The sequence below is a fragment of the Streptomyces sp. NPDC002499 genome (genome assembly GCF_053595415.1).
On sequence record NZ_JBSFXO010000018.1, the window covers coordinates 111,319 to 168,989 of the forward strand.

The following is a 57,671-nucleotide window of genomic DNA, read 5'->3' on the forward strand; positions in this document are numbered from 1 at the left end:
CGCCCAGTCGCGGCTTTCGTCCGCCGACTCCTGGGTGACACGGGCGTCCAAGGAATCGGACAAGTACAAGGACGACCCCACCGGCAGCAAGTCCGATGCCGACAAGCCGGATGAAGCGAAGGTCCGGGCGGCCACCCGGGATGTGCAGAACGCCAAGTCGGCGCATACGAAGGCCCAGTCGGATGTTTCTGACGCGCAGGATGCGCTGGCTGCCGCGAAGAAGATGGCGGCAGACGCGCGTCAGATGCGGGATGAGGCTGCGGGGGACGCGAAGCGGAAGATCGATGAGGCGTCGGATGCGGGTATTCAGAACCGGTCGTGGTGGGAGGACGTGGGGGACTGGTTCGAGGACAACTGGGACACCATCGTCACGGTCTGCAAGGTGGTTGTGGCGGTGCTGGGCATCGTCGCGATGATCATCGGTGGGCCGATCCTGGGTGCGATCGTGCTCATCGCCGCGCTCGTGGTGCTTGCGGACACGCTCTACAAATACTCCAAGGGACAGGCGTCCCTATGGGATGTGGGTTTTGCCGCGCTGGACTGCATACCCGGTATGAAGGGCCTGACGACTCTGGGCGGCTTGGCCAAGGGCATGAAGGTCCTCGGCAAGGGCGGGCTCAAGGGTATGGCGCTCGGTGCCAAGGGTCTCGGCAGGCTCACCCGCTCACTCGGCCGCCCGATGAAGAAGCTCATCACCTGCGGTGACCCGATCGACATGGCCACGGGACAGATGGTCATGTCGGAGACCGACATCCTCTTGGAGGGCGTCCTTTCGCTGGAAATGGAGCGCCATCACCGCTCCGGTCTACGGTCCGGCCGGTGGTTCGGTCCCAGTTGGGCATCCACCTTGGACCAGCGACTCATCCTCGACCCGGACGGCGTCCGGTTCACCACGGCGGACGGGATGGTCCTCACCTATCCGGTGCCGGAACCGGACATCGCCGTGCTACCGGTCGAGGGTCCACGCTGGCCGTTGGAATGGGACGCGGCCGAGTCCGGCACCATGATCGTGCGGCAGCCGGAATCCGATCTGACTCTCCGTTTCCGGCCGTTGCCCGGCAGAACGCTCGCCGAACTGGCCCTGGCTACCGTCGCCGACCGCAACGGCAATGCGATCAACGTGTCCTACGGGGCGGACGGGACCCCGCAGGAGGTGGTACACACCGGCGGCTACCGCGTAGGGGTGACCGTCGACCAAGGACGCATCACAGCGTTCACCCTGCTCAGTGATCCCGAGCAGCCGGTCGTCGTGCGGTACGGATACGACGCCCACGGCAACCTGACGGAGATCTACAACTCCTCCGGGCTTCCGCTGAAGCTCTCCTACGACGAGCAGCGTCGCGTCACGGGGTGGGAGGACCGCAACCGGACGTGGTACCGCTACACGTACGACTCCGAAGGCCGCTGTCTCCGCACCGAGGGCACCGCCGGCATCCTCGACTACACCTACTCCTACGACCTGGAGAGCCACACTTCTGTGGCTACGAACTCCCTGGGACACAGGACCACTTACCACTTCAACGACGCCTACCAACTCGTAGCCGAGACAGATCCGCTCGGACACATCACGAGCCGAGCCTGGGACCGCTACGACAACCTCCTCTCGCTCACCGATCCGCTCGGCCGAACCACCGCCTATGAGTACGACGAGTCGGGCAACATGATCCGGGTCGTTCATCCGGACGCCGGCTCGGCCAGCTACGCGTACGACGCTCACGGCCAACTTATTTCTGCCACGGAAGAGGACGGCGCGTACTGGCGGTACGACCACGACGACCGCGGAAACGTCGTCGCGATCACGGATCCCGTCGGGGCCACCACCGTCTACACGTATGACGAGCGCGGTGCCGTCGCATCGGTCACCGACGGGCTCGGCCACGAGAGCCGAGTGCGGAGCAACGAAGCCGGTCTGCCCACCACCGTTGTCACTCCCGTCGGCGCTGTCACCCGGTTCGCCTACGACGCGTTCGGCCGTGTCCGCCAGGTCGTCGAGCCCGGCGGCGGAACGACGGTGGTCAGCTGGACGATCGAGGGGCGCCCCGCCCGCCGGAGCTATCCGGACGGCTTCCATGAGACCTGGACCCACGACGTGGAGGGCAACCTCCTCACCCACACCGACGTTCGTGGTCGCGTCACCCGATTCGAACCCGCCCCGTTCGACCGGACCGCTGCCAGGATCGACCCGGACGGTGCGCGCATCGAGTTCACCCACGACACGGAGTTGCGTCCCATACGCGTTCGCGACGCGCAGGGACACAACTGGACCTACGAGTACGACCCCTTGGGCAATGTCGTGCGCGAGAGGGACTTCAACGGCAGGACCGTCACCTATCGCTACGATGCCGCGAACCGGATCACGGAGCGGACCAATGGGGCCGGCCAGACGGTCCGTTACCACCACGACCTTCTTGACCGGGTCATCGAGCAGCGAGACTCGGAGGGCCGGGTCACGCAATTCGAGTACGCCCAAGGCGGCGGCCTCGTCCGCGCGGGCAACCAGGACGCCGAGTTGCTCTTCACGTACGACGCCCACGGCCGCGTCCTGACGGAAGCCTGCAACGGTCGGGTGTTGACCAACACGTACGACGTCCTTGGCCGCCGCGTGCGACGACGGACTCCTGGCGAGGTGGTCAGCGAGTGGCGATACGACGCGGCGCACCAACCGGTCGAACTACGCGGCTCCGGCAGGACCGTGGCGTTCGGGTACGACGTCGCCGGGCACGAGATCCTGCGCTCTCTTCCGTCGGGTGCATCGCTGAAGCAGGAGTGGAGCGCCGCCGGACATCGCCTGGTGTCCCAGACCGTACGCGCTCCCGAAACGGCGTTCGGCTCCCGTGGCCGGTCGTACTCCTACCGCTCGGACGGCCTCCCCAACTCTGTCGTGGACTCCGTCACGGGGCCGGCTGTGTACGAACTGGACGCGACCGGACGGGTCACGTCCGTCACCTCCGGCGACCGGCAGGAGAAGTACGCGTACGACACGGTAGGGAACCTCGTCCGTTCCGAGCTGTTGTCCGCGACCGAGGACCAGCCGAGCGGTGTCCAGGGGCGGATGTCGTACAGCGGGACGCTCGTGCAGACGGCAGGGCGGTCCAGGTACGAGCACGACGCCCAGGGCAGGGTGGTGCGTCACACGCGAGTCCTCCTGTCGGGCGGAGCGCGGACCTGGCAGTTCACATGGGACGCCGAGGACCGTCTGAGGAGCGTCACCACCCCGGATGGAAGTCGCTGGCGGTACCTCTACGATCCGTTGGGCAGGCGCATCGCCAAGGAGCTTCTCGCCGCGGATGACGAAACCGTGGTCGAACGTACCGATTTCGTCTGGGACGGCACTCGGCTGGCGGAGGAGAGCCGGTCGAGCACGATCGGGAGCGGCGAGACGAGTGTCACCACCTGGGACTGGGAGCCGGGCGGAGACCGTCCCCTGGTCCAGCGCACCGGTTCTGGAGGGAATCCCGATGACGAGGCGTGGGTCGACGCGCAGTTCTATGCCATCGTCACCGATCTCGTCGGCACCCCCACCGAACTCGTCGACGACTCGGGGGACACGGTCTGGCGGTCCCACCACACTCTCTGGGGGCTGCCGCTACGTACGCCGGTACAGGGCCTCGCGACCTGCCCGCTGCGTTTCCCAGGTCAGTACTTCGACGCGGAGACGGGGCTTCACTACAACCTCCACCGCTACTACGACCCTGGCACGGCCCGCTATCACAGCCCCGACCCGCTTGGTCTCGAACCCGCCCCGCACCACTACAACTACGTGGTCAACCCTCTCGTCTGGCTTGACCCGCTTGGCCTCGCGCCCTCTTGCAAGGCCGTCATCCGGCACTACACGGACAAGACGGGATACAACAAAATCATGGGCAGTGGCGGTAAGGACGGCATCACCCTCAAGGTCCCCAGGAGCACAAAAGGCAAGAACGCGGCGGCGGTTTATGTCAGCCCCATGAGCCCCGCCGACGTAGCGAAGAAGCCTGGTGGGTTCAAGTCCTACCTCGGTCTCACGAAGGAGAAGAGCGAGTACATGATCGAGTTCGAGGTCGAGAAGAAGTTGTTCTCGGGACGTCTGAGGGGTGGTCGTGAACATATCTGGTTCTCCAACAGCGATGTGGCCATCCCGCGTGACGCGATCAGGTACCACGGCCCGACCTCGGGCTGGAAAGGCTGAGTTCCATGGAACTGACCGGACACTCGACCGACTACATCGTGGACGGGTCTTTCCCGCAGGCCATGAGCCGCTTCGTCCGGCGTGCGCAACAGCGTTGGCCCGGGCTCTTCGTGTACGGGGAGCCGGTTGCCCACGCGGCAGCGGCGGACTGGCAACTTCCCGAAGCGGACGCCGACGATTTCGCGAGCATCGTCACCTTCTCGTCGGGTTCGGAGATGGAGGACTTCTGGGAGGAGAACGGGTACGCACTCGATGCCTCGGGGCAGGGGCCGTATGCCCTCTTCTACCGGCCACATGTAGAGCCGTTGCGGGCCGCGAAGGTATCTGGAGTCGAGGTCGGCTCGCCAGGAGCGGCGGAAGCTGTGGAAGGAACAGCATTGCTGATGTCCGAGTACTACGCCGTCAGCCTCGTCACGCCGGCGGATCCTGCGGTCGACCGGTTCTCAAAGGCGGTCGTGGACGATTTCACCGAGTCGTTCCGAGAGTCTCCGGTCGCAGGTGAGTAGGAGGCGGTGAAGTGGTCGACGTAGGCGTGGAATTGGATCTGCTGTGCGGCCTTGACGAACTTACCGGTCCGGCCGTGGAGGCGGTTCTCGTCGGGTCGGGGTGGACGGGTGAGCGCAGGAATCCCGCGAAGGCGTGGGCCACGACCTGGAGTCGTGGTGACGCCACGGTGTGGATCCAGGGTGATGGGCCGTCCGTGCAGGTGGAGTTCACGGTGTGGTTCCGCGAGGTCGAGGACGAGTGGCCCGATCCGGACACGTACATCGACGGCCTTTACGACGCTGCTTCCGCCGAACTCCCGCGTGTTGTGTCCCAGTTGGAGTCCGGTGCTGTCGGAGGGCGGCTCGAGGCCGTCGGTGAGGAGGACCTCACCGACGGTGCGGACTTCGTCGACCACACCGCGTGGAGAATTTCGGGGAAGGTCGTCCTGGCCGGCGTCAAGCACGATGACACCGAGACGCCTGTACAACTCGTTGTGGTGCTGCGGGAATCCTCCCGTTGCGGAGTGAGCGGGCCGGTGAGTTCATGACCGCCGAATTCGTGATGCGTCTCGACGAGGGGATGCTCGCGTACTTCCGGGACACCGTGTAGTGGTTGTGTCGGAAACGGGGCTCGGGTACGACGTGTTCGCTCCGCTGTGGGCGATCCTGGAGTTGGGGGCGGTCAGGGACGCAGGGGTGCGGCCCCTGCGGGACGTCTCACTCACCGACTTCGTGGCGGGTCGCCGGGACAAGGTGGATCGACTTCTCCAACTGGTGCGCGACATCGGTGACTTCTCCGACGAGACCATGTCCATTTTCGAGAGGCAGGGCGGGTGGAACGACAACTGTGAGGTGACGGCCGAGTACTTGATGATGTATTCGGGCTGTATCGAGACCTATCCACCCGACACCGATGACCCCGTCGTCCGGCGCCGCATGCTGGACATGGGCAGCGACCTCCAGTCGGTCACCTTGCTGCACGCCCTGGTGGGCACCGCCGCCGTGAGAGGGCCCGGCCTGGCGACGGCACCGCGACTCATCGTCTCCGCCGTGCGGATGGCAGGGTCACTGGTGGGTGCCGATGGTGACCGAGTGGTGGCGGATGTCTTCCGCATGTGGCGCGTCGCATTCCTGCCGGACCTCTTGCGTCCTAATGCACCGACGCGGGCGGGTGCCAAGGAGAGTCTGCGGGATTACGCCCACGAGTTGGGGCGGCTGACTGAAGAACAGGGGTGAACGGGCGAGCCGATGACTCGTACGAGTGGTCTTCGCCGGCTCAGCGGTTGATCGACTGGATCTCCTGGACGTTCATGTCCTGGGTCGTGTCGAAGGTGCCGTCGGGGAGGTTGCCGCCGGTGCCGTCCGTTCCTTCCCAGGTGATCTGCCAGGTGATGCTGGCCTTGAGGTGGTACGGCGTGCCGTCCGTGGCATGGAGGTAAGTGATGCCGCACGGTGGGGTCTTGTCGGCGTCGCCCTTGACGTAGGGGGTGCCGATCGAGCCGTCGTCGTTGATCTTGCAGTCGCCTGAAGCGGGGGACGTCGTGGCGTCGTCCGTGCCGGGCTCCAGGTGGAGGGCGACGGGCTTGGCGGTCGTTTCCGCCCAGAGGTTCGTGCGGGGGAGTTCGGCGCGGACCTTGATCTCCTGGAACGTGCCCTTGTCCAGCCAGACCCAAGTGGGCAGGTTCACCGTGGACTTGGTGGCGGGCTTCAGTTCGATCTCGGTGCCGGGGACCTGGATCTGGTTGTAGGCGTAGTCCGCCAGCATCTTCGGCGTGGGAGCGTTCGGGACCTTCGGGATCTGGCCGGGGTCCTGCCAGAACATGATCTTGCCGCAGTCCCAGGAGTCGGGGTCCTCGACGTCGGGGGCGACGCTGCGCCAGAAGTAGCCGTCCTTGCCGATGTTGTAGTCCTTGTACCCCGGGGCGGTCGACCAGGTGTCGTCGAAGTTCTTCTCGGGCTTGCCGTCCTGGTAGTGGTCGGTCCACAGGCCCTTGCCGACCCACGTCTCGTGGATGCCGACGTCGCCCACTCCGTCCGACTCGTCCACGAACGCCTTCAGCTCCTCGCCGGTGAAGACGGGCTCGTACCAGCAGGCCGGAGGCTTCCAGTCGACGTCGACGGAGGAGAGCCGACCGCGCTTGCCGCCGGTGGGGCCGCTGACTTGGCGCACCTTGATGCGGGAGTAGGAGGCGGAGGCGTAGAGGTTCTTGCCATCTGCTCCACCGGAGGGGGCCGTGGGCGTGGTCGTCTTGCCCGGCTGGGTGTTGGCGTTCGCGACACCCCCGGCGCACAGCGCCAGGGCGACGGCGGCGACCGGAACCAGCAGGCGTGAGGGAGCCGACAACCTCATGCCTGGCACTCCTTCGCCTTGCCGGCCACCTCGATGACGGATGCCTTCCAGATCTTGGAGGAGCCGGTCGGCGGGAGCATCAGCACGCTGTACTTCAGGTAACTGTCCAGGTTCGCGTCCGTGTAGAGGACTTTCCCGGACTTGATCTCCTTGCTGTAGAACTTGGCCTGGTTCTCGCAGAAACGGACGAGGACCCGCTTGCCGTCGTTCAGCGTCTTGACGTCCTGGTCGTAGAACCTGTCGGTTCCGGTGGGGGTCCAGCCGCCCTTCACCCAGGCCTGGATCTGCTGCTTCGCGTACGTCGCGGCCTGACCGCCGGAGTAGTACTGGTACGCCGGGTCGTCCGGGTCCTGCTTGACGATGCCGTGGTTCAGCGCGCGCAGGTAGTTCTGGGCGTTGGTGAGCGCTGCCGCCTGCTTGACGTCGGACGGCTCGGTGAAGTCGAAGACCAGCTTCACATCCGACGGAACACGCACGTCGGGCGCGTTGCCGTCGGCTGCCGCCGACGCCGACGGGCTCGACGACCCCGTGTCCGCCCCCTTGATGTCCCCCGAAGACGAATCGTCACCCCCACCACACCCCGTGAGCAGAAAGCTCGCCGCGATGGTGAGTGCGGTGGCGGTCGTGGTCAGAGCGCGGCGGGCCACGTTTGATCTCCCCCGAGGTTGGCGTGTGTGCAACAGAGAACGAAGCTATCAGGGGCGGGTCAGGGGGCCTTGGGGCCGGTGGGGGGATTGTGTGGGGAACGTGGGGGGTGAGTCGGGCTTTTGGGGCGGGCGGTGCGGTATCGGGCGAGGGTGGGTCTCACCTCCGTATCAGACCTTCGACGATGCAAATAAGAGTCAATAGGATCTCTGTAGGCTCACTAGCCGTCCCGCTCCACCCTGCTTACCGCTCCACTCCGTTCCCCGCTCCACCCCACCCGACGCGCACCCGCTCGACCCACCCACTCGACACGACCCAGGACTCCCGCCATGCCGCGACGCCGCACCGCAAGCTCATCAAGCTCGACGGGCAACTCGACCGGCAACCCGTCGGCTCCCAGGAATCGGACGCCTCAGCCCGTCCGGATCCGGCGGCGTAGTTTCGGGGACTTCGTGAAGGCGTTCTTCGCGTTCGTGGCGCTGCTCGTGCTGGTCGTCGGGGTGCCGGGGGCGCTCGCGATGTTCGTGGGCTGGCCGTTGCCCAGCGGGGCGCCGAAGATGGCCTGGTTGCAGAGCGAGATCAGCGTCACCACCTTCCTCAACATCCTCACGGTGATCGTCTGGCTGGCCTGGGCGCAGTTCACCGCCTGTGTGCTGGTGGAAGTGAAGGCCGCGATGTCCGGCGTCGGCGTGCCGGGGCGGGTGCCCGGGTCCGGGCCCAGTCAATTGCTCGCCCGGCAGCTCGTCGCCGCGCTGCTGCTGGTCGGGGCCACCGCCGCCAGCCTCACCCCCGGGCTCTCGCAGCTCGGGCAGCACAGCATGGACGGGAACCAGAAGCCCACCGTCGCCGCCGCCCAGCAGACCCCGGGGCTCTTCGCGCAGCAGCAGGAACAGGCGGCCGGTACCGCCGCCGCGCTCGCCGAACAGGCCACCCACGCGGCCGCGCAGGCCGACGCCGGCGGCACGGTCAAGCAGGCCGACACGAAGTACTACCGGATCCAGCCGCCCGAGGGGCGCCACCACGACTCCCTCTGGGAGATCGCCCAGCGGCACCTCGGCGACGGCCGCCGGTACAAGGAGATCTACCAGCTCAACAAGGACCGCGTGCAGCCCGACGGGTCGAGGTTGTCCGAGGCCAGTCTCATCCGGCCCGGCTGGATCATGGAGATGCCCGGCGACGCCCACGGCGGCGAACTCGTCGAGATGCCCGACGCCAACGCGTCCGACGCGTCCAGTACGTCCAACGCCTCGGATCAGCTTCAGCAGCAGATCCACGACTACGCGAAGAGCGGCGACCAGGCCCAGAGCGGGGGGCAGCAGGCCCAGGGCGGGGGGCAGCAGGCCCAGGGCGGTGGCGAACACGGCACCGCCCACCTCACCCTCCCCGCGCAGCGACCCGCCGCCGACGCCGGACAGCAGCACGCCTCCGACCCCGCCTCCCACTCCGCCGGCAGTGATTCCTTCGGGCTCCCCGAGGCTCTCCTCGGCGCCCCCCTCCTCGCCGCCGGTCTCCTCCTCGCCCTCGGGCGACGGCGCCGGCAGGCCCTGTGGCAGTCGGCGTTCGGTGCCGTCGGCGGGCGGCGCGGGATGGAGCCGCCCACGCCCACGGGCGACGCCGCCGACGCGCAGGACGCCCTTCTCGTCGGCGCCGACCCCGAAGGCGTACGACTGCTCGACCGGTCGTTGCGTGGGTTGTCCGCGCAACTCGCCGCCGAGTCAAGGGCGTTGCCGACCGTGTACGCCGCCTGGCTGACCAACGGTGATCTGCATCTGCAACTCGCCCAGCCCGCCGGCAAGCCCCCGGCCCCCTGGCAGCTCGGGCAGGATCAGACCTTCTGGATGCTGTCGCGCACGGACGGCGAGCGGTACGAGGATGTCGACACCGCCGCTCCCTACCCCGGGCTCGTCAGCCTCGGCACGATGGACGACTCGCGGCTGCTGCTCAACTTGGAGTCCGTGCCCGGCATCGTCTCGCTGAGCGGGCGGGAGGCCGACCGGGCCGCCGTATTCGCCTCCGTGGCCGCCGAGTTGGCGACCAACGGGTGGTCGGACCGCATGACCATCACCCTCGTCGGCTTCGGCGAGGACCTCACCCCGCTCGCGCCCAACCGGCTGCGCCACCTCGACGGCATCGACGACCTGATCGAGACCATGGAGGCCGAGACCCGGCAGCGGCGCGGAGCCCTCGGCGCGGCGGGGCACCACTCCGTACTGACCGGCCGCACCGGGCCCGCCCAGCACACCCGTTGGGCCCCGCATCTCGTTCTCCTCGCCGCCACCCCGTCCGCCGAGGACGCCGTAAAGCTGGCCGAACTCGCTTCCGGAGCGGGCCACTTGGGCATCGGCTACCTCGTCGGCACCGAGACCGGCGAACTGCCCGGCGCCGCCTGGGAGATGGAGATCACCGGCGAGGGCAAGCTCCTCGCCCCCCTACTCGGGCTCGAACTCGACGCCCAGATGCTGCCGGCCGCCCAACAGCGCGCCGTCGTCGACCTGTTCGTCGAGGCCGACCCCGAGCGCGATCCCCAAGGGCCCACGACCACACCGCCGTTCCTCGTCGACATCAGCGAGCAGGGACGGCCCGCGGTGTACGCGCGGCTCGTCGGCCCGTACGAGATCATCGGCCTCGACACCCCGGACGGGGAGCGCAGCGCACTGCTGCACGAGGCGCTCGCGCTGCTGCTTCTGCACCGCGAGGGCGTCCACCCGCGCGTGCTGTCCTCCGCGTTGTGGCCGCGGGGCGTCACGGCGGACGTGCGGGACGCGCTCCTGGAGCGGCTGCGGGCCTGGCTCGGCGCTGACCCCGACGGCACCCCGCGGCTCAGCTCCGACTCCACCGGACGGCTCGTGCTCGCCAAGTCCGTCGTCTCCGACCTGGATGTGTTGCGCTCGCTCTACCACGAGGCGACGCAGGGCAAGGGTGTCGACAGTCGGGCCGTGCGCGGGCGTCTGCTCACGGACGCGCTGGTCCTCGTCCGCGGGCCGCTGCTCGCCGACCGGCCCGAGGGCCGCTACCGCTGGCTCACCCACGAGATCATCGACGCCCAACTCCCGCTGCTCGTCGCGGACATCGGCCTCGCCCTCTCCGCCTTCCACCTCGAGAAGAACCGCGCCGAGAAGGCCATCGAGGCCCTCAACGCGGCCCTCAACTCCGCCCCCGGCGACGAGCGCCTCTGGAACGAACTCCTCCGCGCCACCCACGCCACCGCAGACACCGCCCGCCTCCAGTCCGTCGCCGCCGACCTCGTCAACCGCAGCGGCGCCCGCGGCCTCCCGCCCCGCACCGAGGCCCTCCTCGACGAACTCCTGCCGACATGGCGCAACGGCGTCGCAGCGGTGGGTTGAGCAGCGCGGTGAGCGACGGAGTGAGCGACGCGGTGGCTACGGAGTGAGGGCGGGGTGACAGCGCAGTGAGTACGGGGGTGCTGATCGCCGTCGCCGCGCTCTGGGGCGCGGTGGCGGGAGCGTTGCTGCCGCGAGCCGCCTACCGTTTCTCCGCGCCGATGGGGGAGGCCTGGCGGGACACGTGCCCGCGCAGGCATGCGATCGGTGGGTGGCTCGGCGGGTGGATCGGGCCGGCGCGGTGCGGGGAGTGCGCTCCGACGGAGGCCCGCTACGGCTCCCGTACCCCCGTGACCGCCGCGTCCACCGCCCTCGTCTGCGCCGCCCTCGCCGCCGCCACCGGTACCCGGCCCGAACTCGGGGTGTGGCTGCTGCTCGCGCCGGTCGGGGTGCTGCTGACGCTCGTCGACTTCCGGGTGCAACGGCTGCCCGACCCGCTGACCCTGCCCCTCGCGGGCGTGGCGCTCGCGCTGCTGGGGGCCGTGGCCTTCGTACCGGAGCACGCGGGGGACTGGTCGACGGCGCTGTACGGCGCCCTCGCGCTCGGCGGCGGGTTCTTCCTGCTGTTCCTGATCAACCCCGGTGGCATGGGCTTCGGCGACGTGAAGCTGGCGCTCGGTCTTGGGGCGGTGCTCGGGTGGTACGGGTGGGCGACGGTGATGCTGGGCACGTTCGCCGCGTTCCTGTTCGGCGGGTTGTACGGCGGTGCGCTGGTCGTCGGGCGGCGGGCGGGGCGCAAGACGGCGATCGCGTTCGGGCCGTTCCTGATCGCGGGGGCGTTCGTGGGGCTGCTGATCGGGGCCTACGCCGCCTGACGTCGGGCTTGTCGGAGGGCTGGCGTACGCTGGCTTGGTCCGTCCACAACCCTTGACGAAAGGGACGCCCCGGTGACCGAGAAGGCCGACCTCGCATCTTTTGATGTCACAGCCGTGCTCGACCGTGCCGCCGCCGGTGGGCGGATCACCCCGGAAGAGGCCCTCGTCCTCTACCGCGACGCCCCGCTGCACGCGCTCGGCGCGGCCGCCGACGCCGTGCGCCGCCGTAGGTACGCGGGCACCGAGCACATCGCGACGTACATCATCGAGCGCAACATCAACTACACGAACGTGTGCGTCACGGCGTGCAAGTTCTGCGCCTTCTACGCCGCTCCCAAGGACACCGCCAAGGGCTGGACGCGGGACCTGGACGACATCCTGCGCCGGTGCGCGGAGACCGTCGAACTCGGCGGTACGCAGATCATGTTCCAGGGCGGCCACCACCCGGACTTCGGCGTCGAGTACTACGAGAAGCACTTCGCGGCGATCAAGGGCGCGTTCCCGCAGCTGGTCATCCACTCCCTCGGCGCGTCCGAGGTCGAGCACATGGCCCGGATCAGCGGGGTGTCGGTCGAGGAGGCCATCACCCGGATCCACGCGGCCGGTCTCGACTCCTTCGCGGGCGCCGGCGCCGAGCTGCTGCCCGCGCGCCCCCGCAAGGCGATCGCGCCCCTCAAGGAGTCCGGCGAGCGCTGGCTGGAGATCATGGAGACGGCGCACAACCTGGGCGTCGAGTCCACGTCGACCATGCTCATGGGCACCGGCGAGACCAACGCCGAGCGCATCGAGCACCTGCGGATGATCCGTGACGTACAGGACCGGACGGGCGGCTTCCGCGCCTTCATCCCGTACACCTACCAGCCCGAGAACAACCACCTGAAGGGCCGCACGCAGGCCACGCTCTTCGAGTACCTGCGCATGATCGCCATCGCGCGCCTCTTCATGGACAACATCGCCCACATCCAGGGCAGTTGGCTCACCACCGGCAAGGAGGTCGGCCAACTCTCCCTGCACTACGGCGCGGACGACCTCGGCTCGATCATGCTGGAGGAGAACGTCGTCTCCTCCGCCGGCGCCAAGCACCGCTCCAACCGCATGGAGATCATCGACCTGATCCGCAAGGCGGGCCGCGTGCCGGCCCAGCGGGCCACGACGTACGAGCACCTCGTCGTCCACGACGACCCGGCGAACGACCCCGTCGACGAGCGGGTCATGTCCCACATCTCCTCCACCGCGATCGCGGGCGGCACGGCCCACCCCGAGCTGAAGCTCCTCGCGTCCAACTGACGAACTGAAGCTCCTGTGCTGACGATTCACACGGCGGACGCGGGCGACGCGGTCGCGGTCGAGGGCGCCCGGATCGCGGGCGTGGGGAGTCTGGCGGAGGTCCAGGAGCGGTTCCCCGGCGCCCGGGTCCGGACGTGGCCGGGCACCCTGGGCCCGGCCCGCATCCACGAGGGGCCACTGCCGGAGGCCCCGAGCCCGAGGGAACGTATCCACGGGGTACTGAAGTTGGGGGCGACGGCGGTCTTGGAGCGGTACGTCGACTCACCTGAACTACGGGCGGCGGCGAAGAGGAACGACGTCCTGATCCTCGCTAGCCCCCACAGGGAAGCCATCGTTGCCCAGGGGCGAGCGGACTTGGCGGTCTTCGACGAGACCGGCGCATGCATCGCGACGGTATGCGCAGGCAGGCTGGTCCACAGACGCCGGTGACTGCAGCGCCCCGTCAGGGGCGCGGGGAACTGCGCGACCAGCTACATACAACCCGCACGCACCCACTCACCCCGCGAACGCTTCCCCAAACGCCCCCGCACTCTGATCAACCCCACTGCAATCGGTCGCCGCATCGTCAGACGCAGAGTCCCCGTCTTCACACTGCTGATCCCGAAACGTCGACCACATGGAAACCCACGCGATCTCCTTCTCCTCGGCGAACGCCCGAACATCCGCCGCGTCGGACAGAGTCAGCGTCTCCCCGTCCACGTCATTGACGCCGATCATCGAAGTGAGCGCCATCCCCCGCCACGCATCCGCGTCGGACAACCCGAACACCTTCTCCAACTGCGCATGCGCGGCCTTCGCCGAGGTCACCGCATAGTCGCCCATGTCCCCGTCGTACGACTCCCCGTAGTTCATGGTCATGAGATTCACCGAGGACACCTGAACGTCGTACTTGTTCGCCGACTCCAGCAGAGCGACCCCGTCGGAGTCGAGCCCCGACGGCATCACCGGCAAAGTGAACGTCACCTGGAGATCGCTCCGTTCCTTCTGAAGCAACGCGATCGCCTCGGACCGCAGAGCAACCCCGTCGGAGTCGGTCAACTCATCGCCCTCGATGTCGAAGTCGGCCTCGGAGGACCCGGCCGCGTCCAACGCCTTCCCATACGCGGCGGCCAGCGCAGCCGCGCTGTCGCAGGTGGACGCCAGTTCCTTCCCGGAAGCCCCACCGAAGGACACCCGAACACTGGCACCATCACTCTTCAGCTCAGAGATCCGAGACGTCACCGCCGAATCGCCGACGGCCTCCGTGCCGTTCCACTTGGGCGTGCACGTGCTGCCGGAGGCGATCACGAAGGCCAGGTTGTACGTCGTCGGGGAGCCGGCCGAGTCGTTGTCGGACGCCTCCGTCGCGCTGACGTAGGGGGCGTACGAGGTACTGGACGTCGCCTCCGCCTCCTGCGAGGCGCTCGCGCTGGGGGTCGTGCTCTGTTTCGGAGGATCCGACGCCGCGTCCGAGGTGTTGTCGGAACCGGCGGAGCACCCCGTCGTGGCCAGGGCAAACAGACATGTGACCCCGACCGCCGGCTTCAGGAAACCCCGCATTGAAGATGCACCCGCTCTCGTGATTTCTGTCTCACGCGTGAAACAAAGTCCCATTCAAATAGAGAACGTCTCACACGAGGCCGCTGTTCATGAAGACGGCCAACACACAGGAAACGCATGGGAGATGTGGTGCGAATCGTATCAACCGGGCGGAATAAATAGGGCATTGGGCTCCTACTCCCTCGTGTGTCACCGTGCAGGCGTTCATTGAATCTCATAGCCAAGCGACAGGTTAAGAGGTCTCTCATATGCGCCTCACAAGAAAACTGCCCCCGGACACATAAAGACTCTCTAATGTCCGGGGAATGCATTCCGAGCCTGCCATCGAAAACCGCGTGACCGCACGCGGTCGCCGCCGCAAACGCGGCAACGAGTCCGCCGAGGGACCCGTGTTCGTTGACAACTCCGGACGCCGCTCGAAGCTGCTGCGCCGGATCGGTCTCTTTGTCAGCGTCCTGTGTCTCGGGTACGCAGCCGTGCTCGTCCTGGCCTTCATGGGCATCGGCACGTCGATCAACCCGTCCTCGCTGCTGCCCTTCGGCAACGGCCAGGCGGGACCCGGGAACGGCAACGTCCCCGCCGGCTACCGCCAGCAGGGCGGCCTCGGCCACCAGGTGGGCGACCGTCCCAGCGGCCTCCCCTCCGCACCGCCCTCGGGCCTCCCCACCACGTCCCCCTCACCGTCCTCGTCCTCGTCCGCGTCCGCCGCCGCGAACGCCAACTGAGGGGAACGGCACACCCACATGTCCACGACGACGACGTCCTCACGCGGCCGTCGGCGTGCCCCCTCCCGCATCGAGCGGGCGGCGGGCAAGGCCGCGGCGCTGCAGAAACCGCGAGTCATCCTCGCCCTGCTGCTCCTTCTCGCGCTGACCTGCATCATGCTGCTCGACGGCTATCTGCGCGCCGAGGTCGGCGGCGACCAGCGGGTGCGCGACGGGGCCAGTTCCAGCAAGGTCCCCGACAAGGTCCTCAACGGCGGGCCGATCGTCAGGTTCCAGGGCGGTCAGGCCACGACGATCTCCGTACCGAAGAAGACGATCGCGCTCACCTTCGACGACGGCCCGAACCCCACGTACACGCCCCAGGTCCTCAAGATCCTGGAGGAGAACGACGTCCCGGCCACCTTCTTCGTGGTCGGCTCGATGGTCTCGCGCTATCCGAGCATCGTGAAGGACATGGTCCAGCAGGGCAACGAGGTGGGGATCCACACCTTCACCCACGTCGACCTGTCGTACCAGAGCGACTCCCGCATCAAGCGTGAGATGGAGCAGACCCAGCTCGCGCTGGCGGGCGCGGCCGGCATCACGACCACGCTCTTCCGCGCGCCGTACTCCTCGGAGACGGACGCCATCGACAACTACAGCTGGCCCGTCTACAAGAAGCTCGGCGCCGACGGATACATCAGCGTCTTCGTCGACACCGACAGCGACGACTGGAAGAAGCCGGGCGTCTCGAAGATCGTGGACTGGGCCACGCCCAAGGGCACGACGGGCGCGGCGGTCCTCATGCACGACGCGGGCGGTGATCGCGAGCAGACGGTCGAGGCGCTGCCGACGTACATCAAGAAGATGAAGGCGAAGGGCTACACCTTCACCACCATCAGCGGGGTCGTGGAGAAGGACAGCGCCAGCAACCGCCGGGCGGGGGCGACCGGTTCGGCGACGGCGACGGTTCCCGGTGCGAGCGGGCAGGCCGCGGGCGGGCCGAACGGCGCGGAGGGGAAAGCCGGTTCAGGCACCCAGGGCACGCAAGGCACCCAGGGGAACGGCAACGGAAATGCCGCCGCCCTGGCCCAGGCCCGCCTCCAGGCCGCCCACCGCACCGCCACCGGCGCAACCCTCTACGAGGGCAAGGCACTTGTGATGGCCGTCGCCGTCGCCGAGTGGACCGTACCCGCGCTCTCGGTCGGGCTGATCATCGTGGGCGTGGCCGTCATGGGCCGCTTCGGGATGATGCTGATCCTCGCCCGGCGGCACTACAGACAGCGCAACAAACGCCGGTTCAGCTGGGGGCCGACCGTCACCCGGCCGGTGAGCGTGATCGTCCCGGCGTACAACGAGAAGGAGTGCATCGCCAACACCCTCAAGTCGCTGGCGAAGAGCACCCATCCGATCGAGGTCATCGTGGTCGACGACGGCTCGACCGACAACACCTCCGAGATCGCCCGCGACGCGGCCAGGGAACTGGGCATGACCAACGTCCGGGTCATCCGCCAGGAGAACGCGGGCAAGCCGGCCGCTCTCAACAACGGTGTGCGCAGCGCCAGTTACGACATCGTCGTGATGATGGACGGCGACACCGTCTTCGAGCCGGAGGCCGTGCACCAGCTGGTGCAGCCCTTCGCCGACCCCGAGGTCGGCGCGGTCGCGGGCAACGCGAAGGTCGGCAACCGCGACACGATCATCGGCGCCTGGCAGCACATCGAGTACGTGATGGGCTTCAACCTCGACCGCCGCATGTACGACCTGCTGCGCTGCATGCCCACGATCCCGGGCGCGATCGGCGCGTTCCGCCGGGACGCGGTGCTCCAGGTCGGCGGCATGAGCGAGGACACCCTCGCCGAGGACACCGACATCACCATCGCGATGCACCGCGCAGGCTGGCGGGTCGTCTACCAGGAGCACGCCAGGGCCTGGACGGAGGCGCCCGGTTCGCTCAAGCAGCTGTGGTCGCAGCGCTACCGCTGGTCGTACGGGACCATGCAGGCGCTGTGGAAGCACCGCAAGTCCCTTACGGACAAGGGTCCTTCGGGCCGCTTCGGCCGGGTCGGCATGCCGCTCGTGGTGATCTTCCAGATCGTCACGCCGGTCTTCGCCCCGCTGATCGACGTGTTCACGGCGTACTCGATGATCTTCGTGGACTTCCAGGCGGCGCTCTACGCGTGGCTCGCGGTCCTCGGCATCCAGCTCTTCTGCGCGGCGTACGCCTTCCGGCTGGACCGCGAGAAGTACCGGTACCTGCTGATGATGCCGCTGCAACAGCTGGCCTACCGCCAGATGATGTACCTCGTCCTCATCCATTCCTGCATCACCGCCCTCACCGGCGGCCGCCTGCGCTGGCAGAAGCTCAAGCGCACGGGCGAGGTCGGGACTCCGGCGGGGGTGAGCTGAGGTGGGTTCGCACAGAAGAGGGGCACCTGCTCCTGCGCCTTCGCATACGCCTACGGCGGTGCCTGTGACCACGACTCTGCCCGCGGCTGCGGTCACGGCTGAACCGGACATCCAGAGCACCGCCCCGCTCCCGCTCCCTCAACCCCCCACCCGCGACCGCTACTTCGACACCCTGCGCGCGGTCGCCCTCATCCGGGTCGTCACCTATCACACCTTCGGGTGGGCCTGGTGCGGGATGGTCTTCCCGTCCATGGGCATCATGTTCGGCCTGGCCGGCACGCTCATGGCCAAGTCGCTGGAGCGGCCCGCGGCCAAGGTGCTGAGGAGCCGGCTGCGCAGGCTGCTGCCGCCGTTCTGGTTCTGGGGCGTCTTCGTCGTCCTCGCGATGCTGGTGCACGACTGGATGCCGGGCTGGGAGATCGTCTACTGGGTCGTGCCGCTCGGCGACCCGCCGGGCAACGCGTGGGGCGAGCAGGCCTGGGAGATCCTCTGGTACCTGCGGACGTACCTGTGGTTCGTGCTCCTCTCCCCGCTGCTCCTACGGGTCTTCCGGCTCGCTCCGGTCTTCGTGCTGTTGCTGTCCCTGGCCCCGATCCTGGTCCTCACCTACCTGTGGGCCGGGCCCGACAACCGCTTCGGCAGCGCCCTGTGGGACCTGTCGACGTACCTCTTCTGCTGGCTGCTCGGCTTCGCGCACCGCGACGGCGTGCTGGAGCGGCTGAAGCCCGCCCTGGTGGTCGTCCTCTCGCTCGCCGCGCTCGGCTACGGCGGCTGGTACGCCTTCTCGCAGCAGGGCGAGGTCGGCACCTACGACCTCGACGAGATCCCGCTCGCCCAGGCCTTCTGGTCGGCCGGGTTCGTGCTGCTGCTGATGTGGGCCAAGGCGTACTTCCGGATCGACTTCGCCCGGCTGGCCCGGTTCCGGCGGACGGACCGGGTGGTCACGGTCTTCAACGCGCGTGCGGTCACGATCTACCTCTGGCACGAGATCGCGCTGATCCTGGCGGTGCCGCTGATCGACCAGTTCTGGAACGTGCCCGCGTTCGAGAAGTGGCTGCCGCTGGACAGTCAGTGGTTCATGTTCGGGATCGGCTGGATCCTGATCGCGGTGTTCGTGCTGGCGTGCGGCTGGGTGGAGGACGTGGCGGCGAAGAAGCGGCCGCGGCTGCTGCCCTCCTGAGCGGCCGGCGGGGGCCGTACTGCAAGAATGGCCCGGTGACCCGCGCCTCCCTGAACAAGCAGCCGCACGAAGTCGCCTCGATGTTCGACGACGTGGCGGAACGGTACGACCTGACCAACGACGTGCTGTCGCTGGGCCAGGACCGGGTGTGGCGCAAGGAGGTGGCGAGGGCGGTCGACGCGCGGCCCGCGCAGAAGATCCTCGACCTGGCCGCCGGTACGGCGACCTCGTCGCTGCCGTTCGCCCGCACGGGCGCGTACGTCGTCCCGTGCGACTTCTCGCTCGGCATGCTCAAGGTCGGCAAGAAGAACCACTCCTGGCTGCCGTTCACCGCGGGCGACGCGACGAAGCTGCCCTTCCGGGACGACGTGTTCGACGCCGTCACGATCTCCTTCGGGCTGCGCAACGTGCAGGACTACGACTCCGCGCTGCGCGAGATGTACCGGGTGACCAAGCCCGGCGGACGGGTCGTGATCTGCGAGTTCTCGCACCCGACCTGGGCGCCCTTCCGGACCGTCTACACCGAGTACCTGATGCGGGCGCTGCCGCCGGTGGCCCGCGCGGTGTCCTCGAACCCGGACGCGTACGTCTATCTCGCCGAGTCCATCCGCGCCTGGCCCGACCAGCCCGCGCTCGCCGGCCACCTCCAGAAGGCCGGCTGGTCGAAGGTGGCCTGGCGCGACCTCACGGGCGGCGTGGTCGCCCTGCACCGGGGCTTCAAGCAGAGCTGAGGGCCCTTCCAGGGGCTGTGAACGGGGCTGCGGACGGGGCTTCAGGCCGAGCTGACGAAGGCGTACGGGTCGCCGCCGCCGGGCTCGTTCAGTTCGCGTTGCAGTCCGCCGCCGGGTGGCCTGGGCAGGCGCGGCTCGCGCACCCCGCCACCACCGTCGCCCTCACCGAAGTCGAACCACACGTACACCACGGAGTCCCGGGGCACCTCGGCGTTGGGCTGCGGGTACTGCCGTACGACGTACTCGACCACGGTCTGGTGGAAGTCGGGCCGGTCCGGCGCGTTCAGGAAGAGGCCGGTGTCCTCGGCTGTCCTGCGCGCGTCCATGGCCATCAGACCGACCAGCCGTGGCACTCGCACTTCGGGTGTTTTGGGTGTTAAGCGCACAGATGTCACCCCCAGCGGTACTGGCAGAGTAACCGCCGGGGGGTGGCGATCGGAAGGTCCAAGTGTCTTTCTGTAGCAGTCAGTTACTGTGGGTGACTTTTCCCGATCATCTACGATCACGGATCGCGCCGGCACCTTACGTGTCGCGCCGGCGCCTCACAGGTCGAGCCGGTAGCAGTGCCCCTCCCGGTCGCTCGACGGCGTCCGGAAGACCTCGTCGAGCCGCATGCCCAGTCGTCGCGTCACCGCGATGGACCGCTCGTTCTCGGCGATGACCATCGCCACCACCGTCGGCACGCCCGCCGCCCGCAGCCGCTCCAGGGTCATCTGCGCGGCCGTGGTCGCGTACCCCTTGCCCCAGAACTCCCGGCCGAGGCGCCAGCCGATCTCGATCTCGCCCTTGGGGCCCCAGTCCTGCGGCCAGGGCTGGGCGCCGGTGAAGCCGATCACCCGGCCGGTGTCGTCGACCATGGTCCACAGGCAGAAGCCGTGCTCGGCGTCGTGCCGGCGCTGGCGGGCGGTGAGCTCCTCGTAGACGGACAGCTCCGCGGTCCGGCCGCCGTGGAACTCCATCACGTCCGGGTCGTCGAAGATCCGGTGCCAGGCCACCGCGTCCTCGTCGGTGGGGACGCGCAGCCGTACGACGGGCAGAGCTCGGTTCACGTTGGCAGCCCTTCAGCCGGGTGATCAATTCTGCTGAATAGACTGCCCTTGTCCAGTGCCCGTCGGCACGCAGATTCCGAACTTGGGGAGATCCCGCCGTGACCGTCGTGACTGAGCCGCTCTCCGAAAACACCGCCGATGTGATCGTCGTCGGCGCGGGGCCGGCCGGCTCCACGACCGCGTACCACCTCGCCAAGTCCGGACTCGACGTACTCCTGCTGGAGAAGACCGAGTTCCCGCGCGAGAAGGTGTGCGGCGACGGCCTCACCCCGCGAGCCACCAAGCAGCTGGTGGCCATGGGCATCGACATCTCCGAGGAGGCCGGCTGGCTGCGCAACAAGGGGCTGCGCATCATCGGCGGCGGCGTCCGCCTCCAGCTCGACTGGCCGGACCTCGCCTCGTACCCGGACTACGGTCTGGTCCGCAAGCGCGACGACTTCGACGAGCAGCTCGCCCGCAACGCCCAGAAGGCGGGCGCCCGGCTGTACGAGCGCTGCAACGTCGGCGCCCCGATCGTCGACGACCGCACCGGCCGCATCACCGGCGTGCACGCCAAGCTCGGCGAGGACAAACGCGAAGTCACCTTCCACGCGCCGCTGGTGGTCGCCGCCGACGGCAACTCCACGCGCCTGTCCCTGGCGATGGGCCTGCACCGCCGCGAGGACCGCCCGATGGGTGTCGCGGTGCGCACGTACTTCACCTCGCCCCGCCACGAGGACGACTACCTGGAGTCCTGGCTGGAGCTGTGGGACCGCCGCGGCCCGGGCGAGGACCGGCTGCTGCCCGGCTACGGCTGGATCTTCGGCATGGGCGACGGCACCTCCAACGTCGGCCTCGGCGTGCTCAACACCTCCGACTCCTTCAAGGAGCTGGACTGGCGCGAGGTGCTGAAGGCCTGGTGCGCGTCCATGCCCGAGGACTGGGGCTACACCCCCGACAACATGACAGGACCGATCCGCGGCGCCGCGCTCCCCATGGCCTTCAACCGCCAACCGCACTACACGCGCGGGCTGCTGCTCGTCGGCGACGCGGGCGGCATGGTCAACCCCTTCAACGGCGAGGGCATCGCCTACGCCATGGAGTCCGGCCAGATCGCCGCCGACGTCATCGTCCAGGCCCACGCCCGCCCGACGCCCGCGAGCCGCGAACTGGCCCTCCAGCGCTACCCGCGCGTCCTCAAGGACACCTACGGCGGCTACTACACGCTCGGCCGCGCCTTCGTGAAGCTCATCGGCAACCCGAAGGTCATGAAGATCGCGGCCCAGCGCGGCCTGACCCACCCCCTGCTGATGAAGTTCACCCTCAAGATGCTGGCCAACCTCACCGACCCGACGGGCGGCGACGCGATGGACCGCATCATCAACGGCCTGAGCAAGGTGGCCCCGAAGGCGTGAGCGCCGCCCCGGTCGCCGCCGCGAGTGACGCGGGATGATTGCGGCGGATTCCGGGCATGACGATCTCCCTCGGGTGCCATATTCGGGGTGAGCGCACACCGACGGCGGACTCGCGCGAACCGGTGGCGCCCCAGGGGGATCGATGACTGTCTCGGCACTGCTGCTGCTCGTCCTGGCGGCCCTGATCGGAGTCATGGCGTGGCGGCTGGTCTTCAGCGTCCGCCGTCTGAACGCCGGTCAGGATCCGGCTCGTCGGGGGCCCGCCCTTCCGGACCTGACCCGCCAGGAGCCCCGCCGGCGGGATCCGGGTGCCGGAACCGGAGAGCCACGGCGGCCGATGCTCACCGTGGCCTCCGAACTGGCGGCGATCGTCGGGCTCCTGATCGCCTTCATCGCCCTGCTCAAGAACTGAGGGCCGTCGGCCGGTCAGCTGTGGAGCGCCTCGATGTTGGCGGTCCGGCGGGTGTACACCTCGTCGCGGTGTTCCTCCACCTGCCGTAGCGCGTCCCGGCGTTGGCGCTTGGAGAGCCGGTCCAGGTAGACGTGGCCGTTGACGTGGTCCGTCTCGTGGGCGAGGCAGCGGGCGAAATAGCCCGTTCCCTCGACGACGATCGGCTCGCCGTCCTTGTCGAGGCCGCGCACCACGGCCAGGTCCGGGCGGGGCAGTTCCATGACGGCGCCCGGCACGGACAGGCACCCCTCGTTGTCGTCGAGCAGCCGGCGTCCGGTCGGGTCGAGGGCTTCGAGGACCGGGTTGACGATGTGCCCGACGTGCCGGACCCCGTCGTCGTCGGGGCAGTCGTAGACGAACAACCGCAGATCGACGCCGACCTGGTTCGCCGCGAGGCCGGCTCCCTCGGCGACGTACATCGTGAGGAACATGTCGTCGATCAGCGCGGCGAGGTCGGGTCCGAACTCGGTGATGTCCCGGCAGGGCTTGTGCAGCACCTCTTCGCCGACCTCGGTGATGCGCCGCACCGACCCGCGCCGGGCCTCGGGCGCGAGCGGCGGATACGAGTCGACGGGCTTCCCCTGGACGAACACACTGGGCATGGCTGTCTCTCCTGTCGTGTGAGGACGCTGTGGCGGGGCAGGAGAGGGCCCTACGGGCCTTGGGAGCCTCTTCCCGCCCCCCAGGAGCCATGACAACAGAACGCGCCCTACAGCCGCAGGAGAACACCGGCCACACCCACGGACGTCCCGCACCGGCGCCCGGCGGGCGGACGCCGGGAGGGCCGCTGCCCCCGAGCGGCTGCGGCCCTCACTAGCTTTCCGGATTCTCCGAGGTTCAGAGCACCCGCACCGCGCCGGTCGGCGGGTCGTACGACAGCGGCCGCTCGACGACACCCGTCGAGGAGTTCTGCGCGCCGACGAACATGCCGCCACCGACGTACACCGCCACGTGGTACGCGCTGCCCGCGCTGCCCCAGTACAGGATGTCGCCGGGCTGAAGGTTGCTCAGCGACACCTGGGTGCCGGCCGTCGACTGGTCCTGCGAGACGCGCGGCAGGCTGATGCCCACCTGCTTGAAGGCCGTCTGCACCAGACCGGAGCAGTCATACGCGGACGAACCGGTCGCGCCGGACACGTACGCCTTGCCGACCTGCGCCTTGACGAAGTTGACGATGGTGGCCGCCGAACCGGTCGCCGTCGACGAACTCGTCGTGGTGGTCGAGGGAGTTGAAGCGGCGAGCGTGGTCCGCTGGGTGCTGCGGCTGGCTGCCTCCTCGGCGGCGGCCTTGCGGGCCGCTTCCGCCTTCTTCTTGGCCTCCGCCTTCTTCTTGGCGTCCGCGAGGTCGACCTTGGCCTGCTTCGCGGCCTTTGCGGCGGCCGCGTCACGCTCGGCACGCAACTGGTAGTTCGCGGCTGTCTGCTGCGTGGCATCCGCGGACTGGGCGACCTGAGTGGACAGGTCGGCGGTCAGGGTGGGCAGTTCGAGGGTCTGGGTCACCGGCTCGGCGGCGCTCGCCGAGGCCGACGCGCCCGCCGCTGCCAGACTGAGTACGCCACCGGCGACTCCGGCACGCACCGCGATCGAACTCGTCGCGTTGCGGCGGGGTTTCCGGTGGCTGCGTATGTGAGCGGTGTGGGACATGAGTCCAACCGGTATCAGGGGCTCCTCCATACCTTCAAGAAACGTGTGGTGCGCCACATTTACTCAATGGGTCCCCACAATCCCGGGCGTGGCGTTCTTTATTGACGCCGTAACGGACATTACGGGCAGAGCCCGATCGGCCCGTGATCACGCTCTTTCGTCGTTACGCCCGAATTGCCCTTGACTTACCACCGGTTGAGACAAGTGGCCAAGCCCCGCTCTCGGACGCCTCTCATGGATGTGGCGGAGGTCACGCAACGGTCACAGCGGCGGCTGCGTCATGCGCGTGCCTCGGCCCTCACTCGCTCGTGAATGTGTGCACGTGTCCACATCGCGCCGCGCGACTCCCTCTGATGTGTGAATGCCGTCCTCTAGCAAGGCACCCCGTCCAGCACCAATTTGCATGCAAGGGAAGTCTCTTGATATGGAGACGCCTCGTCCGAACTGCGCCGACGAGCGCAAATGTCACCTCTGGTGATCACTCGGACGCTTCACGTACGAAGATCAGCGCCCGTCCGACTTCATGATCCTTCGTCAGGTGGTGGAGATCACAAAGCTTGTGCAATACCCCGTGTCGCAGATCACAGAGCGCCGGGCATAAGATGCGAGGCAGTTGGGCTTGTGACCTGCTTCACATGTTCTCGATCTTCGCTGGGACGCGAGGTGTTCGGGGATCCCGTGGGGCAGCAGCGGGCCCGGTGCCATCGCCAGCAGTCAGTGCCGACTGAGAGGAGCGAGGAGCGGTGAACGCGTATGCGCCCATCCTCGTACTGGGAGCCCTCGGGGCAGGCTTTGCGATCTTCTCCGTGGTCATGGCCACGCTGATCGGTCCGAAGCGGTACAACCGGGCCAAGCTCGAGGCCTACGAGTGCGGGATCGAGCCGACCCCCACGCCGGCCGGCGGCGGGCGTTTCCCCATCAAGTACTACCTGACGGCGATGCTCTTCATCGTCTTCGACATCGAGATCGTCTTCCTCTACCCCTGGGCGGTCACCTTCGACTCCCTGGGGATCTTCGGGCTCGTGGAGATGCTGCTCTTCGTGCTCACCGTCTTCGTCGCGTACGCGTACGTATGGCGGCGCGGCGGCCTGGAATGGGACTGAGGGGCCTTTAAAACATGGGACTCGAAGAAAAGCTGCCGAGCGGCTTCCTGTTGACCACCGTCGAGCAGGCCGCGGGCTGGGTGCGCAAGTCGTCCGTCTTCCCGGCCACGTTCGGCCTCGCCTGCTGTGCCATCGAGATGATGACCACCGGCGCCGGCCGCTACGACCTGGCGCGCTTCGGCATGGAGGTCTTCCGCGGTTCGCCCCGCCAGGCGGACCTGATGATCGTCGCGGGCCGGGTCAGCCAGAAGATGGCGCCGGTGCTGCGGCAGGTCTACGACCAGATGCCGAACCCCAAGTGGGTCATCTCCATGGGGGTGTGCGCCTCGTCGGGCGGCATGTTCAACAACTACGCGATCGTCCAGGGCGTCGACCACATCGTGCCGGTCGACATCTATCTCCCGGGCTGCCCGCCACGGCCCGAGATGCTGATGGACGCCATCCTCAAGCTGCATCAGAAGATCCAGACCTCCAAGCTCGGCGTGAACGCCGAGGAGGCGGCCCGCGAGGCCGAGGAAGCGGCGCTCAAGGCCCTGCCCACGATCGAGATGAAGGGGCTGCTGCGGTGAGCGACGCGAACGGCACCGGCGGTGCGAACGGTGCGTCGAACGGCGTGAACCCCGAGAAGGACATCGCCGCCGACAACCTTCCCGGCCAACGCGGCCAGGGCGGTGAGGAGATCCGCGTCCAGCGCGGCATGTTCGGCGCCAACAACGGCGGCGACACCTCCGGTTACGGCGGCCTGGTCCGCTCGGTCCGCCTCCCGGGAGCGTCCAACCGCCCTTACGGCGGCTGGTTCGACGAGGTCGCCGACGAGTTGGAGGGCGCCCTGGAGGAACAGGGCCTGCTGCCCGACAACGCGATCGACAAGACGGTCGTCGACCGCGGCGAACTCACCTTCCACATCGAGCGCGAGCACCTGCTGCGCGTCGCCCAGACCCTGCGCGACGACCCGGCCCTGCGCTTCGAGCTCTGCACGGGGGTGAGCGCGGTCCACTATCTCCACGACAAGGGCCGCGAGCTGCACGCCGTCTACCACCTGCGCTCGATCACCCACAACCGGCTGATCCGCCTCGAAGTCAGCGCCCCCGACAGTGATCCGCACATCCCGTCGCTGGTCTCGGTCTATCCGACCAACGACTGGCACGAGCGCGAGACCTACGACTTCTTCGGAATCGTCTTCGACGGTCACCCGGCGCTGACCCGGATCATGATGCCGGACGACTGGCAGGGCCATCCGCAGCGCAAGGACTACCCCCTCGGCGGCATCCCCGTCGAGTACAAGGGCGCCCAGATCCCGGCTCCGGACCAGCGGAGGTCGTACTCGTGAGCACACAGTCCCCATCCGCGGCCGCCGCCGCCTCGGCCCGCGAGACCACCGAGGGCACCGTATATACGGTGACCGGTGGCGACTGGGACGAGGTCGTCCAGTCCGCGGCCCGCGCCGACGACGAGCGCATCGTCGTCAACATGGGTCCCCAGCACCCGTCCACCCACGGAGTGCTCCGCCTGATCCTGGAGATCGAGGGCGAGACGGTCACCGAGGCCCGCTGCGGCATCGGCTACCTGCACACCGGCATCGAGAAGAACCTCGAGTACCGCACGTGGACGCAGGGCACCACGTTCGTGACGCGCATGGACTACCTGACGTCCTTCTTCAACGAGACCGCCTACTGTCTCGCCGTCGAGAAGCTCCTCGGCATCGAGGACCAGATCACCGAGCGAGCCAAGATCATCCGGGTGCTCCTGATGGAGCTGAACCGGATGTCCTCGCACCTGGTGTGCATCGCCACCGGCGGTATGGAACTCGGCGCCACCACGATCATGATCTACGGATTCCGCGATCGTGAAATGATTCTCGACATCTACGAGCTCATCACGGGCCTGCGGATGAACCACGCGTACATCCGCCCCGGCGGACTCGCCCAGGACCTGCCGCCCGGCGCGGTGGACCAGATCCGCGAGTTCGTGAAGAAGATGAAGAAGAACCTCCCCGAGTACGACAAGCTCGCCACCGGGAACCCCATCTTCAAGGCCCGTATGCAGGACGTCGGTTACCTCGACCTGGCCGGCTGCATGGCCCTCGGCGCCACCGGCCCGATCCTGCGCTCCACCGGTCTGCCGCACGACCTGCGCAAGTCGCAGCCCTACTGCGACTACGAGACCTACGACTTCGAGATCCCGACCGCCGACACCTGCGACTCCTACGGGCGCTTCCTCATCCGCCTGGAGGAGATGCGCCAGTCGCTCGCGATCGTCGAGCAGTGCCTGGACCGGCTGCAGCCCGGCCCGGTCATGGTCGCCGACAAGAAGATCGCCTGGCCCGCCCAACTCGCCCTGGGACCGGACGGACTGGGCAACTCCCTCGACCACATCAAGCAGATCATGGGCACCTCCATGGAGGCCCTGATCCACCACTTCAAGCTGGTCACCGAGGGCTTCCGCGTCCCGCCGGGACAGGCGTACGCGGCCGTCGAGTCGCCCAAGGGCGAACTCGGGGTGCACGCCGTGTCCGACGGAGGCACCCGCCCCTACCGGGTCCACTTCCGGGACCCGTCCTTCACCAACCTGCAGGCCATGGCGGCGATGTGCGAGGGCGGCCAGGTCGCCGACGTCATCGTCGCTGTCGCCTCCATCGACCCCGTGATGGGAGGCGTCGACCGGTGACCACCAGTTCCTCGGAGCAGAGCGTCAGCCTGGGCATGCCCGAACTGCCCGCGCCCGCCTACCCGGACGACGTCCGAGCCCGGCTGGAGGCCGACGGGCGGGAGATCATCGCCCGCTACCCGGACTCCCGCTCCGCGCTCCTGCCGTTGCTGCACCTCGTGCAGGCGGAGGAGGGTCATGTCACGCGCACGGGACAGCAGTTCTGCGCGCAACTGCTGGACCTGACGACGGCCGAGGTCGCCGCGGTCGTGACCTTCTACACCATGTACCGGCGCAAGCCGAGCGGCGACTACCAGGTCGGCGTCTGCACCAACACCCTGTGCGCGGTGATGGGCGGCGACGCGATCTTCGAGGAGCTCCAGGAGCACCTCGGTGTCGGCAACGGCGAGACCACCGGCGACGGCAAGGTCACCCTGGAGCACATCGAGTGCAACGCGGCCTGCGACTTCGCGCCGGTGGTGATGGTCAACTGGGAGTTCTTCGACAACCAGACCCCGGCCAGCGCCAAGCGCCTCGTCGACGACCTGCGCGCGGGAGCGGACGTCCGGCCCACGCGCGGGGCGCGCCTGTGCACCTTCAAGGACACCGCCCGCATCCTGGCCGGCTTCCCCGACGAGCGGCCCGGGGCCGTCGAGGAGAGCGGTGGCGCGGGCCCCGCCTCGCTGGTGGGCCTCCGCCTGGCCAGGGGAGCGGCCGCACCCGCGCGCGTGGTGCACCCGCGTGCCGGCCGGCCGCAGGACGAGCCGCAGGACGCGGCGGCGCACGACCCGTCGCCGTCGGAGCACCTCAGTTCACACGATGCGCCACAGGACACGTCGGCCTCCGACCCGGCCCATCCGGCCGGGCCCGCCGCCGAGGAGGGGGAGTGATGACCTTGGCACCCGAACTGAAAGACACCAGCCCCGAGAAACTGCTCGCACCCGTGCTGTCGGCCTTCTGGGACGAGGACAAGTCCTGGTCGCTGGACGTCTACCGAAGGCACGAGGGATACGAGGGTCTTCGCAAGGCGCTGGCCATGTCGCCGGACGACCTGATCGCGTATGTGAAGGAGTCCGGACTACGGGGCCGCGGCGGTGCGGGATTCCCTACGGGAATGAAATGGCAATTCATTCCCCAAGGGGATGGAAAGCCGCACTATCTAGTTGTCAACGCCGACGAGTCGGAGCCCGGGACCTGTAAGGACATCCCGCTCCTCTTCGCGAACCCGCATAGCCTCATCGAGGGCATTGTCATCGCGTGTTATGCCATCAGGTCGTCGCATGCCTTCATCTATCTGCGTGGTGAAGTCGTCCCCGTGTTGCGGCGGTTGCACGAAGCCGTGCGCGAGGCCTATGCGGCCGGCTACCTGGGCGAGAACATCCTCGGTAGCGGCCTCGATCTCCAGCTCACCGTGCACGCGGGCGCCGGCGCGTACATCTGCGGTGAAGAGACCGCACTGCTCGACTCGCTCGAAGGCCGTCGTGGTCAACCGCGGCTGCGTCCCCCCTTTCCTGCGGTGGCGGGCCTCTATGCGTGCCCGACTGTTGTGAATAACGTCGAGTCGATCGCGTCGGTTCCCGCGATTCTCAATCGGGGCAAAGAATGGTTCCGCTCGATGGGCAGCGAGAAGTCCCCGGGCTTCACGCTCTACTCGCTCAGCGGTCATGTCACCAGCCCCGGCCAGTACGAGGCGCCGCTCGGCATCACACTCCGCCAGCTCCTCGAAATGAGCGGCGGGATGCGGGCCGGGCACCGGCTCAAGTTCTGGACGCCGGGCGGTTCTTCGACGCCGATGTTCACCGACGAACACCTCGACGTGCCCCTCGACTACGAGGGCGTCGGCGCCGCCGGATCCATGCTCGGCACCAAGGCCCTGCAGTGCTTCGACGAGACGACCTGCGTGGTCCGCGCCGTCACCCGCTGGACCGAGTTCTACGCCCACGAGTCCTGCGGCAAGTGCACCCCGTGCCGCGAAGGCACGTACTGGCTCGTGCAGTTGCTGCGTGACATCGAGGCCGGCAAGGGCGTCATGTCCGACCTCGACAAGCTCAACGACATCGCCGACAACATCAACGGCAAGTCGTTCTGCGCCCTCGGCGACGGTGCCGCCTCGCCGATCTTCTCCTCGCTCAAGTACTTCCGCGAGGAGTACGAGCAGCACATCACGGGCCGCGGCTGCCCCTTCGACCCGGCCAAATCGACGGCCTGGGCCGACCGCACGGAGGTGAACGCATGACCGTGACCACCAACGCTCCCTCGGGAGGGGGAGAAGCGGCGGTCCCGCCGGAGGACCTCGTCTCCCTGACGATCGACGGCGCCGAGATCAGCGTGCCCAAGGGCACCCTGGTGATCCGGGCCGCCGAACAGCTCGGCATCGAGATCCCCCGCTTCTGCGACCACCCCCTCCTCGACCCGGTCGGCGCCTGCCGCCAGTGCATCGTCGAGGTCGAGGGCCAGCGCAAGCCGATGGCGTCCTGCACGATCACGTGCACGGACGGCATGGTCGTGAAGACCCAACTCAGCTCGCCTGTCGCCGAGAAGGCCCAGCACGGTGTGATGGAGCTGCTGCTCATCAACCACCCGCTGGACTGCCCGGTCTGCGACAAGGGCGGCGAGTGCCCGCTGCAGAACCAGGCGATGTCGCACGGCCAGGCCGACTCCCGCTTCGAAGGAAAGAAGCGGACGTACGAGAAGCCGATGCCGATCTCGACGCAGGTGCTGCTCGACCGCGAGCGGTGCGTGCTGTGCGCCCGCTGCACCCGCTTCTCCAACCAGGTCGCGGGCGACCCGATGATCGAGCTGCTGGAGCGGGGCGCGCTGCAGCAGGTCGGCACCGGCGAGGGCGACCCCTTCGAGTCGTACTTCTCCGGCAACACCATCCAGATCTGCCCGGTCGGCGCGCTGACCTCGGCGGCGTACCGATTCCGCTCCCGCCCCTTCGACCTGGTCTCCTCGCCGTCCGTGTGCGAGCACTGCGCCGGCGGCTGCGCCACCCGCACCGACCACCGGCGCGGCAAGGTCATGCGGCGCCTGGCGGCCAACGAGCCCGAGGTCAACGAGGAGTGGATCTGCGACAAGGGGCGGTTCGGCTTCCGGTACGCGCAGCAGCGCGACCGGCTGCAGACGCCGCTGGTGCGCAACCCCGAGGGTGAACTGGTCCCGGCCTCCTGGCCGGAGGCGCTGGAGATCGCCGCGCAGGGGCTGCTGGCCTCGCGCGGCCGGACCGGCGTGCTGACCGGCGGCCGGCTCACCATCGAGGACGCCTACGCGTACAGCAAGTTCGCGCGCGTGGCGCTCGACACGAACGACGTCGACTTCCGCGCACGCGTGCACGGCGGCGAGGAGGCCGACTTCCTGGCGGCCCAGGTCGCCGGACGCGGCCGTGACCTCGACGGTACGGGCGTCACCAACACCTTCCTGGAGAAGGCGCCCGCCGTCCTGCTGCTCGGCTTCGAGGCCGAGGAGGAGGCGCCCGGCGTCTTCCTGCGGCTGCGCAAGGCCTGGCGCAAGCACGGCCAGAAGGTCTTCTCGCTGGCCACGCACGCCACGCGCGGGCTGGAGAAGGCCGGCGGCACGCTGCTGCCGGCGGCTCCGGGCACCGAGACCGCCTGGCTGGACGCGCTCACGAGCGGCGTCGGACTGGACGAGCCCGGCACGCGGGCCGCGGAGGCGCTGCGCGCCGACGGCGCGGTCATCGTCGTCGGCGAGCGGCTGGCCGCCGTCGCGGGCGGGCTCACCGCCGCCGTACGGGCCGCGTCCGCGACCGGCGCCCGGCTGGTGTGGATCCCGCGCAGGGCCGGCGAGCGCGGCGCCGTGGAGGCGGGCGCGCTGCCGACGCTGCTGCCGGGTGGCCGCCCGGCCACCGACCCACGCGCGCGTGAGGAGGTCGCCGCGGTCTGGGGACTCGCCGAACTCCCGCACCGCTACGGCCGCGACACGGGCCAGATGATCGAGGCCGCCGCCGCGGGCGAACTGCAGGCCCTGCTGGTCGCCGGCGTGGAGGTCGCCGACCTGCCCGACCCGGCACGCGCGCGTGCCGCGCTCGACGAGGTCGGCTTCCTGGTCTCGCTGGAACTGCGTCCCAGCGAGGTCAGCGAGCGGGCCGACGTCGTCCTTCCGGTGGCCGCGGTCGCCGAGAAGGCCGGCACCTTCCTCAACTGGGAGGGCCGGGTGCGGTTCTTCGAGGCCGCGCTCAAGCCCGAGCAGCTGACCCGCCACCTCTCGCCCGCCGACGCCCGCGTGCTCCAGATGCTGGCCGACGCCATGGACGTACACCTGGGTCTGCCCGACCTGCGGACCGTGCGCGCCGAGATCGACCGGCTCGGCGCCTGGGACGGGCCGCGGGCCACCGAACCCCTGGAGACCGCGGCCCAGTTGCCGCGGCCCGCCGCCGGGGAGGCCGTACTGGCCGGGCACCGGCTGCTGCTCGACCAGGGTGTTCTCCAGCAGGGCGACGAGGCGCTCGCCGGAACGCGGCACGCCGCCCACGCGCGCGTGTCGCTCGCCACGGCCGCCGAGGCCGGCGTCAAGGACGGCGACACCCTCGCCGTGACCGGACCCGCCGGAGCCGTCGAACTCCCGCTGCGCGTCACGGAGATGCCCGACCGGGTGGTCTGGCTCCCGCTGAACTCCGTCGGCGGGGGCGTCGCCTCCGACACCGGGGCACGTCCCGGCTCCCTCGTCCGCATCGGCCCGGCGACGTCCGTCGGCGAGGCCCCCAAGGAGGTGGAGTCATGAGCCCCCACGGCATGAGCTCGTACGGCGTGAGCCAGTACCTCGCCGCCGAAGACCTCTCGCTGTTCGGCCGCGACCCCTGGTGGCTGGTCGTCGTCAAGGCCGTCTTCTGCTTCGCGTTCCTGATGATCACCGTGCTGTTCTCGATCGTCTGGGAGCGCAAGGTCGTCGCCTGGATGCAGCTGCGCATCGGCCCCAACCGGCACGGCCCCTGGGGCATGCTCCAGTCGCTCGCCGACGGCGTGAAGCTGATGCTCAAGGAAGACCTCATCGTCAAGCGCGCGGACAAGGTGGTCTACGTCCTCGCGCCGATCATCGCGGCCATCCCGGCCTTCATGGCGATCGCGGTGATCCCCTTCGGCCCGTCCGGCAACGAGGTCTCGATCTTCGGCCACCGCACCACGATGCAGCTCACCGACCTGCCGATCGCGATGCTCTACATCCTCGCGGTCGCCTCGGTCGGCATCTACGGCATCGTCCTCGCCGGTTGGAGCTCCGGATCCACGTATCCGCTCCTGGGCGGTCTGCGGTCCTGCGCGCAGATGATCTCCTACGAGATCGCGATGGGCGCCGCGTTCGCCTCGGTGTTCCTCTACTCGGGGTCGATGTCGACGTCGACGATCGTCGAACAGCAGCACGACCGCTGGTACATCGTCCTGCTGCCGGTCTCCTTCATCCTCTACATCATCACGATGGTCGGCGAGACCAACCGCGCCCCCTTCGACATGCCCGAGTCCGAGGGCGACCTGGTCGGCGGCTTCAACACCGAGTACTCGTCCATCAAGTTCGCGCTGTTCATGCTCGCCGAGTACGTGAACATGGTGACGGTCTCCGCGGTGTCGACCACGCTCTTCCTCGGCGGTTGGCGGGCCCCCTGGCCGATCAGCACCTTCTGGGAGGGCGCGAACCACGGCTGGTGGCCGATGCTCTGGTTCGTGATCAAGGTCCAGCTGCTGCTGTTCTTCTTCATCTGGCTGCGCGGCACGCTCCCGCGCGTGCGCTACGACCAGTTGATGAAGCTCGGCTGGAAGGTCCTCATCCCGGTCTCCGTGGTCTGGCTGATGCTGGTCGCGACCGTGCGGGCGCTGCGCAACGAGAACTACGACTTCGCCGACATCGCCCTCTACATCGGCGGCGGCGTCCTCGCCCTGCTGCTTCTGTCCTTCGTCGTGGACATGTTCCGCGAGAAGGCGCAGACGGCCGAGGCGTCCGCGGCGGAACCCGCCGGATTCGACGCGATGGCGGGTGGATTCCCCGTGCCGCCGCTGCCCGGACAGGAGTTGCCGCCGGTGCCCAGGCGCAGCCCGCGACGGGAGCGGGAGCTCATTGTCAGTGGCGGGTCGGATACTGCCAGTGACGGACCTACGGATGGAAAGGAGGCGTCCGATGGCTGAGGAACCCAAGGAGACCAAGCCCGGTTTCCAGAACCCCGTGGCCGGCTTCGGCGTGACCTTCAAGGCCATGTTCAAGAAGCGGCTGACCGAGCAGTACCCGGAGCAGCAGAAGACCACCGCTCCCCGCTTCCACGGACGGCACCAGCTCAACCGCCATCCGGACGGCCTGGAGAAGTGCGTCGGCTGCGAGCTGTGCGCCTGGGCCTGCCCCGCCGACGCGATCTACGTCGAGGGCGCGGACAACACGGACGAGGAGCGCTACTCGCCGGGCGAGCGGTACGGCCGCGTCTACCAGATCAACTACGCCCGCTGCATCCTGTGCGGCCTGTGCATCGAGGCGTGCCCCACGCGCGCGCTCACGATGACGAACGAGTTCGAGCTGGCCGACAGCAGCCGCGCCAACCTCATCTACACCAAGGAACAGCTGCTGGCCGGCCTCGAAGAGGGCATGGTCGACAGCCCGCACTCGATCTTCCCGGGGACGGACGAGCAGGACTACTACCGGGGTCTGGTCACGGAGGCCGCGCCCGGCACCGAGCGCCAAGTCGCCGTCTCCAAGGGCGAGAAGGCGGAAGAAGAGGGGGTGGAAGCATGAGCCCCCAGCTCGCGGCCCACTCCACCGCCCAGCTCGCCGCCTACTCCACCTCCACCGGCGAGGCGTTCCAGTTCTGGGTCCTCGGCACGGTCGCGGTGATCGGCGCCCTGGCCACCGTCTTCATGAAGAAGTCGGTGCACAGCGCGCTCTCGCTCGCCGGGACCATGATCATCCTGGCGGTGTTCTACCTCGCCAACGGGGCCTACTTCCTGGGGATCGTGCAGATCGTCGTCTACACGGGCGCGATCATGATGCTGTTCCTCTTCGTGGTGATGCTGGTCGGCGTCACGGCCGCCGACTCCCTGACGGAGACCATCAAGGGCCAGCGCTGGCTGGCCCTTCTGTGCGGTCTCGGCTTCGGCATCCTGCTGATCGCCGGCATCGGCAACGCGTCCCTCACGGAGTTCAACGGCCTCGGCCAGGCGAACGCGAACGGCAACGTGGAGGGCCTCGCGACCCTCATCTTCACCAAGTACGTCTTCGCCTTCGAGATCACCGGCGCCTTGCTGATCACGGCCGCCGTCGGCGCCATGGTGCTCACCCACCGGGAGCGCACCGAGCGCGCCAAGACCCAGCGTGAGCTGTCCGAGGAGCGCGTGCGCGGCAACCACCTGCCGCCGCTGCCGGCGCCCGGTGTGTACGCGCGGCACAACGCCGTGGACATCGCGGGCCTGCTGCCCGACGGCACCCCGTCCGAGCTCACCGTCAACAAGACGCTGCGCGAGCGCGGTCAGATCCGTGACGTGTCCGCCGAGGCGCTCAACGACCTCAAGGCCCTTGAGCAGCGCTCCGAGGAGCGGCTGGAGCGGACCGAGGTCGAGCCGGCGCACTTCCATCGGACCGAGGAGGCGTCGAAGTGAACCCGGTCAACTACCTGTACTTGTCCGCCCTGTTGTTCACGATCGGCGCCAGCGGTGTGCTGATCAGACGCAACGCGATCGTCGTGTTCATGTGCATCGAGCTGATGCTGAACGCCTGCAACCTCGCGTTCGTCACCTTCTCCCGCATGCACGGCAATCTCGACGGCCAGATCATCGCCTTCTTCACGATGGTCGTCGCCGCCGCGGAGGTCGTGGTCGGGCTCGCGATCATCGTGTCCCTGTTCCGTTCCCGCCACTCGGCCTCGGTCGACGACGCCAGCCTGATGAAGCTCTGAGGGGTCGCTGAATCGTGGAGAACCTGATTGCGCTGCTGGTGGCGGCGCCACTGCTCGGAGCGGCCGTACTGCTGTGCGGTGGCCGGCGTCTCGACGCCGTCGGCCACTGGATCGGCACGGCACTGGCGGCCGCCTCCTTCATGATCGGCGTCGTGCTCTTCGCCGACCTGCTCGGCAAGGACGCCGAACACCGGACCCTGCTCCAGCACCTGTGGACCTGGGTCCCGGTCGAGGGCTTCCAGGCGGACGTCGCGTTCCGCCTCGACCAGCTGTCGATGACGTTCGTCCTGCTGATCACGGGCGTCGGCTCGCTGATCCACCTGTACTCGATCGGGTACATGGAGCACGACGAGCGCCGCCGCCGCTTCTTCGGCTATCTGAACCTGTTCCTCGCGGCGATGCTGATCCTGGTCCTCGCCGACAACTACCTGCTCCTGTACGTCGGTTGGGAAGGCGTCGGTCTGGCGTCCTACCTGCTGATCGGCTTCTGGCAGCACAAGCCCAGCGCGGCGACCGCGGCGAAGAAGGCCTTCCTGGTCAACCGCGTCGGCGACATGGGCCTGTCGATCGCCATCATGCTGATGTTCACGACGTTCGGGACCTTCGCCTTCGGGCCGGTGCTCGACAGCGTCGGCGACACCTCGGAGGGCAAGCTCACCGGCATCGCCCTGATGCTGCTGCTGGCCGCCTGCGGCAAGTCCGCCCAGGTGCCGCTGCAGTCCTGGCTCGGCGACGCGATGGAGGGCCCGACCCCGGTCTCCGCCCTCATCCACGCGGCGACGATGGTGACCGCGGGCGTCTACCTGATCGTCCGCTCCGGAGCGATCTTCAACGCCGCGCCCGACGCGCAGCTCGTCGTCACCGTGGTCGGTGCCGTCACGCTCCTGTTCGGTGCGATCGTCGGTTGCGCGAAGGACGACATCAAGAAGGCCCTCGCGGGCTCGACGATGTCGCAGATCGGCTACATGATCCTCGCCGCGGGCCTCGGCCCCATCGGCTACGTCTTCGCGATCATGCACCTGGTGACGCACGGCTTCTTCAAGGCCGGGCTCTTCCTCGGCGCCGGTTCGGTCATGCACGGCATGAACGACGAGGTCGACATGAGGAAGTACGGCGGCCTCCGGAAGTACATGCCGGTCACCTTCGTCACCTTCGGTCTCGGCTACCTCGCCATCATCGGCTTCCCGGGCCTGTCCGGCTTCTTCTCCAAGGACAAGATCATCGAAGCGGCCTTCGCCAAGGGCGGCACCGAGGGCTGGATCCTCGGCGGCGCGGCCCTGCTGGGCGCGGCCATCACGGCGTACTACATGACGCGCGTGATGCTGATGACCTTCTTCGGTGAGAAGCGCTGGCAGCCCGACGAGAACGGCAACGAGCCGCACCCGCACGAGTCCCCGAAGACGATGACGATCCCGATGATCGTGCTGGCCTTCGGATCGGTCTTCGCCGGCGGCATCTTCGGCATCGGCGACCGCTTCCTGCACTGGCTGGAGCCCATCACCGGGCACGAGCACGGAGACTCCCCGGTCAGCGCCCTGACGGTCACCCTGGCCACGATGGTGGTCCTGGTGATCGGCGTGGGCATCGCCTGGGCGCAGTACGGCCGCCGGTCGGTCCCGGCCGTCGCCCCGCGCGGGTCGCTGCTCACCCGGGCCGCCCGCCGCGACCTGCTCCAGGACGACTTCAACCACGTGGTCCTGGTGCGCGGCGGCGAGCACCTCACCCGCTCCCTGGTCTACGTCGACCACACGCTGGTCGACGGGGTCGTCAACGGCACGGCGGCCTCGATGGGCGGCCTCTCCGGAAGGCTGCGCAAGCTGCAGAACGGCTATGCGCGGTCGTACGCGGTCTCGATGTTCGGCGGTGCGGCCATCCTCGTCGCCGCGACCCTGCTGATGAGGGCGGTCTGATACCGATGTCCTTTCCCCTCCTGACAGCGACGGCGGTGCTCCCCGCGATCGGGGCGATCGCCACGGCGGCCGTGCCGGCCGCGCGGCGCACCGCCGCCAAGTGGCTCGCGCTGGTGGTGTCGCTCGCCACGCTCGCGCTCGCGATCGTCGTCCTGGTCCGCTTCGACCCGGACGGCGACCGCTACCAGCTCACCGAATCCCACGCCTGGATCAAGGACTTCGGGGTCCGCTACGAGCTGGGCGTGGACGGCATCGGGGTGGCGCTGCTCGCGCTGACCGCGCTGCTGATCCCGTTCATCATCCTCGCGGGCTGGCACGACGCCGACCCGCTGGAGACCGGCAACAAGCGGTGGCGGCCCACCCAGGGCTTCTTCGCGCTCATCCTGGCCGTCGAGGCGATGGTGATCATCTCCTTCGAGGCCACCGACGTCTTCCTCTTCTACATCTTCTTCGAAGCCATGCTGATCCCGATGTACTTCCTCATCGGCGGCTTCGGGGACCGTGCCCACGAGCACGGCGAGGAGGCCGCGTCGACGCAACGGTCGTACGCGGCAGTGAAGTTCCTGCTCTACAACCTGGTCGGCGGTCTGATCATGCTGGCCGCGGTGATCGGCCTCTACGTGGTCGCCGGGAACTTCAGCCTCCAGCAGATCGCGGAGGCCCGCGCGAACGGCTCGCTGCACATGGCGACGAGCACCGAACGCTGGCTGTTCCTCGGCTTCTTCTTCGCCTTCGCGGTGAAGGCGCCGCTGTGGCCGCTGCACACCTGGCTGCCCAACGCGATGGGGGAGGCCACCGCCCCGGTCGCCGTCCTCATCACGGCGGTCGTCGACAAGGTGGGCACCTTCGCGATGCTCCGCTACTGCCTCCAGCTGTTCCCGGAGGCCAGCAAGTGGGCGACGCCCGCGATTCTCGTCCTCGCCCTGATCAGCATCGTCTACGGCGCGCTGCTCGCGGTGGGCCAGCGGGACATCAAGCGCCTTGTGGCGTACGCGTCGATCTCGCACTTCGGCTTCATCATCCTGGGCATCTTCGCGATGACCAGCCAGGGCCAGTCGGGCGCGACGCTGTACATGGTCAACCACGGCATCTCCACCGCCGCGTTGATGCTGGTGGCCGGCTTCCTGATCTCCCGGCGCGGCTCGCGGCTCATCGCGGACTACGGGGGAGTGCAGAAGGTCGCCCCGGTGCTCGCCGGCACCTTCCTGATCGGTGGGCTCGCGACCCTGTCGCTGCCGGGCCTGGCGCCGTTCGTGAGCGAGTTCCTGGTCCTGGTCGGCGTGTTCGCGCGCTACCCGGCGATCGGCATCATCGCCACCTTCGGCATCGTCCTCGCCGCGCTCTACGTCCTCGTCCTCTACCAGCGGACGATGACCGGGCCGGTGAAGCCGGAGGTCTCCACGATGCCGGATCTACGCGCGCGTGAACTCGTGGTCGTGACGCCCCTGATCGTCCTGTTGATCTTCCTGGGCGTCTATCCCAAGCCGGTCACCGACATCGTCAACCCGGCGGTGAAGTCGACCCTGTCCGACGTACACAAGAAGGACCCCCAGCCCGAGGTGGAGGCCGCCAAGTGAGCGCAGCAGCCGTCCACAGCCTGTGGACAACCGCGGCCGACCCGATCTCCAAGATCGACGCGCCGAAGATCGAATACGGGCAACTGTCGCCCACCCTGATCATCCTCGGCGCGGCGATCGTCGGCGTGCTGGTCGAGGCCTTCGTACCGCGCAAGTCCCGTTACTACGCCCAGGTGTTCGTCTCCGCCGTCGCACTCTGCGCCGCCTTCGCGGCGGTCGTGGCGCTCGCGGCGGACGGATACGGCACCACCAAGGCGCGCATCGCGGCGATGGGCGCGATCGCCGTCGACGGACCGGCCCTGTTCCTCCAGGGCACGATCCTGCTGGTCGGCCTGGTGGGCCTGTTCACCTTCGCCGAGCGGCGCCTGGACCCGGAGGCGCACGGCAACCGCGTCGACTCGTTCGCCGCGCAGGCCGCCTCCGTACCGGGCAGCGACAGCGAGAAAGCCGCGGTCAAGGCCGGATTCACCACCACCGAGGTCTTCCCGCTGCTGCTCTTCGCGATCGCGGGCATGCTGGTCTTCCCCTCGGCGAACGACCTGCTGACCCTGTTCATCGCCCTGGAAGTGTTCTCGCTCCCGCTGTACCTGATGTGCGCGCTGGCCCGTCGCAACCGGCTCCTGTCGCAGGAAGCCGCGGTCAAGTACTTCCTGCTCGGCGCGTTCGCCTCCGCGTTCACGCTGTTCGGCATCGCGCTGCTCTACGGCTACGCGGGCTCGGTGTCGTACGCGACGATCGCCCAGGTCGTCGACGGCACGGTCACCAACGTGGACCCGGCGCTCGCCGACACCATGGGCAACGACGCGCTGCTGCTCATCGGCGCGGCGATGATCGTCATGGGCCTGCTGTTCAAGGTGGGCGCGGTGCCGTTCCACATGTGGACGCCCGACGTCTACCAGGGCGCGCCGACCCCGGTCACCGGCTTCATGGCGGCGGCCACCAAGGTCGCGGCGTTCGGCGCGCTGCTGCGCCTGCTGTACGTCGTCCTGCCGGGCCTGCGCTGGGACTGGCGGCCGGTCATGTGGGCCGTCGCGATCGTCACCATGCTGGGCGGCGCGATCGTGGCGATCACCCAGACCGACATCAAGCGGCTGCTGGCGTACTCGTCGATCGCGCACGCGGGCTTCATCCTCGCCGGTGTCATCGCGACCACGCCCGACGGCGTCTCGTCCGTCCTGTTCTACCTGGGCGCGTACTCCTTCGTGACCGTCGGCGCCTTCGCCGTGGTGACGCTGGTGCGCGACGCGGGCGGCGAGGCGACGCACCTGTCCAAGTGGGCGGGCCTGGGCCGTCGTTCGCCGCTGGTGGCGGCCGTGTTCGCGGTGTTCCTGCTCGCCTTCGCCGGCATCCCGCTGACCTCGGGCTTCTCCGGGAAGTTCGCCGTGTTCAAGGCGGCGGCGGAAGGCGGCGCGGCCCCGCTGGTCGTGGTCGGTGTGATCTCGTCCGCGATCGCCGCGTTCTTCTACATCCGCGTCATCGTGCTGATGTTCTTCAGCGAGCCGCGGCCCGACGGCCCGACGGTCGCCGTGCCGTCGCCGCTGACGATGACGACGATCGGGGTCGGCGTGGCGGTCACGCTGGTCCTCGGTGTGGCGCCGCAGTACTTCCTGGACCTGGCCAACCAGGCGGGAGTGTTCGTGCGCTGACCTGCGGTACGCGAGCGGCGGGCCCCGGTTCCCTTCGAGGGAACCGGGGCCCTTCGCGCGCAACCGGCACTCAGGTCGCCGGGCAGACGACCAGGGGGTTCCAGGGCGCGAACAGACCCTCGGAGTTGGGCTTGTAGATCCAGGCGTGGAGGGTGAAGAAGCCGGGGAGCTGGTCCTTCTGGAAGGTCTGCCCGAACAGGGTCGGCGCGTCCTGACCCGTGTCCTCCACGACCCACTCCACCGCGACCAGCTTGCGCCCGCCGGTGAAGTCGGACACGTCGGCCCACGCGTTCCTGGACCCCTCCGAGTACAGCAGGGCCGCCGGCTTCTCCGGATCGACCGAACCGATGTTCGCCTTGTTGAGGTAGTGGTAGCCCATGCCGCCCTCGACCGGGTCGGCGACGCAGTCGTCGGTGCGTACGTAGCCGCCGGCCGCGGCGGACGCCTCGTACCCGTACTTGGAGGTTGCCTGGTACGTCTTGCTCAGCTCGGTCCACACGGACGGGTCGGGATCGGGCGCGGCGTGGGCCGGGGCGGCGGTCAGCGCGAAGGCCGCGGCCGTCGCCACCGCGATGGCGGCCTTGACGGCGCCCTGCAGGGACCGAGGGGACATGGTGGGGCTCCTTGACTTGGGAGGCGTCCGCACGCACGGCGCGCCGTCCGTTCGGTGGCGTGGCGGACCTCCCCCGTCCCGCACCGGCAGCATGTCCCGGCCGCATCGGTCGCGCCATGTGACGGAGCCATTCGAATGACCACACCCCGTAACCGTCACCAGCCTGTGGATAACTCCATGGCTGTCAGTCCGGGCCCCTATCGTGGACGCAGTGGTCGAGGGACGACGTACGGGGGACGGGACGATGCGTGGGATGGGCGGGATCAGCGAGATGCCAGGGGTCACGGAGAGCGAAGCGCTCTCCACCTTGCACCGGGTCTTCGGATACGAGGCCTTCCGCGGCGAGCAGGAAGAGGTCATCGACCATGTGGTGGCCGGCGGCGACGCCGTGGTCCTCATGCCGACCGGCGGCGGCAAGTCGCTGTGCTACCAGATCCCGGCCCTGGTCAGACCCGGCACGGGCGTCGTGGTCTCGCCGCTGATCGCGCTGATGCAGGACCAGGTGGACGCGCTGCGGGCCCTCGGGGTCAACGCGGGCTTCATGAACTCCACGCAGGACTTCGACGAGCGGCGCGTGGTCGAGGCCGAGTTCCTGGCCGGCGAGCTGGACGTGCTGTACATGGCGCCGGAGCGGCTGCGCCTCGACTCCAGCCTGGACCTGCTCTCCCGCGGCAAGATCTCGGTCTTCGCGATCGACGAGGCGCACTGCGTCTCCTCGTGGGGCCACGACTTCCGCCCCGACTACCTGACCCTCTCCGTCCTGGGCGAGCGCTGGCCGGACGTCCCGCGGATCGCGCTCACGGCGACGGCCACGCACGCCACCCACCAGGAGATCACCGAGCGGCTCGGCATGCCGACGGCCCGCCACTTCGTGGCGAGCTTCGACCGGCCCAACATCCAGTACCGGATCGTCCCGAAGGCCGACCCCAAGAAGCAGCTGCTGAGCTTCCTGCGCGAGGAGCACCCGGGCGACGCGGGCATCGTCTACTGCCTCTCGCGCAACTCGGTCGAGAAGACGGCGGAGTTCCTCTCCCGCAGCGGCGTCGAGGCGGTGCCGTACCACGCCGGTCTGGACGCGGGCACCCGCGCGGCGAACCAGTCGCGCTTCCTGCGCGAAGAGGGCCTCGTGGTCGTCGCCACGATCGCCTTCGGCATGGGCATCGACAAGCCGGACGTCCGCTTCGTCGCCCACCTCGACCTGCCCAAGTCGGTCGAGGGCTACTACCAGGAGACGGGCCGCGCGGGCCGTGACGGTATGCCCTCCACGGCCTGGATGGCCTACGGCCTCAACGACGTCATACAACAGCGCAAGATGATCCAGTCCAGCGAGGGCGACGAGGCGTTCCGCCGCCGCGCCGCCGCCCACCTGGACTCGATGCTGGCCCTGTGCGAGACGGCCGCGTGCCGCCGGGGCCAACTGCTCGCCTACTTCGGCCAGGACCCCGACGCGAGCGGCTGCGGCAACTGCGACACCTGCCTCACCCCGCCGGAGACCTGGGACGGCACGGTCGCGGCCCAGAAGGTGCTGTCCACGGTGGTGCGGTTGCAGCGCGAGCGGGGGCAGAAGTTCGGCGCGGTGCAGATCGTCGACATCCTCATGGGTAAGCGCACGGCCAAGGTGATCCAGTTCGACCACGACCAGCTGTCCGTGTTCGGCATCGGCGAGGACCTCGCGGAGGCCGAGTGGCGGGGCGTCGTACGGCAGTTGCTGGCGCAGGGGCTGCTGGCGGTCGAGGGCGACTACGGCACGCTGGTACTGACCGAGGCCAGCGGAACGGTGCTGCGGCGCGAGCGGGAGGTGCCGCTGCGCAAGGAGCCGAAGAAGCCGGCGGGCGCCAAGTCGGGCTCCTCGTCCGGCAGCCGGGGCGACCGCAAGGCCAAGGCCGCCGCGGCGGAGCTGCCGGAAGCACTCCAGCCGGCCTTCGAGGCGCTACGGGCCTGGCGTGCCGAACAGGCCCGCGAACAGGGCGTCCCCGCCTACGTCATCTTCCACGACGCCACCCTCCGCGAGATCGCCACGGTCTGGCCGACGTCGGTGGCCCAGCTCGGCACGATCAGCGGGGTCGGCGAGAAGAAGCTGGCGACGTACGGGGAGGGCGTGATCGGGGTGTTGGCGGGGCTGGGGGACGCGCCGGAGGTGGCTCCTGCGGTGGCGGCGACACCGGTACCGGTGGCAGCGCCGGCATCGACGGCAGCCGCGAGAGCGACACCGGCTGCTGCTGCCGACCCCGGTGCCGATCACTGGCCCGAGATGGACATGGAGCCGGAGCCGGAGGACTGGATATAGGGGACTGGCCGGTCGGCGTCGGCTCAGTGCGGAGGGTGCCTCGCAGCAAAGCGCCCCGCACCGTCACAGCGCCCGTGACGCGTACGCCCTGACGTCCGCGTCCGTGTCCGTCGTGGCCGTGGCGAGGGCCGCTCGGGCGTCCTCGTCGGCGCCGTGCCGGGTCAGGGCCAGGACGGCGGCCTTGCGGACGTCGGCGTTCTGGTCGGCGAGGGCCTTGGCCAGGGCGGGGACGGCCACGTCGGGGTCGGCGGCGGACAGGGCGGTCGCGGCGCCGGACCTGACCTGCCAGGCGTGGGCGGACAGGGCGGCGACGGCGTGGGCGGCGAGGGGAGCCGGGCAGCCGGTCGTGCCGAGTGCGCCGTAGGCGGCGCCCTGGACCAAGGGGTCGGGGTCGGCGGCGAGTTGGGCGAGGGCGGTCAGGACGACGTCGGTTTCGGGGTCGGCGTCCATGGGAGTGTCCGGGACTTCCTGCGTGCCCGGGACCTTCTGCGTGCCAGAGAACTCGTGCGTGCCAGGGATCTCGTGCGAGCCATGCCCCCCCGCCCGCCGCGTCGCCGTCACCGTCGCCAACGCCTTCGCGATCGTCACGCGGACCTCGCGGGACGGGTCGTCGGTGGCGGGGGCCAGTTCGGGGGCGGCGTCGACCGAGACCAGGGCGCGTACGGCCTCGATGCGGACGGGGATTTCGGTGTCGGAGAGGGAGGCGGAGAAGAGCGCGGCGTCGCCGAGGCGCAGGGCGCGCAGGACGTCGAGGGAGGCGGCGCGGACGACCGGGTCGAACTCGGCCAGGGCGGCGACCAGGCCGTCGCGGAGGGCGGGTTCGGGCGGGAGTGTCTCGACGAGTTCGCGCAGGGAGGCGGCGGCCGCGGCCCGTACCTCCGGGGCGGTGTCGCGGAGGGACGCGGCGAGGGCGGGGCCCGTGCCCGGTGGGACCGTCTCGGTGAGGACGGCGACGGCCTCGCGGCGGACGGCGGCGGCCGGGTCGGTCAAGTAGGGCCGCAGGGAATCGAGTTCGGGCTGTTCGTCGGCGAGGGCGACCAGTTCGAGGAGGCGTCGGGAGGACTCCTCGGGGTGGGGCTCGGGGGAGTGCGGGGCGGAGGCGCGGTTCGGGTCCGCACCCTCTGTACCCCCCGCGCCTTCCATGCCTCCCGTGCCGGTCGCGACCGGGGCCATGTCTCGGGAGCCGGCGGTGGCGACGTCCTCGGCGTGGACCTCGCCGAGGTGACGGGAGGGACCGCCGACGGGCGTGAACTCGTCGATGGGGACCAGGTAGGGAGCCACGGGACGGGCCGTGAACTCCATCGCACCAGAGGGGGACTTGTGCAGATCGAGGTGGTGGAACCAGGACGCGTCGTCGCGATGAGGGTGGTCGAGACGGTCGTGGTAGAGGCCCCAGCGGGACTCCGTGCGGGCCAGGGAGGCGCGCGCGGCCATCTCGGCGCAGTCGCGGATGAAGGAGACCTCGGCACAGCGCATCAGTTCGTGCGGGGTGCGCGCGCCCATCTCCGCGATGTCGGCGTGCATGCGCTCGAACGCCTCGAGGGCCAGGGAGAGTCGGGCGCCGGACTTGGGCGGGGCCACGTAGTCGTTCACGAAGCGGCGCAGTTTGTACTCGACCTGGGTCTGCGGCGGGCCGTCCGGGTTGCCCAGCGGGCGGTAGATCAGCTCGTGCGCCGCGCGGAGCTGGTCGGCCGGCAACTCCCCTTCGTACGCCGAGTACTGGGACGCGTCCGCGCCCGCGAGGTCGCCGAAGACGAACGCGCCGATCATGTAGTTGTGCGGCACGCAGGCCAGGTCGCCGGCGGCGTACAGGCGGGGGATCGTCGTGCGGGCGTGGTCGTCGACGCGGACGCCGGAGGCGGAGTGGCCGCCGCACAGGCCGATCTCGGAGATGTGCATCTCGACGTCGTGGGTGCGGTAGTCGTGACCCCGGCCGGAGTGGAAAGTCCCCCGGGTCGGGCGCTCGGTGGAGTGCAGGATCGACTCCAGGGCGGAGATCGACTCCTCCGGGAGGTGGCTCAGCTTCAGGTACACGGGCCCGCGGTCCGACGCCACCTCCGCCGCGAACTCGGCCATCATCTGGCCGGACCAGTAGTCGGAGTCGACGAAGCGTTCGCCGTGCCGGTTGACCTGGTAGCCGCCGAAGGGGTTGGCGACGTAGGCGCAGGCGGGGCCGTTGTAGTCCTTGATCAGCGGGTTGATCTGGAAGCACTCGATGCCGGTGAGCTCGGCGCCCGCGTGGTACGCCATCGCGTAGCCGTCGCCCGCGTTGGTCGGGTTCTCGTAGGTGCCGTAGAGGTAGCCGGAGGCGGGCAGGCCGAGCCGGCCGCAGGCGCCGGTGGCCAGGATCACCGCGCCCGCGCGGACGGTGACGAAGGCGCCGGTGCGCGTGTTGAAGCCGACCGCCCCCACGGCCCGCCCCTCGACGGTCAGCACCCGTACCGGCATCACCCGGTTCTCGATCCGGATCCGCTCCCGCATCTCGCGCCGCCGCAACTGCCGGTACAGGACCTTCTTGACGTCCTTGCCCTCCGGCATCGGCAGCACGTACGAGCCCGAGCGGTGCACCTGGCGGACCGCGTACTCGCCGTGCTCGTCCTTCTCGAACTTCACGCCGTACGACTCCAGTCGCTGCACCATGCCGAAGCCGCGGGTGGCGGTCTGGCGGACGGTGGACTGGTCGACGATGCCGTCGTTGGCGCGGGTGATCTCGGCGACGTAGTCGTCGGGCTCGGCGCGGCCGGGGATGACCGCGTTGTTGACGCCGTCCATGCCCATGGCGAGGGCGCCGGAGTGCCGGACGTGGGCCTTCTCCAGCAGGATCACGTCGGCGCCGTGCTCGGCGGCGGTCAGCGCGGCCATCGTGCCGGCGGTGCCGCCGCCGATGACGAGGACGTCGCAGGTCAGTTCCTCGGCGTCGGCGAGCGCGGGGATCTCCAGGGGAGTGGTCGCGCGAGTCGCCGGGGGCGTGTTCACAGGAGTCACCGGGGGAGTGGTCACGGGGGTCACCGGAGGGCCTTTCAGGTACCGGGTCAGGCACCGAATCAGGAACCGAGTCAGGTACCGAGCGAGGTGAGGACTTCGCGCCTCAGCGCGGTGCGCGCCGGGTCGTCGTGCGCCGTACGGTCGCGCGGGCGCGGCACTTCGCGTACGGCGGTCAGCCGGCCGGCGCCGAGGAGGGCCACGCGGTCGCCGAGGAAGAGCGCCTCGTCCACGTCGTGGGTGACGAAGACGACGGTCGCGCCCGTGCCGCCCAACACCTCCACCAGCAGGTCCTGCATGCCGGCCCGGGTCTGGGCGTCGAGGGCGCCGAAGGGTTCGTCCATGAGGACGGCCCGCGGCGAGCCCGCGAGGGCACGGGCGAGTTGGGCGCGCTGGCGCTGCCCGCCCGAGACGCGGTGCGGCAACTGCCGGGCGAGCGGGGCGAGTCCGACGCGGTCGAGCCAGGAGTCGGCCTGGGTACGGCGTTCGGCGCGCGGCAACCCCTTGATGGCGAGGGGGAGTTCGACGTTGGCGCGCAGCGAGCGCCAGGGCAGGAGGGCGTCCTCCTGGAAGATCAGGGCGCGGTCGGCGGCGGGGCCCGTCAACGGACGTCCGTCCTGGGTGACTTCACCGGCGAGCGGCGACAACAGCCCGGCGAACGTGCGCAACAGGGTCGACTTGCCGCAACCGGAGGCGCCGACGACGGTCAGGATCTCGCCGGGAGAGACGGCGAGGTCCACGCCGTCGAGCACGGGCGCGCCCGGTCGCCCGAGGGCGGCTTGGCGCAGGGCGAGCGCGGCGCCGGTACGGGGGGATGCCGGGCGAGTGCCGGAGGAGTCGGCTGGGCGGCCACTCGATGAACCGGCTGGACGGCCGCCGGAAGGGCCGGCCGTGCGGACCTCAGACGAGCTGGTCATGGGACACGTCCTCCTTGCTCCCGCTACTCCTGTTGCTCCTGGGGGCGACCGGCACGAGGGAGGTGGTGGCGGCACCGCGCGCCCTGCGCGACGGCCGTCCGACGGCCACGTACGACGTCCGCGGCAACCACCGCGTCAGCCGCCGCCCCAGCAGTTCGACCGCCGTGGACGTGAGCCAGCCGAGGATGCCGATCGTGACCATGCCGACGAAGACGCCCGGGTAGTTGACGATCGTGTAGTCCTGCCAGGTGCGGTAACCGACGCCGTACTGGCCGGAGATCATCTCGGCGGAGATCACGCAGATCCACGAGACGCCGATGCCGACCGACAGGCCGCCGAAGATGCCGGGCAGCGCGCCCGGCAGGACGACCGAGCCGAGCACGCGCCACCGGCCGCCGCCCATGGTGCGAACCGCCTCCTCCCACACGGGAGTCAGGGCACGGACGGCGTGCCGGGTGGAGACCAGGACCGGGAAGAAGGCGGCGGTGCAGGTGATGAAGACGATGCCCTGTTCGTTGGAGGGGAAGAGGAGGATCGCGACGGGGACGAGGGCGATGGCCGGGATCGGGCGCAGGACTTCGAGGACCGGACCGAGCAGGTCCTCGGCGAGCCGCGAGCGCGCCACGAGCACGCCGGTGGCCACGCCCAGGACGGCGGCGAGCAGGAAGCCGGTGAGGATACGGGTGAGGCTGTCGGTGAGGTCCGTCCAGTAGTCAGGGCCGGAGACCCGGTCGGCGAAGGCGTGGGCCACGTCGGCGACCGTGGGGAACTGCGAGAAGCGCAGCCACAGATCGACGTCCAGGCTGGTCAGCAGCTGCCAGATGCCGAGGGCGGCGGCCAGCGAGCCGAGCCGCAGCGCGTACCGGCCCACCTGTTTCGGACGCCCGGTCACGAGGCTTGCTCCAGAGCATCGGCGTACGTGATGACACGGGCGCCTCCGTGCCCGGCGATGTACGCCTGCGCGGTCGCCGGTGCCACGAACGGCAGCAACTCCTCGCCATCAGCCACCCACACCGCCTTGTCGGCGAACCAGAGGGTGCCGGTGGTGGCGTCGGGGACGTAAGCGGCGCGGATGCCGTTCTGGTGCTTGCCCACGTAACTCAACAACTCGGCAGGGGACTTGAAGGAAAGCGTCTTCTCCGAACCCTTCGGCCACACTTCGCTCGCGGCGGCAGCCGGCTTCGCGGTGAGTTGCGTGGCGTAGTCCGCGCCGAGGGCCTTCTTGACGTACTGGTCGTCGACGAAGGAGTCCACGTCCACGTCGCCGGTCAGCTTCGCGGCCTTGAGGACGGAGACGTCTTTCTTCAGGGCGGCGACGAGTTGGGGCTTGACGGCCGGGTCGAAGGTGGCGATGCCGTGGGCGCCGTTGTAGAGGTAGACGACCTCGGCGGGCAGTTCGGTGGCCTTGGCGACCTTCTCGGCGGCGGCGACAGGATGCGCGTTCAGGTAGTCCGTCGCCTCGGACTGGGCCTTGAGGAAGGCCTCCAGGACGGCGGGGCGTTGCTTGGCGAAGTCCTGGCGGGCGGTGACGCCGTGGAAGGTGGGGAGGTTCAGCTGAGCGCCGTCGTACAGGGCCTTCGCCTTGCCCTGGTAGGTGAGCAGGCCGGGCCAGGCGACGAACTGGGAGAGCGCGTCCACGCTGCCGGCGGCGAGGGCCGAAGCGCCCACCGCGGGCTGCTGGTTGAGCTTCTCGATGCCCTTGTCGGGGTCGATACCGGCCTCTTGGAGGGCGCGTACGAGGGTGCCGTCGGCGGCCGAGCCGATGCTCGTGGAGACCTTCTTGCCCTTCAGGTCCGTGAGGGAGGTGAGCGTGGAGTCGGGTGCGGTGACGACGGTGTTGAGGCCGCCGCGGAGGTTGTAGCCGGTGACGGAGACCAGGCGGGTCGGCTTGCCGAGCTGCTTGCCGCGGGCCGCGTTGATGAGCAGCGGGAAGTCGCCCATCGAGCCGATGTCGATCTTCCCGGCGGTCATCTGGGCGGTGATGGGGGCGCCGGTGGCGTAGTCCTGCCAGTCGACCTTGTAGGTGTGGCCGTCGTGGAGGGCGTCGAGGTCCCTCTCGAAGTAGCCGAGGGAGCGCAGGAGGGTGCCCGCGGTGACCGTGTTGATGGTCTTGGACTGGTAGCCGACGGTGATCGTCACCGTGGAGCCGCTACCGGCCTCCGCGCTGCCGCCGCAGCCGGAGAGCGGGAGCAGCAGGGCGGCCGTGGCCAGGGCAACTGCCGTGCGTTTCATAGGGGTTCGGGCCTCTCACCGGAGCAGATAGGGCATGTTGACCGTCACGGCTCCGGTGGGACAGCGGGCCGCACACGGGCCGCAGTACCAGCACTCGTCGACGTGCATGTAGGCCTTGCCGTTGCTCTCGTCGATGGCGAGGGAGTCCAACGGGCACATGTCGACGCAGAGGGTGCAGCCGTCGATGCACTTCGACTCGTCGATGGTCACGGGCACGTCGGCCCGCTGGGGCGCCAAGGGCATGGCTGTCTCCAGGAAGGTCCAGCAAGTCTGGGAGTGGGGTGGGGAAAAGGGTCGGAGTCAGAGAGGCGCTGTCACAGCGAGCGGTGCAGGAGGCCGCTCATCGTGATGCGGTCGCCGCGGAAGCGGATGAACTCCAGGTCGACCGGGCGGCCGTCGTCGAGATACGTGAGGCGTTCCAGCATCAGGACGGCCGCGCCGCGCGGGGCCTCGAGTACGGCGGCGGAGTGGGTGTCCGCGTTCACCGCCTCCAGGGTGATCTCGGCGTGCCCGAGGGAGTGGCCGGTGATGGCTTCCAGGAGGCGGAAGACGTCGGTGTTCTCCAGGTCCGCGCCGAGCAGGGCGGTGCCGATGTCGAGTGGGATGTAGGTGAGATCGAGCGAGAGGGGGAGGCCGTCCAGGCGGCGCAGTCGTTCGATGTAGAGGACGTCCGAGCCGGGCGGGACGTGCAGGCGTTCGGCGACCGGGGCGGGTGCGGAGGCGGGGCCCATCGTGCGGACCTCGTTGGTGACCCGGCCGTGTTCGCGCAGGGTCTCCGCGAGGCCCATCAGCCGGTCCAGGCCGTGCGGGAACTTCTCGGCGACCACCACGGTGCCGACACCGGGGAGTCGTTCCACCAGCCCCTCGGCCCTGAGCAGGTCCAGGGCCTCGCGGACCGTGTTGCGGGTGGCGCGGTAGTCGGCGGCGAGGGTCGTCTCGTGCGGGAGTGTGCCGTCCGGGAATCCGCCGGCCAGCAGCTGGTGGCGGAGCAGATCGGCGAGCTGCCGTGCCTGGTCGGCGCGCAGCCGACGCCGCGCGCGGTGGGCGGCGACGGTGGTCGCACCCTGCCCTGCGTGGTCTCGGACGCGGTCGCTGGATGGCATGTTTCGAACCATAGCGAGCCGGTAGGGAATGGAGTGTTGCGGGAGTGTTGCGCCACCGGGGGCTCCGCCGGTGGGGCGGTTGAGCTGGGGAAACGGCGGCTGTCGGGCTACATCTGCCACTGGAGGCAGAGGACGGTCAGCTCAACGCCGTCAACCCGGGAGCGAACGTGATCAGCAAGGGGAGCAGCGGCACCAGCGTCGCCACCGTCGCGGTCAGAGCCCGGTGACGGCGCCCGAGGCGAGCCGGCGGCTGCAGCAGCCGGTCCACCCGTTCACCCAGCAGCCGGTGACTGGAGGCGCAGGAGAGGACACCCCGGTGCTGGTTCAGCTCGATCAGGGCCAGCGCGGTGGTGAGGTGACCGCAGCGACGGGACGCCGTGTCGTCCGCGGCCAGTTCCACCAGCCGGTGCGTCTGGTCGCAGAAGTGGGCGAAGAGCGGCACCCGGGGAAAGCCCGTCGCGAGCGCCGTCGACAGATGCAGCAGCCAGTCGTGGTGAGCGCGGGCGTGATCGCGCTCGTGGGTGAGGACCGATTCCAGCTGGGGGTCGGTGAGGCGGTGCAGGGCGCCGGTGGTGACCACCAGCTGGGGCGGGTGACCCGGCATCCACCAGGCGTCCGGGTACTCGTCCTCCAGCACCAGGAGCGGCCCGCGGGCCGCCTCCTCCAGGCCGCCGGGCAGTTCGGGCGCGCGTTCGCGCAACTGGGCCCTGGCCTGGCCGCGGTGCCGGCGCGCCTCGACCAGCTCGCGGGCGAGCATCGCCGTCGTCCAGGCCGCGCCGCAGGCCAGCAGCAGGGTCAGGGCGGCGGCCCAGACCGGCGCGGCGGACAGGTCGTAGGCCGCGGTCACGGCGGGCGGCGCCGGTGCGAAGACGTGGTCGCGGACGGTGTGGAAGACGGCGGCCGCGCCCAGCACGAGCGCCGTCAGACAGCACAGCAGGACGGTCGCCACCAGGCACTGCCACACCCACAGCGCGACCACCGGTTCCCGGTCGGGCCACCCGGCCCGCACCAGGGCGCGCGGCACCGGCACGGCGGCCGTGAGGGCGACGACGCTCAGCAGGAGCAGGCAGACGGTCATGCCATCGGTCATGCCATGGGCTCCGGATCCTGGTCGGAGGAAGGAGAGGTGCGGTACGGGGCGAAGGGCTCGGCGCGTGGTCCGCCCGCGGCCGCTCCGCCCGCCGCCAGTATGCCGGTGCCGGAGCCGGACGTCAGGACATGAGAAAGACCCACTACGCCCCGTAGAACCGCCGTCACACCCGACTCGCCTTCACCCCGGGACGCACCCGCCCCCCGTCCCCCCGGCCCTCCCCCTACTCCGCCCCCGCCACGATCCGCCCGGTCACCTCGCCCAAGCCCACCCGGACCCCGCCCGGTCCCGGTGCCCATGCCGAGAGCGTGACGACGTCCCCGTCCTCCAGGAACGTCCGCTTGCCGTCGGGGAGTTCCAGGGGTTCGGTCCCGTTCCAGGTCAGCTCAAGCAGGGACCCGCGCTGCGACCGCTCGGGCCCGCTCACCGTGCCGGAGCCGTAGAAGTCCCCGGTGCGCAGGGAGGCGCCGTTGACGGTCATGTGGGTCAACTGCTGGGCGGCCGTCCAGTACATGGTGGAGAAGGGCGGCTCGGAGACGACATGGCCGTTGATCGCGACGGAGATCCGGATGTCGTAGCCGCCCGGGTCGACCCCCGAGGCGCCGTCGTCGAGATACGGCAGCAACGCGTGCGTGCGCTCCGGCGGCGCCACCGCGGCCTCCTCCAGGGCGTCCAGCGGGGTGATCCACGCCGACACCGAGGTGGCGAAGGACTTGCCGAGGAACGGGCCGAGGGGGACGTACTCCCAGGCCTGGAGGTCGCGTGCGGACCAGTCGTTGAGCAGGCAGAGCCCGAAGACGTGGTCCCGGAAGTCGCCGAGCGCCACCGACCCGCCCATCGGCGAGGGCGCGCCGACCACGAAACCGACCTCCGCCTCGATGTCCAGGCGGACGGAGGGGCCGAAGACGGGTGCCGGGTCGGTGGGCGCCTTGCGCTGCCCCGAGGGTCGTACGACATCCGTGCCCGAGACCACCACCGTGCCCGACCGGCCGTGGTAACCGATGGGCAGGTGCTTCCAGTTGGGGGTCAGCGGGTCGGGGGCGTCCGGGCGGAAGATCTGTCCGACGTTCCGCGCGTGGTTCTCGGACGCGTAGAAGTCGACGTAGTCCGCGACCTCGAAGGGGAGGTGGAGCGTGACCGACGACAGCGGGTACAGGAAGGGCGCGATCGTCTCCTGGTGCGCCGGGACCGTCACCCAGCCCGTCAGCGCGCGCCGGACGTCCGACCAGGCCGTGGGGCCGGCCGCGAGCAGCGGGTTCAGCGAGGGGTGGGCGAGCAGGGCCGCGTACGGCGAAGCGAGCGCCCGCGCCGCCGCGCCCGCGTCGAGGACGTGGTCGCCGAGCCGGACTCCCACCGTCCGCCCGTCGGATCCCGCGCGCGAGAAGACGCCGTACGGAAGGTTGTGGACACCGAAAGGGTCGCCCTCGGGGACGTTGAAGGGGGGCATGGGGTGCTGCCTCACTCTCACCATGTGTCGCGTTCTGACATGCGGCCGTGCCACACGTTACGGCCGAGTTGCCTGTCCTGACAGTGTCTAAAGAGTTTGCAATGTCCGAATTGGCCTTGTCGGACGCCCCAATTCCGGCTTAGCGTCCTTTGGGGGACACGGACGGGGTGGGTCCGGTCCGTAGGGGGGACGCGTGGGGGGACCCGTGGCCAAAAGTGCTGCCAGTTTGCGTTTTGAGGCCGATCGTGAAGTGCCTGGCCTGATCGTGAAGTTCGGCGACTATCCGCTGCACCACGGCGGCGTGGGCGCGATACGCAGCCTCGGCCGCCTCGGCGTGCCGATGTACGCGATCACGGAGGACGCGTACACACCCGCCGCCGCGAGCCGCTATCTCAAGAAGGCCTTCGTCTGGCCGACCACCGGCACGGAGGACCCCGATCACCTGGTGGAGGGCCTGCTGCGGATCGGACGCCGCATCGGCCGCCCCACCGTGCTGATTCCGACGGACGAGGAGGCCGCCGTCCTGATCGCCGAGCACCAGGACGAACTCGTCGGCCACTTCCTCTTCCCGCGCGTGGAGCCCGCCCTGCCCCGCCAACTGGCCAGCAAGCAGGGCCTGCACGAACTGTGCGTGGAGCACGGCATCCCGAGCCCGACGGCCGCGTTCCCGCAGTCGTACGAGGAGATCGTGGACTTCGCCGAGAAGGCCACCTTCCCGGTGGTGGCCAAGAACCGCGAGGCGTTCCTGCGGCGCAAGCGGCCCGCGGTGAACGGCACGACGAGGATCGCCACCCGCGAGGGCCTGCTCACGCTCGCCCGCGACTGGGGCGAGCACCCCGGCGTGATCCTCCAGGAGTACCTCCCGCGGGAGGAGGCCGAGGACTGGATCGTGCACGCCTATTTCGACCAGGACGCGACCCCGCGCGCGATGTTCACAGGAGTGAAGGTCCGCTCCTGGCCGCCGCACGCCGGAATGACCGCGAACGCGTATGTCGTCGACAATCCGGAACTCGCTGATCTCGCCGCACGTTTCATCAAACAGATCGGCTTCACCGGCATCATCGACCTCGACCTGCGCTTCGACCGACGCGACGGACAGTACAAACTGCTCGACTTCAACCCCCGCATGGGCGCCCAGTTCCGGCTCTTCGAGAGCGAGTCGGGAGTGGACGTCGTCCGCGCCATGCACCTGGATCTGACCGGCCGCTCCGTCCCGGAGGGGGAACAGCGCGCCGGCCACCGGTACATCGTGGAGAACATCGACCTGCCCGCCCTGCTCGCCTACCGCCGCAGCGGCTATACGACGCCGCACGCACCGGCGCGCGCGAGCGGGACGGAGCTGGCCTGGCTCGCGGGTGACGACCCGCTGCCGTTCCTCACGATGCTCACCCGCTTCGTGCGACCTGGCGCGAAGCACCTGTATCAGCTGTGGCGCACCAACCGCCGCGGCAGCACGACCGGTTCGGGCGGCTAGCCGGCGCCTGGCCCGTATCCGGCCAGGAGTACCGGCCGCCCGAGCCGGCCACGAAGTGACGAAGAAAGACGTCCTGGGGAGGGACTTCGTGTTGCAACCGGTAGCTGTCATCGGCGCCGGGCCGTTCGGCCTGTCGACCGCCGCCCATCTGCGAGCCCGCGGTATTCCGGTGCGCGTCTTCGGCGACCCCATGGTCAGCTGGCGCGACCACATGCCCGTCGGCATGCTGCTGAAGTCGACCCCGGTCGCCTCCAACTTCGATGCCCCGCAGCCCGGGCACGACCTCGTCGACTACTGCGACGCGGCGGGCATACCCCGCCTGGTCACCGACGAGGACATCATCCCGGTCGAGACCTTCATCGCCTACGGCGAGTGGTTCCGGCAGAAGCTGGTGCCCGAGTTGGAGCAGGTGCGGGTGGTCTCCGTCGACCGGCGGGACGGCGGCGGCTTCGACCTGAAGCTGGACTCCGGCGAGTCGTTCACCGCCCGCGCGGTCGTCGTGGCCACCGGTCTGTCCGGCCTCGAGCAACTGCCCCCGGAGCTCGCGGCCGCCGCGCCGGACGGACCGACCCCCGTGGGCCCGGTCTCGCACAGCTCCCAGCAGCACGACCTCACGCGCTACGCCGGCAAGGAACTCATCGTCGTCGGCGCGGGCCAGTCCGCGCTGGAGACGGCGGCGCTGGCGGCCGAGGCGGGCGCGCAGGTGCGGGTGGTCTCCCGCGGCCGCGGCCGGGTCGCCTTCGGGGCGCCGCCCTGGCAGCAGCCGAAACTGCGCCCCGAGTCGCCGTTCGGCCGCGCCTGGTCCCTCTGGGCGCTCAGCTACTACCCGCAGCCCTACCGCCACCTCCCGGCCCAGACCCGCCACTACCTCGTCCGGCGCGTCCTCGGCCCGCTCGGCGCCTGGTGGCTGCGCGACCGCTTCGAGGGCAAGGTCCAGGTCAGCGAGGTGGAGCGGATAGTCGGCGCCGACGCGACCGACGGCAGCCCCACTCTCACGGTCCGCACCCACGCCGGCGGCAGCGAGCGGCTCACCGCGGACCATGTCATCGCGGCCACCGGATACCGCGTCGACATCGCGGCCATGGACTTCCTCGGCCACGAACTGCGCACCCACCTCGCGGTGAGCCGCGGCGCGCCGAAGCTGGGCGCGGGATACGTCTCGTCGATCCCGGGCCTGTACTTCACGGGCCTGCCGGCCGCGTCCTCGTACGGCCCGGTGATGCGGTTCGTGTGCGGCACGGAGTTCGCGTCACCGCGACTGGCGAAGCATCTGGCGGCGGCGCACGGGTAGTCGAGGGTCCGGCCGGGTGAGGACGGTCCGACACGTCCGCTCACCCGGCCGGCGATCCCACTACGAATCTCCCCGGTACCGGCCCAGGGTCCGCAGTCCCGGCAGCGCCCTGTCCTGGAAGTCGAACAGCGCAAGGTTCTCCCACGCGTTGCCGGACGTCGGGTCGGTCGGGTCCCAGCCGTCGCCGGCCCGGTAGGTCCAGACGCCTTCCCAGTAGCAGTAGCCCAGCCCCTTTCCGCCGGGCACGCCCGCCATCAGGTCGGCCACCGTGCGCAGCCAGGCCGCCTGTCCCGCAGGCGTCGCCGGATACCCCTCCGTGAGCTGTGACGGGTCGTACAGGATGTCGTTCGTCGCGTCCTCGCTCTCCAGCGTGAACGGGTACGCGGTCTCCGCGATCACCACCGGTTTGCCGTAACGGGCCGCCAGATCCGCCAGGTTGGCCGCCGCTGCCGCCGGGGTGCCGTGCCAGAACGGGTAGTAGGACTGGGCGATGACGTCGAAGTCCACCCCGTCGGCCACCACGTTGTCGAACCACCAGCGCGACGTGCCGTTGTCGCCGCCCGAGGCGATGTGGAGCAGCGTGCGGACGCGGGGCGTGGTGTCGCGGGCCGCGCTGAGGCCGGCCTTGAGGAACGTCGTCAGGTTGCCCCAACCCCCGGCGTCGTCACCCCAGTTCTTGCCGGTGGGCCAGAGCAGGCCGCCGTTGATCTCGTTGCCGATCTGCACGAGGTCGGCCGTGGTGCCCTGGCGGCGCAGGGCGCCCAGTACGTCGGCGGTGTGGTCGTAGACGGCCCTGGTCAGTCCGGCCACATCGAGGTCCGCCCAGGCGGCCGGCTTGGACTGGTGCGCCGGGTCCGCCCAGGTGTCGGAGTAGTGGAAGTCGACCCAGATGCCGATGCCCGCCCGGCGCAACCGCCTGGCCAGCGGCAGGATCCGCTTCTTGTTGTTGTAGCCGTCGGCCGGGTTCACCCAGACCTTGAGGCGGGCGTGCGTGACACCGGCGTCCGCCAGGATGCGGATCGGATCGTCCCGGCGGCCGTCCGCCCGGCGGTACACGGCCCCGAACGCCTCGTCCTTGGGGAGGGAGGAGATGTCCATCCCCCGGACCTCCAGCCGGCGCCGGTCCGTGGCGACCGCCGGTGCCGCCGTCACCACCGGGATCGACAGTGCCGCCGCACCCGCCGCCGCCAGCACACTGCGTCTGCGCATCACGAAGCTTCCTTTCACCAAGTAACCGAAGAAACAAGCGAGTTGAGCAGAGGATCAGCGCGGGTCCCGGAAC

At 69.4% G+C, this 57,671-nt stretch carries 49 protein-coding genes (2 of these 49 only partly in view); 31 read left to right on the forward strand and 18 right to left on the reverse strand.

Annotated elements, in window-relative coordinates; all coding sequences use genetic code 11:
* The 4 genes from ACWD5F_RS42200 to ACWD5F_RS42215 form a co-directional block, all read left to right on the forward strand.
* Window positions 1-4,168, forward strand: partial view of a DUF6531 domain-containing protein gene (locus ACWD5F_RS42200; protein WP_451261507.1) — the 3' portion only. The gene continues 365 nt to the left of window position 1, outside the view; only the last 4,168 of its 4,533 coding nucleotides appear in the window; its start codon lies beyond the left edge, outside the window; its stop codon occupies window positions 4,166-4,168.
* Between the two features lie 5 nt (window positions 4,169-4,173).
* Entirely contained in the window at window positions 4,174-4,674 is a 501-nt protein-coding gene (locus ACWD5F_RS42205; RefSeq protein ID WP_451261508.1) for a hypothetical protein, read from the forward strand.
* Between the two features lie 11 nt (window positions 4,675-4,685).
* Complete coding sequence (locus ACWD5F_RS42210; protein ID WP_451261509.1) at window positions 4,686-5,201, forward strand: hypothetical protein; 516 nt, start codon at window positions 4,686-4,688, stop codon at window positions 5,199-5,201.
* A gap of 94 nt (window positions 5,202-5,295) precedes the next feature.
* The gene (locus ACWD5F_RS42215) at window positions 5,296-5,889 is read left to right on the forward strand and encodes a hypothetical protein (protein ID WP_451261510.1); all 594 of its coding nucleotides are present in this window, start codon (window positions 5,296-5,298) and stop codon (window positions 5,887-5,889) included.
* Window positions 5,890-5,929: 40 nt separating this feature from the next.
* Here ACWD5F_RS42215 and ACWD5F_RS42220 read toward each other — a convergent pair whose 3' ends face one another.
* Together ACWD5F_RS42220 and ACWD5F_RS42225 are read right to left on the reverse strand one after the other, a co-directional pair.
* Window positions 5,930-7,003: a hypothetical protein gene (locus ACWD5F_RS42220; protein ID WP_451261511.1), complete on the reverse strand. Its 1,074-nt coding sequence runs from the start codon at window positions 7,001-7,003 to the stop codon at window positions 5,930-5,932.
* The gene (locus tag ACWD5F_RS42225; protein ID WP_451261512.1) at window positions 7,000-7,650 is read right to left on the reverse strand and encodes a hypothetical protein; all 651 of its coding nucleotides are present in this window, start codon (window positions 7,648-7,650) and stop codon (window positions 7,000-7,002) included. Before ACWD5F_RS42225 ends, ACWD5F_RS42220 begins: the two co-directional genes overlap by 4 nt.
* 327 nt (window positions 7,651-7,977) lie before the next feature.
* On the opposite strand from ACWD5F_RS42225, the gene ACWD5F_RS42230 reads away from it, so the two are divergent.
* The 4 genes from ACWD5F_RS42230 to ACWD5F_RS42245 all read left to right on the forward strand — a co-directional run bounded on the left by ACWD5F_RS42230 (window position 7,978) and on the right by ACWD5F_RS42245 (window position 13,520).
* Window positions 7,978-10,992, forward strand: a complete 3,015-nt coding sequence (locus ACWD5F_RS42230; protein ID WP_451261513.1) for a BTAD domain-containing putative transcriptional regulator — start codon at window positions 7,978-7,980, stop codon at window positions 10,990-10,992.
* 65 nt (window positions 10,993-11,057) lie between these two features.
* Window positions 11,058-11,804, forward strand: coding sequence for a prepilin peptidase (locus ACWD5F_RS42235; protein ID WP_451261514.1), 747 nt, complete (start codon window positions 11,058-11,060; stop codon window positions 11,802-11,804).
* Window positions 11,805-11,876: 72 nt separating this feature from the next.
* Window positions 11,877-13,091, forward strand: coding sequence for a cyclic dehypoxanthinyl futalosine synthase (mqnC, locus tag ACWD5F_RS42240; RefSeq protein WP_451261515.1), 1,215 nt, complete (start codon window positions 11,877-11,879; stop codon window positions 13,089-13,091).
* Window positions 13,092-13,106: 15 nt separating this feature from the next.
* On the forward strand, window positions 13,107-13,520 hold the full coding sequence (locus ACWD5F_RS42245; RefSeq protein ID WP_451261516.1) for an imidazolonepropionase-like domain-containing protein: 414 nt from the start codon (window positions 13,107-13,109) through the stop codon (window positions 13,518-13,520).
* A gap of 66 nt (window positions 13,521-13,586) precedes the next feature.
* Here ACWD5F_RS42245 and ACWD5F_RS42250 read toward each other — a convergent pair whose 3' ends face one another.
* On the reverse strand, window positions 13,587-14,630 hold the full coding sequence (locus ACWD5F_RS42250; RefSeq protein WP_451261517.1) for a hydrolase: 1,044 nt from the start codon (window positions 14,628-14,630) through the stop codon (window positions 13,587-13,589).
* Between the two features lie 335 nt (window positions 14,631-14,965).
* Here ACWD5F_RS42250 and ACWD5F_RS42255 point away from each other — a divergent pair, with 335 nt between their 5' ends.
* From ACWD5F_RS42255 to ACWD5F_RS42270, 4 genes are all read left to right on the forward strand, one after another.
* Window positions 14,966-15,355: a hypothetical protein gene (locus ACWD5F_RS42255; protein WP_451261518.1), complete on the forward strand. Its 390-nt coding sequence runs from the start codon at window positions 14,966-14,968 to the stop codon at window positions 15,353-15,355.
* 18 nt (window positions 15,356-15,373) lie between these two features.
* Window positions 15,374-17,743, forward strand: a complete 2,370-nt coding sequence (locus ACWD5F_RS42260; RefSeq protein ID WP_451261519.1) for a bifunctional polysaccharide deacetylase/glycosyltransferase family 2 protein — start codon at window positions 15,374-15,376, stop codon at window positions 17,741-17,743.
* Between the two features lie 109 nt (window positions 17,744-17,852).
* Window positions 17,853-18,923 (forward strand): acyltransferase family protein, encoded by a 1,071-nt coding sequence (locus tag ACWD5F_RS42265; RefSeq protein WP_451261595.1) that lies wholly within the window; start codon window positions 17,853-17,855, stop codon window positions 18,921-18,923.
* Between the two features lie 35 nt (window positions 18,924-18,958).
* The gene (locus tag ACWD5F_RS42270; RefSeq protein WP_401714241.1) at window positions 18,959-19,654 is read left to right on the forward strand and encodes a demethylmenaquinone methyltransferase; all 696 of its coding nucleotides are present in this window, start codon (window positions 18,959-18,961) and stop codon (window positions 19,652-19,654) included.
* A gap of 41 nt (window positions 19,655-19,695) precedes the next feature.
* Here the strand turns inward: ACWD5F_RS42270 and ACWD5F_RS42275 are convergent, their stop codons facing one another.
* Window positions 19,696-20,013, reverse strand: coding sequence for a PASTA domain-containing protein (locus ACWD5F_RS42275; protein ID WP_401714239.1), 318 nt, complete (start codon window positions 20,011-20,013; stop codon window positions 19,696-19,698).
* A gap of 183 nt (window positions 20,014-20,196) precedes the next feature.
* Window positions 20,197-20,703: a GNAT family N-acetyltransferase gene (locus ACWD5F_RS42280; RefSeq protein ID WP_401714237.1), complete on the reverse strand. Its 507-nt coding sequence runs from the start codon at window positions 20,701-20,703 to the stop codon at window positions 20,197-20,199.
* A gap of 98 nt (window positions 20,704-20,801) precedes the next feature.
* On the opposite strand from ACWD5F_RS42280, the gene ACWD5F_RS42285 reads away from it, so the two are divergent.
* On the forward strand, window positions 20,802-22,097 hold the full coding sequence (locus ACWD5F_RS42285) for a geranylgeranyl reductase family protein (RefSeq protein WP_401714235.1): 1,296 nt from the start codon (window positions 20,802-20,804) through the stop codon (window positions 22,095-22,097).
* Window positions 22,098-22,239: 142 nt separating this feature from the next.
* Entirely contained in the window at window positions 22,240-22,509 is a 270-nt protein-coding gene (locus tag ACWD5F_RS42290; protein WP_451261520.1) for a hypothetical protein, read from the forward strand.
* A gap of 14 nt (window positions 22,510-22,523) precedes the next feature.
* Here ACWD5F_RS42290 and def read toward each other — a convergent pair whose 3' ends face one another.
* Together def and ACWD5F_RS42300 are read right to left on the reverse strand one after the other, a co-directional pair.
* The gene (gene def, locus ACWD5F_RS42295; RefSeq protein ID WP_451261521.1) at window positions 22,524-23,150 is read right to left on the reverse strand and encodes a peptide deformylase; all 627 of its coding nucleotides are present in this window, start codon (window positions 23,148-23,150) and stop codon (window positions 22,524-22,526) included.
* A 235-nt stretch (window positions 23,151-23,385) separates the two neighbouring features.
* Window positions 23,386-24,192 (reverse strand): C40 family peptidase, encoded by an 807-nt coding sequence (locus tag ACWD5F_RS42300; RefSeq protein WP_401714229.1) that lies wholly within the window; start codon window positions 24,190-24,192, stop codon window positions 23,386-23,388.
* Window positions 24,193-24,935: 743 nt separating this feature from the next.
* On the opposite strand from ACWD5F_RS42300, the gene ACWD5F_RS42305 reads away from it, so the two are divergent.
* Genes ACWD5F_RS42305 through nuoN form a run of 14 tightly spaced genes read left to right on the forward strand, consistent with a single transcriptional unit; the run spans window position 24,936 to window position 40,953 of the window.
* Complete coding sequence (locus ACWD5F_RS42305) at window positions 24,936-25,295, forward strand: NADH-quinone oxidoreductase subunit A (protein WP_030379754.1); 360 nt, start codon at window positions 24,936-24,938, stop codon at window positions 25,293-25,295.
* A 14-nt stretch (window positions 25,296-25,309) separates the two neighbouring features.
* Window positions 25,310-25,864, forward strand: a complete 555-nt coding sequence (locus ACWD5F_RS42310) for a NuoB/complex I 20 kDa subunit family protein (protein WP_010041554.1) — start codon at window positions 25,310-25,312, stop codon at window positions 25,862-25,864.
* Window positions 25,861-26,625 (forward strand): NADH-quinone oxidoreductase subunit C, encoded by a 765-nt coding sequence (locus tag ACWD5F_RS42315; RefSeq protein WP_401714227.1) that lies wholly within the window; start codon window positions 25,861-25,863, stop codon window positions 26,623-26,625. Before ACWD5F_RS42310 ends, ACWD5F_RS42315 begins: the two co-directional genes overlap by 4 nt.
* Window positions 26,622-27,962, forward strand: a complete 1,341-nt coding sequence (locus ACWD5F_RS42320) for an NADH-quinone oxidoreductase subunit D (protein WP_451261522.1) — start codon at window positions 26,622-26,624, stop codon at window positions 27,960-27,962. The genes ACWD5F_RS42315 and ACWD5F_RS42320 overlap by 4 nt, the downstream gene beginning before the upstream one ends.
* The gene (gene nuoE, locus ACWD5F_RS42325; RefSeq protein WP_451261523.1) at window positions 27,959-28,831 is read left to right on the forward strand and encodes an NADH-quinone oxidoreductase subunit NuoE; all 873 of its coding nucleotides are present in this window, start codon (window positions 27,959-27,961) and stop codon (window positions 28,829-28,831) included. The genes ACWD5F_RS42320 and nuoE overlap by 4 nt, the downstream gene beginning before the upstream one ends.
* A complete protein-coding gene (gene nuoF / locus ACWD5F_RS42330) occupies window positions 28,831-30,177 on the forward strand; it encodes an NADH-quinone oxidoreductase subunit NuoF (protein WP_450358406.1) in 1,347 nt (448 codons plus the stop codon). Before nuoE ends, nuoF begins: the two co-directional genes overlap by 1 nt.
* Window positions 30,174-32,678 (forward strand): NADH-quinone oxidoreductase subunit G, encoded by a 2,505-nt coding sequence (locus tag ACWD5F_RS42335; protein WP_451261524.1) that lies wholly within the window; start codon window positions 30,174-30,176, stop codon window positions 32,676-32,678. Before nuoF ends, ACWD5F_RS42335 begins: the two co-directional genes overlap by 4 nt.
* Before the next feature lie 26 nt (window positions 32,679-32,704).
* The gene (gene nuoH / locus ACWD5F_RS42340) at window positions 32,705-34,069 is read left to right on the forward strand and encodes an NADH-quinone oxidoreductase subunit NuoH (protein WP_401714438.1); all 1,365 of its coding nucleotides are present in this window, start codon (window positions 32,705-32,707) and stop codon (window positions 34,067-34,069) included.
* Window positions 34,062-34,664: an NADH-quinone oxidoreductase subunit NuoI gene (nuoI, locus tag ACWD5F_RS42345; RefSeq protein WP_451261525.1), complete on the forward strand. Its 603-nt coding sequence runs from the start codon at window positions 34,062-34,064 to the stop codon at window positions 34,662-34,664. Before nuoH ends, nuoI begins: the two co-directional genes overlap by 8 nt.
* The gene (locus tag ACWD5F_RS42350) at window positions 34,661-35,524 is read left to right on the forward strand and encodes an NADH-quinone oxidoreductase subunit J (protein ID WP_451261526.1); all 864 of its coding nucleotides are present in this window, start codon (window positions 34,661-34,663) and stop codon (window positions 35,522-35,524) included. Before nuoI ends, ACWD5F_RS42350 begins: the two co-directional genes overlap by 4 nt.
* Window positions 35,521-35,820: an NADH-quinone oxidoreductase subunit NuoK gene (gene nuoK / locus ACWD5F_RS42355; RefSeq protein WP_123998414.1), complete on the forward strand. Its 300-nt coding sequence runs from the start codon at window positions 35,521-35,523 to the stop codon at window positions 35,818-35,820. The genes ACWD5F_RS42350 and nuoK overlap by 4 nt, the downstream gene beginning before the upstream one ends.
* Window positions 35,821-35,834: 14 nt before the next feature.
* Window positions 35,835-37,730 (forward strand): NADH-quinone oxidoreductase subunit L, encoded by a 1,896-nt coding sequence (gene nuoL / locus ACWD5F_RS42360; RefSeq protein WP_451261527.1) that lies wholly within the window; start codon window positions 35,835-35,837, stop codon window positions 37,728-37,730.
* A 5-nt stretch (window positions 37,731-37,735) separates the two neighbouring features.
* Window positions 37,736-39,307, forward strand: coding sequence for an NADH-quinone oxidoreductase subunit M (locus ACWD5F_RS42365; RefSeq protein ID WP_451261528.1), 1,572 nt, complete (start codon window positions 37,736-37,738; stop codon window positions 39,305-39,307).
* Window positions 39,304-40,953: an NADH-quinone oxidoreductase subunit NuoN gene (nuoN, locus tag ACWD5F_RS42370; RefSeq protein WP_451261529.1), complete on the forward strand. Its 1,650-nt coding sequence runs from the start codon at window positions 39,304-39,306 to the stop codon at window positions 40,951-40,953. Before ACWD5F_RS42365 ends, nuoN begins: the two co-directional genes overlap by 4 nt.
* Window positions 40,954-41,023: 70 nt before the next feature.
* Here nuoN and ACWD5F_RS42375 read toward each other — a convergent pair whose 3' ends face one another.
* Window positions 41,024-41,566, reverse strand: a complete 543-nt coding sequence (locus ACWD5F_RS42375) for a hypothetical protein (protein ID WP_451261530.1) — start codon at window positions 41,564-41,566, stop codon at window positions 41,024-41,026.
* Between the two features lie 244 nt (window positions 41,567-41,810).
* Here ACWD5F_RS42375 and recQ point away from each other — a divergent pair, with 244 nt between their 5' ends.
* Complete coding sequence (recQ, locus tag ACWD5F_RS42380) at window positions 41,811-43,853, forward strand: DNA helicase RecQ (RefSeq protein WP_451261596.1); 2,043 nt, start codon at window positions 41,811-41,813, stop codon at window positions 43,851-43,853.
* 63 nt (window positions 43,854-43,916) lie between these two features.
* Here recQ and ACWD5F_RS42385 read toward each other — a convergent pair whose 3' ends face one another.
* The 8 genes from ACWD5F_RS42385 to fahA form a co-directional block, all read right to left on the reverse strand.
* On the reverse strand, window positions 43,917-46,853 hold the full coding sequence (locus ACWD5F_RS42385; RefSeq protein WP_451261531.1) for a fumarate reductase/succinate dehydrogenase flavoprotein subunit: 2,937 nt from the start codon (window positions 46,851-46,853) through the stop codon (window positions 43,917-43,919).
* A 56-nt stretch (window positions 46,854-46,909) separates the two neighbouring features.
* On the reverse strand, window positions 46,910-47,752 hold the full coding sequence (locus ACWD5F_RS42390) for an ABC transporter ATP-binding protein (RefSeq protein ID WP_451261532.1): 843 nt from the start codon (window positions 47,750-47,752) through the stop codon (window positions 46,910-46,912).
* Window positions 47,736-48,623: an ABC transporter permease gene (locus tag ACWD5F_RS42395; RefSeq protein ID WP_451261597.1), complete on the reverse strand. Its 888-nt coding sequence runs from the start codon at window positions 48,621-48,623 to the stop codon at window positions 47,736-47,738. The genes ACWD5F_RS42390 and ACWD5F_RS42395 overlap by 17 nt, the downstream gene beginning before the upstream one ends.
* A gap of 17 nt (window positions 48,624-48,640) precedes the next feature.
* A complete protein-coding gene (locus tag ACWD5F_RS42400; protein ID WP_451261533.1) occupies window positions 48,641-49,984 on the reverse strand; it encodes an ABC transporter substrate-binding protein in 1,344 nt (447 codons plus the stop codon).
* Between the two features lie 15 nt (window positions 49,985-49,999).
* On the reverse strand, window positions 50,000-50,227 hold the full coding sequence (locus tag ACWD5F_RS42405) for a 4Fe-4S dicluster domain-containing protein (RefSeq protein ID WP_010986276.1): 228 nt from the start codon (window positions 50,225-50,227) through the stop codon (window positions 50,000-50,002).
* A 71-nt stretch (window positions 50,228-50,298) separates the two neighbouring features.
* On the reverse strand, window positions 50,299-51,087 hold the full coding sequence (locus ACWD5F_RS42410) for a GntR family transcriptional regulator (RefSeq protein WP_401714204.1): 789 nt from the start codon (window positions 51,085-51,087) through the stop codon (window positions 50,299-50,301).
* A gap of 136 nt (window positions 51,088-51,223) precedes the next feature.
* Window positions 51,224-52,165, reverse strand: coding sequence for a M56 family metallopeptidase (locus ACWD5F_RS42415; protein ID WP_451261598.1), 942 nt, complete (start codon window positions 52,163-52,165; stop codon window positions 51,224-51,226).
* 235 nt (window positions 52,166-52,400) lie between these two features.
* Window positions 52,401-53,624, reverse strand: a complete 1,224-nt coding sequence (gene fahA, locus ACWD5F_RS42420) for a fumarylacetoacetase (RefSeq protein WP_451261534.1) — start codon at window positions 53,622-53,624, stop codon at window positions 52,401-52,403.
* 226 nt (window positions 53,625-53,850) lie between these two features.
* On the opposite strand from fahA, the gene ACWD5F_RS42425 reads away from it, so the two are divergent.
* Both ACWD5F_RS42425 and ACWD5F_RS42430 read left to right on the forward strand, forming a co-directional pair.
* On the forward strand, window positions 53,851-55,098 hold the full coding sequence (locus ACWD5F_RS42425) for a carboxylate--amine ligase (protein WP_451261535.1): 1,248 nt from the start codon (window positions 53,851-53,853) through the stop codon (window positions 55,096-55,098).
* 88 nt (window positions 55,099-55,186) lie between these two features.
* Window positions 55,187-56,389: an FAD-dependent oxidoreductase gene (locus ACWD5F_RS42430; protein WP_451261536.1), complete on the forward strand. Its 1,203-nt coding sequence runs from the start codon at window positions 55,187-55,189 to the stop codon at window positions 56,387-56,389.
* Window positions 56,390-56,449: 60 nt separating this feature from the next.
* Here ACWD5F_RS42430 and ACWD5F_RS42435 read toward each other — a convergent pair whose 3' ends face one another.
* Window positions 56,450-57,598 carry a glycoside hydrolase family 53 protein gene (locus ACWD5F_RS42435; RefSeq protein ID WP_451261537.1) on the reverse strand — a complete coding sequence of 383 codons (1,149 nt, stop codon included), beginning with the start codon at window positions 57,596-57,598 and terminating at the stop codon, window positions 56,450-56,452.
* A gap of 54 nt (window positions 57,599-57,652) precedes the next feature.
* Window positions 57,653-57,671, reverse strand: the 3' end of a protein-coding gene (locus ACWD5F_RS42440) for a beta-galactosidase (protein WP_451261538.1). Its footprint extends 2,000 nt past the window's final position; 19 of the gene's 2,019 nt are visible here — the last part of the coding sequence; its start codon lies off the right edge, out of view; it ends in the stop codon at window positions 57,653-57,655.

Coding starts and splice junctions, on each gene's coding strand:
- ACWD5F_RS42365 (WP_451261528.1), top strand. CDS start 37,736: ATGTCCTTTCCCCTCCTGACAGCGACGGCGGTGCTCCCCGCGATCGGG.
- ACWD5F_RS42250 (WP_451261517.1), bottom strand. CDS start 14,630: ATGCGGGGTTTCCTGAAGCCGGCGGTCGGGGTCACATGTCTGTTTGCC.
- fahA (WP_451261534.1), bottom strand. CDS start 53,624: ATGCCCCCCTTCAACGTCCCCGAGGGCGACCCTTTCGGTGTCCACAAC.
- ACWD5F_RS42435 (WP_451261537.1), bottom strand. CDS start 57,598: ATGCGCAGACGCAGTGTGCTGGCGGCGGCGGGTGCGGCGGCACTGTCG.
- ACWD5F_RS42375 (WP_451261530.1), bottom strand. CDS start 41,566: ATGTCCCCTCGGTCCCTGCAGGGCGCCGTCAAGGCCGCCATCGCGGTG.
- ACWD5F_RS42390 (WP_451261532.1), bottom strand. CDS start 47,752: ATGACCAGCTCGTCTGAGGTCCGCACGGCCGGCCCTTCCGGCGGCCGT.
- nuoI (WP_451261525.1), top strand. CDS start 34,062: ATGGCTGAGGAACCCAAGGAGACCAAGCCCGGTTTCCAGAACCCCGTG.
- ACWD5F_RS42335 (WP_451261524.1), top strand. CDS start 30,174: ATGACCGTGACCACCAACGCTCCCTCGGGAGGGGGAGAAGCGGCGGTC.
- ACWD5F_RS42260 (WP_451261519.1), top strand. CDS start 15,374: ATGTCCACGACGACGACGTCCTCACGCGGCCGTCGGCGTGCCCCCTCC.
- nuoF (WP_450358406.1), top strand. CDS start 28,831: ATGACCTTGGCACCCGAACTGAAAGACACCAGCCCCGAGAAACTGCTC.
- ACWD5F_RS42220 (WP_451261511.1), bottom strand. CDS start 7,003: ATGAGGTTGTCGGCTCCCTCACGCCTGCTGGTTCCGGTCGCCGCCGTC.
- recQ (WP_451261596.1), top strand. CDS start 41,811: ATGCGTGGGATGGGCGGGATCAGCGAGATGCCAGGGGTCACGGAGAGC.
- ACWD5F_RS42300 (WP_401714229.1), bottom strand. CDS start 24,192: ATGTCCCACACCGCTCACATACGCAGCCACCGGAAACCCCGCCGCAAC.
- ACWD5F_RS42405 (WP_010986276.1), bottom strand. CDS start 50,227: ATGCCCTTGGCGCCCCAGCGGGCCGACGTGCCCGTGACCATCGACGAG.
- ACWD5F_RS42350 (WP_451261526.1), top strand. CDS start 34,661: ATGAGCCCCCAGCTCGCGGCCCACTCCACCGCCCAGCTCGCCGCCTAC.
- ACWD5F_RS42205 (WP_451261508.1), top strand. CDS start 4,174: ATGGAACTGACCGGACACTCGACCGACTACATCGTGGACGGGTCTTTC.
- ACWD5F_RS42410 (WP_401714204.1), bottom strand. CDS start 51,087: ATGCCATCCAGCGACCGCGTCCGAGACCACGCAGGGCAGGGTGCGACC.
- ACWD5F_RS42400 (WP_451261533.1), bottom strand. CDS start 49,984: ATGAAACGCACGGCAGTTGCCCTGGCCACGGCCGCCCTGCTGCTCCCG.
- def (WP_451261521.1), bottom strand. CDS start 23,150: ATGCCCAGTGTGTTCGTCCAGGGGAAGCCCGTCGACTCGTATCCGCCG.
- ACWD5F_RS42230 (WP_451261513.1), top strand. CDS start 7,978: ATGCCGCGACGCCGCACCGCAAGCTCATCAAGCTCGACGGGCAACTCG.
- ACWD5F_RS42415 (WP_451261598.1), bottom strand. CDS start 52,165: ATGACCGTCTGCCTGCTCCTGCTGAGCGTCGTCGCCCTCACGGCCGCC.
- ACWD5F_RS42310 (WP_010041554.1), top strand. CDS start 25,310: ATGGGACTCGAAGAAAAGCTGCCGAGCGGCTTCCTGTTGACCACCGTC.
- ACWD5F_RS42290 (WP_451261520.1), top strand. CDS start 22,240: ATGACTGTCTCGGCACTGCTGCTGCTCGTCCTGGCGGCCCTGATCGGA.